Raw genomic sequence first — 56,443 nt, forward strand, 5'->3', positions numbered from 1 at the left:
CCGAATGAACGCCCCTCGCCCGCGCACGGGAGAGGGGTTGGGGGTGAGGGGATCTGCCCTACGCAAAGCCAAAAAGTGCCTTTCCTGCACGCGGGCGAGGGGGAGCACGCTGGTTTTCATCACTAATGCTGGGAGAACCACCGAATGAACGCCCCTCGCCCGCGCACGGGAGAGGGGTTGGGGGTGAGGGGATCTGCCCTACGCAAAGCCAAAAAGTGCCTTTCCTGCACGCGGGCGAGGGGGAGCACGCTGGTTTTCATCACTAATTCTGGTAGAACCACCGAATGAACGCCCCTCGCCCGCGCACGGGAGAGGGGTTGGGTGAGGGGATCTTAACCCCGATCCATTCTCAAGAGCGACGTTCGTGATGTGAGAATCCACGGCATTAGGCTTTGACATTTACCCATGGCCTCGTATAATGCCTACATGCGACCTTCACGTTCAGCCCAACAGGCAGCCCCACCAGCAGCGATGGTTCATCTCTATCGTGGTTTGATGGATCGCGCAGTCACTTGGCGTTCACGCATCGACACGCCAACCAACTGGGCGGTGGCCATTACGGGCACGGTTGCCAGCTTTGTACTTGGCGATGCTGATCATCATCATGCGGTTGTGCTGCTGACGATTGTTTTTTGTATGGGCTTTTGGTTTATCGAAGCCCGTCGCTATCGCTACTACGATTTATGGGCCACATGGGTTCGCATCCTCGAAACTGATTATTATGTGCCATTGCTTGGCCAAAATACCCTCGCGGTTGATCAATATTGGCATAAATTGCTGATAACCGACATGAACATGCCCCACTTTAAGATTTCTACTGTCGAGGCGTTGGGGCGGCGTTTGCGCCATAACTACATGGCGATTTTTCTGTTTTTGCTGTTTATTTGGCTGCTTAAGCTGATGATCCATCCGCAGATTACCAATCGGCCATCGCTTGAAACCTTCATTTACGATGCCAGTTTGGGGCCGTTCGGTGGCAAATTGGTTATTTTATCGGTCTTAGGCTTCTATGCATGCTTGATTATCATGGCCCTGATTACAATTCCCCGCTGGGGTTCGCGCACCGAGATGGTGGGCCATGAACGGGTGTTACGCAAGCTCGCGCTGCCAGAAGCCATGCCAGTGGGTAAAGCCAAACGACGAGGAGGGCGACGTAAATCATATGGAAAAGCCCACGACTAACCAGCCAACCGATCTCTGCATTATTATGCATGCTCACGCTCCGTTTGTGCGCCAACCTGGGCCTTCGAGCCATGGCGAGGAAGAGTTGCATGGCTTGATGGCCGATTGCTATATTCCGCTACTGCGCGGGCTCGCCGACCTGATTGAGCAAAACAAAGCGGTTAAAATGGGCTTGGCCATTAGCCCCATCCTCTTGCATCAATTGAATGATCCTGTGGTGCAAAAGCATATGTTGCATCATCTTGATGAAGCGATTGCTCAGGCAGAGCGCCGCCTCGAAGCTGCCAAGGGTGGCGATGAGCATAGCGCGTACTTGGCTCAATTTTATTTGCAATTGCACCAACGCACCCTACACGTGTTTGAAAAGCAGTGGAGCCGCAATATTGTGGCCATGACCCGCGAGTTGGTCGAGGCCGAAGCGCTCGAAGTGCTCGGCCATACCGCCACCTACCCTGTGCCCCATTTGTACGACCGGCCAACGCTGCGCACCCAAGTTGAAATTGGCACGATTGCCTTGATGCACATGCTCGGCCAAACCCCAAGCGTGCTCTGGAGCGCCGAAGACCCAGTTACGCCCGAATGGGAGCAGATTCTCAAGCCGCTCGATATGCGGGCCTTGGTGGGTACTGCCAACCCCGAATTGCGTGGGCAGGCGCTTTCGTGGCTTTCCGAAGCCCGCCAAACAACCGTTATTACACCCGATCAACGCTTGTTGACGCATATTCGCTCGGTTGGTTTGGGCTATCCCGGCGATCCGTTATATCGCACGCCGATGGCAATTCCTTTGGATGATGGTATGTTCAGCCGTGATGGCAACGCGTATGATCCGTTTTATGCTTATGCCCGCGCTCGCCAGCATGCCCGCCATTTCACTGCGGTGCTAACTGAAACTGCCAGCAATGGCCAGCCGTTGGTGATTGTGGCCGATATGGAATTGTTTGGCAGCGGTTGGTTTGAGGGTGGGTTGTGGCTGCGGACCTTGCTCGAAGAATTGCCAAGCCATTTTCGTTTGGTCACACCAAGCACCTTGCTCAAACGGCATAAACCAAGTGTGGTTGTGCCACCGCAGCACTTTTCGGGGATTATTGATGGTCGTTTGAGCGCTGCTCATCGCCAATTACAAGCTGCCGTGGCTGAATACCCACAGGCCTATGGCGACCGCGAACAGGTGCTCAACCAAGCGGCTCGTGAGTTTTTGCTGGCCCAATCGGGTGATTGGGATCGTTGGGTTGGTACGCCAGGCGCTGATTATGCGAATGCCCGCCGTAGCGACCACCTGCAAAAGTTCGATTGGCTGATGAATTTATTGCCGCATGAAACCTTGCTGCCAGTTGCAGCACGTGAATTTGCTGCCTTGCAAGAACGCGACAATCCTTTTCCCACCCTGAATTATCGTTTGTTTGGGGATTTTGAACGATGACAACCTACACTTGGCTTGGCCACAACCAGCCACATCTTGATACCATGTTCGTTCATGACCTTGGCTCGATGGTTTTTGCCAGTTTTGGCGGCGTAACTGCTCAAGGCGCACACAAAAACGAAGATGCCGCCGCGATCTTTATCGATCCTGCTGGCGCATGGGAATTGGCGCTGGTGATCGATGCTCATCATTCGGCCCAAAGTGCACAACTGATTTTGCAAACGGTGGTTGAAGCCGAAAGCCAATTGCGCGATTGCTTGAACCAGCCCTTGAATCAAGCCTTTTTTAGCCTTGATCGGGCTTTGCTCGATTTATTTCGCAGCAATAGCTTTCGGGCGCAGGCTGCCACAATTCAAGGCGAAGCGTCGTGCCTGTTTGTGGCGCGCAAAGATGAATATGTGTGGTATTGGGCGGTTGGCGATTGCATTGGCTATATTTTTCACCCCAGCATTGCGCGGCTTGGCGAGATGCAGCTCAATCAACGGCGCTTCTACGAATGGATTGGCAATGTCAATACCTGGGATGGCGTGTTGCCCTCGTATTCCACTGGCATTCGTTTGCTGCAACCTGGCCTTACCACGCTGATGCTGACCACCGATGGCTTGTTAGAGTGCGGCAAGCGCCCATTTGAACAACCAACTACCTTGTATAACACCGTTTGTTGGCAACACCAAACGTTGCCTCGCGCCGCTCGGGCCTTGCTCGAACGCGTGCAAACCGAAGGCGGTCGCGATAGTGCAACCGTCATTTTGTGGCAGTTCGATAGCACATGGGCTGGAATGAATCGCGACTTCCGCTAAACAAATGTGCCAAGCCACCCCAGATTGCCTGATGCTCGATGAGCAAGCCAGCTTGCTTGAAGGCTTGTAGGACATGCTTTCCTGTGCCAAAATGCTGAGCCAATGGCGCAAGCTGACGGTAAGGAAAGCTCGGTGCTCCCAAACCACGCGCCAACAATGGTAGAACCGTTTGTAAATACATGTGGCCCAAACTGCCCACCCATGAATTGCCTGTGCCAATCTCAATCAAGCTAAACCGCCCATCTGGCCGTAGCAAACGCCGAATTTCGCCAGCAAAACGCACCAATTCGCTATAACAAAACGTTTTTAATCCAAAACAACAGACTACCCGATCAAGGCTTTGGCTAGGGAGTCTGTTGGCAAAAATATCACAATTGTGTACTTCAATTCGCTCAAGCCAAATTGGGTGCTTCAAGGGTTGCGCTACCAGATCAAGTGCAATTAACGAGCCGCGTCCTTGTAATGCTTGCTCCAGCCATGGCCAAGCCTCGCCGCCGCCACACAGCAAATCGCCAACAACCATGCCTGGCTGAATCTGTGCCGTGGCGATACACCGTTTACGCCAAGCATTGATAATGCCCAAACTACCGAGCGAACTAACCTGATCGTATGAGGGAGCCATTTGTTCAAACAGGGCTTGTAAATCGCTGTTATCAAATTGATCGGCTAAGCCATAGTTGGGTGCTGAAATCATCATGGAAACCTCACAAATATCTGCTTGGTATCCACGATAACGCTATGATGTTACACGAATGTTACAAGGCCTCGTTGGCCAAACGTTCGATCAAGTTGCGCATGCTGGCATCAACCTGGGTATGTTGGGCCAAAAATTCGACAATTGCCAAAGCCGAAGCTGGGCTGTGTTGATAGCCTTGTACCCATGCGGCCAGCAACGGCTTCAAATTCGGCAACCGTTGCTCGATGCGGCGTTCATTGGCAAACACATCGCCAGCAGTAAGCCCAAATTGCGGCCAAGTGCCAATTAATTCCAGCACCCGATCGACCGCAAAATGTTGGATAAAGCGCTGAGCAGAAAGCCACTCACCGCGCTGATAGCGACACAAACCAACATACAAACAGGTCAATGCTTCGCCCAACAACCACGCGGGCTGCTGCCGATTGGGCGTTGGTAGCGCGAGTTGCGGCAAGGCAATCGCCGCATCAACATGGGCTGCTTTCCAAATAATCTGGCCTGGCGCAAAGGGAATATTGGGCAATTCTGCTGGCTCGAACACCGCAAACTCACAAAAAATCTCGTCGCTATAGAGCAGTTTATAGCCATCGACGGTATTCTGAAAAGCATAACTAATCGGTTGAATCGCCGCCAGCCAACCAAGATCATTGAGAAAAGAGGCTTTGCTGCCAGCCTCAACGATGGCAAAAAAATCGAGATCCGACCATTGATCAAGTCGTTCGCGTTCCAAGCCAACCGAGCCAAGCCCGATTAAGGCTAAACCATGGCCACTGGCGGCAAGCGCTTGACCAATCGCAGCTACGCGATCTAAAAGTTGTTGGGGAGTAGGCATGGCGCGCCTCCATCAATGCTTAACGTTTCTGATAAATAATCATGCGATCAGGAATGCTGTGCAGTTGCTGCCATTGGCTTTGATCGCGAAAGCCATCTGCTGGCCAACCCATGCGCGCTGAATAATGCTGATCCCACACGACCAACGTGCCAGAGGCCATTGTTTCGAGCTTGGGCACGCTCCACCAAAGTTTATTGGGTGCTTGCAGCGGTAATTTTTGAAAATAGTAAAACCAGACATGGGTTGCATAGACAGGTTGCGCTTGCGGTTGGTTTTGGGCAATCCAACGCTGGGCTTCAAGGCTCGCTTGGGCCTCAAGATCAACCGGAATCGGACGCAATTTGGCGGGCAAACTCAACGCAACCAGCACAAACACTGCTACCAACGGCCAGAAAATTTGAGCTGGGCCAACCCAACGGCTGAGCGCAGTTTGCACAATTTCAAGGCCTTGGGTTGCCCATACTGCAACCACAAAGGCGAATGGAAGCAGGAAATAACTATAGCCCCCAGAGGCAAACAAGCCAAAGCGATAGATCACCACGTGGCTCAGCACATAGACCACGCTGGGCCAAACAACGACCCAAACGTGGCGCTTACGCCAGCTCCAAGCTGCTGTGGCAACCACCAAAACGACTAATGGCCAACCAATGCCTGCCAATAAATCGGGGCCAAAGTGCCACCACGTGCCTGAGCCATAGAAATCGGTTGGTTTTGGCTCGAAAAAAATCATCCACGGTCGATTGCCAAGCACCAGCCAACACAGCCCATAATAAACCAGCATGGGCAAGCCACTAAGCAAGCCTGAGCGCCAATCTCGCTGGGCTAGCCGATATAGCCCCCAAAGCCCAAGCAGCAATAAGCCTTCGTGGCGCATTAATGGCAAACACCCAATTGCCAGCGCTGCCCAAAGCCAACGTCGATTAAGGCTAGCATAGGCAGCCAAACCCAAACAAACAGCATAGGGCAAGACGGTTGTCGCATAGGCAAATTGGCTGACCCACGGCTGAAGATAGACAAACAATGGCACAAGATACCAATAGCGCATGCCTACTTGGCGCGCAATCAACAGATAAAGCCCAACGGTTAGCGCGGTCATGAGCACTGCAAAGGCGCGAGCGACATACAGGCCACCAAGGGCTGCTGGCATATAAAAAAGCGTGTTGCCAAAGCGGCCCCAGGTATCCAAGACAAAGGCTGGCTGCTGCCAAGCCCGTTGCGAGATTACAATATGGCCAACTTCATCTTGCACAATCGTGCTCAGTGGCGAAAAATAGGCCAGCATGCCAATCCATACTGAACCAAGCACAATCAGGATGCCACTTATCAGCCAATAGCGCCGCTGCATACAACACTCCTCCAATTTTGGGCGATTCAGCCTCGTATGGTAGCATACAAGTCAGCCCTAAGCCGCATAATAATTGTGTCGCTGTATGTCACAATGCTGCTGTTTACTAACAACCGCATTGCATGTCGTCAAGCAAGGAGGGTTTATGCCCAGCTATCAGCTTGCCCAACTCAATATTGGCACAATCAAAGCACCCTTAGATAGCCCATTGATGGCCGATTTTACCAATAATTTGGATCGGATTAATGCCTTAGCTGAGGTGAGCGATGGCTTTGTTTGGCGCTTGAAAGACGATACGGGCAATGCGACTGATTATCGCCCCCTCGACCCGCTGACGATTGTCAATATGTCTGTTTGGCGCGACCTTGATGCCTTGATGCAGTATGTATATAAATCGGAGCATGTGGCGATTATGCGGCGGCGCAGAGAGTGGTTCGAACGCATGGATACCGCTTTTATGGTACTCTGGTGGGTTCCGGTAGGCCACGAACCAACGGTTGCTGAAGCCCTTGAGCGCTTGGAGTATTTACGCGCCAATGGCGAAAGCAGTGCTGCGTTTAGTTTTCGTAAGCCATTTGCCGCGCCCGACCAACAGCTTGTAGCCGAGGCTTAATCAATGCCTGAACTGTCGTTACGCCCAGTTGAAGAGTCCGATCTGGCTAGCTTTTTCGCGCAGCAACAAGATCCAGTGGCGATTCACATGGCTGCCTTTACTGCCAAAGATCCCAGCGATTATGCTGCGTTTCAGGCGCATTGGCAAAAAATTATGGCTGATAGTAGCATCATCAAGCGGGCAATTATCTGGGATAATCAACTGATTGGCCAGATTGCCCAATTTGAACAATTTGGCGAGCCAGAAGTGACCTATTGGCTCGATCGGCGCTATTGGGGCCAAGGTCTGGCTAGCCAAGCCCTGCAAGTATTGCTCAACGAAATAAGGCTGCGGCCATTGTTTGCTCGCGTCGCCCAAGATAATCATGGCTCGCTCAAGGTCTTGACCAAAGCTGGCTTTCAGATTATTGGCGAAGATTCGGGCTTTGCCAATGGTCGTGGTTGCGACGTAGCCGAATATGTGCTGCGGCTCGATTGATCCACCCTACGTCCGAGTTGGTAAGAGTTTGTTTTTTTAGGAGGATAACGCAATGACTCAATCACCAATGCCACCCCAAGGCAGCTACCAATTGCCACCCCAAGGCAATTATCAAATGCCAACCAATCAGCAAGCTACCGGCAGCAAAGCCAAGGCACTCTTGATTGGATTAGGAGCACTCGTTTTAGGCGCAATTGCTTGGGGCTTATTGGCCTACTTTACCGATAAAATCTTCTTCTATGTTGCTATTTTGATTGGGATGGGGATTTCCTATGCCATGATTTCACCCTTTCGCAAGCCTGTTTCAAAATCTATCCTTTTTTCCTTGGTTGTGCCAGCAATTCTTTTTACCTTGTTGTCGTTGGAATTAGGCAACCTCATTTCATTTATCCTCACGTTTCAACGTGATTTTGATATTCCATTGAGTAAGTCTATTTCGCCGGCATTCGATTTTTTCTTCAGTAAACTATGGTTACAAAGCAAAGAAAATATTTTGACAATCGTCTTTGGGGTCTTAGGGGCTGGTTTAGGCTTCTACAATACCTTGAAACGCTCGTAAGCTTAACGTATAAGGCGGGGCTGGTTTGATCCAGCCCCGCCTTGGTATTTAACTTATTTATTGGCCAGCAATTGCTCCAAGCGATCAACATAGCTTGCCAGCACGCGGAAGGCTGCCTCAACTGGCTCTGCTGAAGTCATATCAACCCCAGCCAATTTCAGCGCATCCAACGGTGCCAACGAACTACCAGCACTCAAGAAGGCCAAATAGTTGCTTTGGGCATCGGGCTTGCCTGCCAACACACCCTCGGCCAAGGCATGGGCTGCTGCAATTCCGGTTGCATATTGATAGACATAGAAATTGGCGTACATATGGCCTGAGAAGGTGGCCCAGGTAATCCCCATGCGATCAGCATCGGGCACAACTTCCTCGCCATAACCTTCACGGAACAAATCGAACATGATGCCGTTCAGGGTGGCAGCGGTTAATGGCTCACCACGTTGGCCGCGTTCGTGAATTTCAAGCTCGAATTGGGCCAAAATTGGCATGATGAAGAAATAGCGATGGAAATTGCTCATGGCTTCTTCAATCAAGGCAATTTGGAAATCGGGGTCTTGGTTGGTGTTGAACAGGTGGTTGCGCACCAAGGCTTGGTTGAAGTTTGAGGCAACTTCGGCCACAAACAAGCCATAGTTGCTGTAAATCGTTGGTTGGTTTTGCCACGTAAGATACGAGTGCATCGAGTGGCCAAGCTCGTGGGCCAAGGTGCTCATGCCAAAAATATCGTTGTTGTAGTTCATCAAGATATAGGGCGGCGTGCCTTTCCAGCCACTCGAAAATGCCCCAGCGCTCTTGCCTTTGTTGGGATAAATATCGACCCAGCGATCGTCGAGCAAGCCACGTTTGGCTGCGCTGGTGTAGCCTTCGCCCAAGGGCTGCATGCCTGCAATAATCCAATCGACTGCTTCGGTGTAGGGAATATCAAGCTTTTTGGTGCTCAATGGCGCTTTGATGTCGTAGACATGCAGTTGATCGTAGCCCAAGGCTTCGCGACGTAAGCGCCAGTAGCGATGCCAAGTTGGATAGTTTTTGCGCACCGTCGCCACCAATTGATGAAACACATCGGTTGGGATGTTGTTTTCGCCAAGCGCTGCGGCCAAGGCTGAGCTATAGTTACGCACTCGTGCATTGAAGACATGCTGCTTGACACAGGTCGCCATACAATTGGCCATGGTGTTTTTGTTGGCCAAGTGGGCATCGCTGTAGTTTTCAAAGGCGGTGCGGCGCACTTCGCGATCTGGGTCGGTCAGCAAGAGGCCAATCGTGCCTTGGGTCAATTCTAATTCGCTTGCATCAGGGCCATGGGCTGCTGGATAGGCCAAATCAGCATCGGTCAAAATGCGGTGCGTCGAGTTGGCTGAATCAAAGGCATCACTGACCAAGCCCAACACTTGCTCAACTTCTGCTGAACGCACATGGGCTTGGCGGCGCTCAACTTCATTGAAATATTGCCCATAGCCTGCTAAATCGGCGTTTTCTGCTTGCCATTGCTTTAGCGTTTCAAAGCCAATGCCAATAATTTCTGGCTCGATAAACGCCGAGCTTGCCATCGTGCGGGCATAGACACCCAGCACCCGATCCATTTTGGCTTTGGCAACTTGATCGGTGGTATCGACGCTATAGAACAAGCTGGCATAAATGTAGAGCTTGCCAATCCGCTCGTTGAGCTGATCAGCATAGTTCAGTGCTGCCAAGAGCGTTGGCGCACCTTCAGCCAAACGGCCTTGATATTGTTCGATCTCAGCAATCGATTGGGCATAGGCATCGAGCGCTTGTTCCCATTCAGCATCAGAAGCGAAAACTTTGGTTGCATCCCACGTATCGGCGAGGGCTACTTCCTGACGAGTTGGGACTGTTGCAGCGGTTGTCATTCCAAAACTCCTTCAACACACAGGTTTATGGCAATTGGCAACGATTATTCATCGTCATCATCATCAAAATCATCGTGATCATCGTCAAAATCAGCTTCGATGTCACCATTCGCAGGGCGGAGATTCAAACGATGCAACAGGCGCACCGCCAAAGCCCAGCCAGCTTCCGAAAAGTGCATGCTTTGTTTATCGTGGCTGGTGGCCAACAATTCAAGCATCGCCCGATATTGCGGTGGCAAGCTAAATTCGATTGGCAAGCTGTAGCTGCCATCGTCATTAACGCTGCTATCGATTTCAATGTCGGCATCGTAGGTAGCGTGGGCATAGCCAAGCAACACGCCTGCATCTTCGCTGAGGGTCGCTAATTGAGCGCTATCATTTGGCAAGCGCTCAATCCGAAAGTAATCGCCGCCAGTCCGCGAACGGCGACGGCGGGCAACGCGATGTTCTTCAAAGGCCACAAACAAGCGCGAGCCGTTGGCTTGGGCTTCGACAGCTTGCCAGGTTAAAGTTTCACCATCAAAGCGAAACCATTGATCGCGCGCTCCGGTCTCGATTTGCAGCAGATTGCCTGGTGCTTGCACAGTTGGCATTTCTGGCAGCCGATCGATTTTATCCTTGAGCGTAACAACGCGATAATTGCGGGTGCGCAAGCGGGCAATCAAGCCCAAGCCGCGCGCCGAGGTTAGGGTAAACGAGTGGCCATTGACTATGCCCTCGCCGCGCAAAATCGGAATCATCGCCGTATCGGCAACTAAAAAGGTATTGACGCTCACTTCTTCAAGATCTGGCCGACGAACCATCTAGGAATCCTCCTGAATTCGGTTAAGATATGGTGCTGCATAGGCGTGGCACATCGCAACGGCAAGGGCATCGGCGGCATCATCGGGCTTGGGAATATGATCCAAATTGAGGGTCATTTGCACCAGATGTTGCATCTGCTTTTTGTCGGCGTTGCCATATCCGACCACGGCCTGTTTCACAGACAACGGTTTATATTCAAAAATTGGCAGTTTGGCTTGGCGCAAAGCAAGCAAGGCCACGCCCCGCGCATGGCTTACGGCCATGGCAGTGGTTACATTTTTGGCAAAAAAGAGTTCTTCAACTGCCGCAACCGCAGGTCGATACTCGGCCAAAACGTGCGCTAAATCATTGTAAATGGTCACCAAGCGATCAGGCAATGGCTGTTTGGCTGGTGTCGTGAAGGCTCCATAGGCAACCATCGTCAAATCGCTGCCATCAGCCTCAATAATGCCCCAGCCCATAATTGCCGTGCCTGGGTCAATCCCGATAATTCGCATTGTGCTTCCTCAATGATCTTGCTGCTTGCATTATAACGGGTTTCGCTATTCAGCCCGTCCGCGTCCCGTATCGCCGTAGCCAGTTAATTCAACGTAGCCATAGCCGGTCGCAGTGCCGCTAATTGCTACCGAGCCTTCCCAATAGCGAATCGTTAGCGGCATTTCTTGGTTGGCAACTTGCGGCGTAATGCTCAATTCTAGTTGTTCGCTGGGCAAGCTCAAACGCCATTGGCCCGGATATTGAATGCCTTGTTCGCTTTGCCATTGCTTAGTTACTTCGAGCGTTAGCTCGCTTTGGGCAATTTTGCGCGTCGAGCCATCGGCCAAGGTCAGCATTCCGCCCGATAAATGGTTGATCGAGCCATCTTGATTGCGAATATTGAAGTAGGTGATTTCGCGTTGATCATCAAGCTGGATGGCAAACCAATCCCAGCCAACTGCTTGGTCTTCGAGCGCCCCCGAACCCCATTCGTGATCCATCCATGCTTTGCCAGTCACGGCAATTTCGCGGCCATCAATGGTCAGCGTGCCGCTCGTGGTCATGTTGGTCAGCGAATAGTAATACGAAGCATTACCCAGCTCAGCGCCTTTTTGGCTCAAGCCACGGTCGCCTTGCAAGGTTGGCGTTTTGCTGGATTCAAGTTTGAGGTTCAGCGCAATCGGTGCTTGCTGTGCTGTGAGCTGCATGGTCATACCTTCAGGGCCGCTGCCAACTGCCTGCCAATCTTCAACAAAGACCTTGAAGGGATCGCCAGTTGCGTTGGCCAGTTGGGGATTGCCACGCATAAAGCGCTCGAAGGCATAAAAGCGTTGATTCGCCACATCGGTTAATCCCAAGTGGGCCATATAAATGTCGCTGGTTGCCAAACTCGCCGTGCGACTAATCACTTGATCGGTGGCTGCTGAGCGAAAAAAGGTCAGCTGAAAGCCAAAGCGCTGGCCATCAGCACTGACCAAATTGCCAGTGTAATACCACCATTCGGTGCGATAGCCAGCATGCACACCATGGTCGGCGGGAAACTGAAATGGCCGTGGCTCGGTTGCGCGCACATAATCGCCCTGATTGGCTTGGCTGAGCATGCCGACTGCACTGATTGAAGTTTGAATTTCGGTTTGGCTTGGTTGCAACAGCCACCAAGCGCCACCAGCAAGCAACGTCACAATCAGCAATGAACCTATCATCAAACGTATTCGCATACGATAAGTACTCCTTGAAAAAAGCAACGCATCCAGTGCAATGCTGGATGCGTTACATCGTCAATCGTATCACGAAATTAGTTTATGCGAATAGCCAAATCAAGAATGCAACCAGCAAACTAAGCAAGCCAAAAAGCACAAAAATGCGCCGTTGAACTCGTGAAACGCCACTAAAATCAAATGGCACTTGATAATCGTTGGTTGCTGGCAGTTGTTGCAACAACATTGGCCAAAGCTTGGCGATGTTTGCCCAGCGCAACGGATTGATAATCACAATCGTATCGCGCAGATCTTCGCTGGCTAAACGCCGCAGTTGTGGCTCTGGCAAATTGGCATAGGGCTGGCGCAAAATTAGGTATGGCAGTGCTAGCCCGGCGATGCTCTGCAACGTGCCAACTCCTGCAACCTGCTCCCAATCAATCGTCACCGTGTGGCCTGGTTGCTTGATGATCAAGTTGGTTTCGCTGATGCTGAGCCGCTGATTAAGCCCCCGCCCAAGCCAAATTAGGATGCCGACTAAAAATAAGAGGCCAATCCCGAGTTTTACGCCTGGCTCAGTTAATGCTTGCACAATCAGCATCATCAATAGTGCGCTAGCTAGCACAATAAAGCCGATGGTTGGCCACCAAAAACGCGGGCGGATGGTTATTATCTGTTTGGTCATGGATTATTGTAAGCTCCATGCTAGCAATGCTGCACCTAAACCAAGGATAAAAATTGCATACGGTAATATTGTATCCCAGCTTTTGCCAGCTATAGGCACAAACAACTGGTTTTTGGGTTTAAATGAAACTTTTGTTCGAATAAGTTCAATAATTCTTGTATGATTTTCCCAAGCATCTAAAATAATTGCTTGATTACGATAATCCTTAGGTAGATTTTGGCTATAGGTTAAATCTGGTAATTTTACAGATTGATTCAATGTAATATAGTGAAAATTTCGATGATAGTTTTTGAATTCTTGAATATCTTCAATATTACTCCACGCTATAAAAATATTTTTTCGAATCAATTGATGAATAATTAGTCCATTATTAGTAACAGATAGTCTAGCGTATAATCTATTGATCATATTAATCAGAGCAAACAATGGATAAATACATAAAAATAATATTGTTCTTGATTCAAATGTGCTATCAAAAAATAGAAATAATGGTAAGAAAATACATATGACAATAGCGATTAAGATTAATCTATGATCTTTTGATCGGAATATTTCGGTTTGCATATATGAAATCCTTTATGGATTTATAATCCTAGCCCCAAAGAATAAGCAGCGGAATCATAATTGGAATCATAATCAGCGAAAATAAAAACACTCGTTTCATATAGTCCGAAAAACTAACCGTAAAAGGGACAATCAAATTATTGTCTGCTGCTGATTGCATGTTTTGTTCTGCCAAACGCTTAATGTGCTGATGGTTATCCCATTCTTGCAACATTAATGTACGCCGATGATATGGTTTGGGGATAATCGAAGGAAAAAGCGAATCCAAAAAATCGACATCACGCTCAAAAAAGATATATTCGATTGGCCGATTGGATAGGATAAAATAGTGTAGATTTGAAATTTCATGCCATTTTGCAGTTTTAGTAGCATTAAACAAGCGTTTAACTGTAATTCCTTGTTCATCAACGATTAATTTTCGATAGTATTCGCTGAATGAAAAATACGCATATAACACAGACATGACAATAAACAGTACTGGGAATTTTCGCAGATTAAACATTGTTTTATAGACGATAAGCATAATAATCAATAGAACAAACCAGCCCACTGTGATTAACATTGTCTTTTTAAGCTTAGCCGCCCTAAATGTCATCGGTTGCATAAATCCCTTACTTAAATCTGAATATCGAATTGAACGCGAATTTGGTCTGCTGGTTGCTGCTTGAGCTGCTGCTTGATTAGGTCTAGCAATTCTGCGCTCTGTTCCCAGCGATCAAGGTAAATCACGCGATAGGCATGATTATCGTTTGTCAGTTGGTTGATCAGTTGCTCGGCCAACAACTGGTTGGCTTGCTGAACAACCACATATGGCCGTGGTTCGCGGTCATGCTCAGTATAATTGATGTAGGCAACCTCATTCCAGCCAATCAGCGTGCGCTGTGGCATTTGATACATATCGAGACCCTGTTCGCTCACAATCATTCGTTCACGCGATTTCCAGAAGAGATTGATTAATAGCAAAATCAAGCCCAAATTAACCACATATAATTCAATTTTTGCTGGCTCGCGAATGAGCCATAACCCAAACGCTACTAATAAAAATCCAGCAATCAAGCCAAAATTTGGCAGCAACAAATGGTCATTACGCTTAAAAATACGTGTTTGTATAGTTAGCCTAATCCATATTTGAAGAGATAAAGAATACACATAATTAACGCGCTAAATCCAAGAATATATCTATTTAAATCATCATAATAGATAAATGTTTTATAATCTTTTTTGATTGTTGGCATGACAGTATATGAATCGTTGATTTGAGGTAAATGTTGATAGATTGCTTCAATCAGCGCTTGTTGTTTATGCCAGCCTTCGAGCGTAACGCTGCGCTGTTGGTGTTCAGGCGCTATTTCTTTTAAGTCTACTTTTGGAAAGCCCTTGATTGGCTGGCACAATACAATATAAGGAATTAGCTTAAACACTTGATATTTTGCTACACCTAATGATTCAATTTGATGCCAAGCGATAAAAGCTCGTTGCCAACCACGCCGAATAAATAATCCTTCATTTGTAATGCGTAAAACTGAGATTGTATTCACAAGACTTGGTACAAAATGTGCTGCGATAAAAAGCAATAAAAACAACATTGAATAGTCAAAATTATTTATTGAATAGATCATACTTAGCATAAAAATCGCTACATTTGTAATTCCATACAGTCGATAGGCTGAGCGAAATTTTAGATCAAGTGTTTTATTTGAATTATCAGTTACGAGCATCGTAATCTCTTTCCTCATAGATAGTATTTACTGCAATTTAACCTTATTTCCCGAATATGATCACTTAAAGCAACAATAAAATTGTCACTGTTGTTACAATAAACCCAACAAACATAACGATCAGCGCAAGCTTGGTGGTTGCAGCTTCTCGGGTGCTGGTAAATGGCACAAACAGTTGATTTTCCAAGTTTTTGGCTGGCAGATGCGGCTCGATCAATTCCTGAACTCGCTGTGGTTGCTCCCATAAATCAAGGATAAAGGTTGTTGTTCGATGCTCTTTTGGCACATCTGCATATTGCAATGGTTCAACAAGCGGAATTGGTTTGCGCAACACAAGGTAGTTAATCATGCGATCTTTGAGCTTAACCTGCTGTTGGCCAATCAAATCCGCCCAATCAATTTGAATCGGTTGGCGAAAGATGCGCCGAATAACTAGGCCATCTTGATCAATCAGTAATCGCGTCGTTAAGCTATTAATTTGACTTATGATAAGAAGAATAAATCCACCAATCACAAAATTGATAGCATAAAAATCAGCAAACAGCCAAATTCCAAGTAAGATAATCGCAATCAGCAAAACGAAAAATTTGGTTTTGTAATTGGCTAATTTAAATAGATGCTCTTCCATGGAATTTTACCCCTAAAATTTAGATTGATGATCGATAAATTTTTTATTTCATCAATGCACTTGCTAGCCATTACGTAGGTATATCTTTCAAGGTTGCAAATATCAGCGAAACGTATTTACGATGAAAAGCACAATTGCAATGATTAGCGGAAAAAGCAATGGTAAGGCTTTGCGCAGACTGCGATCAGCAGTAAATGGTACAAAAAGTTGAGCATCTGGGTTTTTTGCTGGCAAATGTGGCTCAATTAATGTCAACAAGCGCGTCGGTTGCTCCCAAGACTCAATAATGAAAATATTGGCCTGAAATTCTTTGGGAATAAAGACAGATCTAATTGTCGGAATCGGATTGCGCAACACGAGATAGCGAATCTCACGCTTACCAAGATTGAAATAGTGTTGTTCAAGGATGTCGTCCCACGTAATGCGTACATCGTCACGCAATAAGCGCTGAATAATCAAACCATCCTGATCAACAATCAATTTGATGCTTAACTCATAGATGGTGCTTGGAAAACTGACGAGAATCAGGAGCGTAAAAATCCAATTCAGATCGAAATTGCTATAGATTAACATCATAACCATTAATATTTTAATCAAACCGATAGCGATGAGTATTCTATAATTGCTCACTTTAAACGTAACTGGATTCAAGGTAGTGCTCCTATTTCAAGATAAAATATATAAAAATTGAAACGCCAATAATAGACAAGCAAATATAAAGATTTTGATACGAGTAAAATACTTGATGGCTTTTTGAGAAATCTGGAATGACTTGCAATTGTTGATTGGTCGCATTAAGCCTTGCATGCAAAGCCTTGGCGATTATCTCTGAATTAGCCCAGCCTTCCAAGGTTAATGTTCGTTGCTGTTGCTCCGGTGTTAGTTCTTTAATGGTTACATTTGGTAAGCCTTTAATTGGTTGATATAACACAATATATGGCAGATGGATACGTTTTCCAATTACACCAATGCCGAATGATTCGATTTGTTCCCAATTAATCTCAAAGTATTGCCAACCACGACGCATTACCAAGCCTCGGGCACTAATATCGAGATACGAAATCGCATTAATGGCAAATTGGATAAACCCAATCGGCAGAATGATGAAATTCCAGCGGCTAACCCAATCATGTTTTATCCAGGTAGCAGTTGCACCCATCAAAATGAGCATGATTAGAAAGATAACGCCTAAAACAACTTGAGTTCCATAGTGGGGTACACGTAAGCGTTGTTTGAATGGTGCTGATTGCATACGTTCTCTCTGTACTCAGCAGAATCGCCATTATTTACGTTGGCAACAGATCAAGGTTGCAGCAGCAACCACGCTGGCTGCTGCTGCGTTGTTGTGGTTAAATGCCTTGGCCTAGAATGGTATCGATCATTGGGCCAAGCTCTTCAGTGGTAATCCCACCTTCATATTTGTTGACAATCGTGCCATCTTTGCCCAGCAAAAACAGCCATGGCTCGCTTTGCAAGCGCCATTCGCTCATTGCTGGCACCAACAACGGCGGATTGGCTTGGACTGATTCGCTAAATGGAAATTTATAGACTTCAACATGGATGAAGTTCATTTTATCGCCATAGGTTTTTTGCAAACTACCCAAAACCGTGACGCTTGGGCCACAAGTAGCGGTTTTGCAAAAGCCAGGTGTGCCAAACAAGATTGCGGTTGGTTTGCCGCTCTTAATCGCATCGGCAACGCTCAATTGATATAAGGCTGGGTTTGGCTTGGGATCAGAGCTAATTTGGCTGAGATCAGGGTTGGTTTTGACGGTTGGGGTATCAACCGCAATCGCCTTGCTGCCCAGTGCTGGAGTAGGATCTTGGGCCAGCACCGAGAGCCGCAAGGTGCTGACAGTTGGGGTTTGGCCGGGCAAGGTGGCCTCGACTTCAACGCCCCAATCGCCTGCCTGTTTAAAATCGGGGTAGGTTACGTAGATGCCTGCTGGCAAGCCTTGGCCAAAATAATCGGCGCTGCCTTCGCCTGCAACTTGAGTTTTCTCAGCATCGGTGCCATCAAGATAGTACAAGCGCAATTTCACTTGTACGTTGGGATCGTTGATTGGCGAGCCATCGACGATCAAGCCAATTGGCAAGCGATTGGGGCCGACCACCAAATTGGAGGCTGCCAACACTGCTTGTACGCGGCTCTTCGCTACTGGAGTTGCGGTTGGTGTCGCTGCACCACAGCCCACCAAGCCAAAAATAATGACACCATATAAAACACGCCACCAACGCTGCATACTTGTGCTCCTCATACGGATTAATCGGTTCTGTTTGCCAGCCAAAAATACTGACAATATTCACTCTAGCACAGATTCAAGCGAAGGCTATCAGTTACGCAACCGAGCAAGCGATCAGCCAGCCAAGGGCTATGCTACAATCGGGCTACAATTGCGATGCCCTAGCAAGGAGGCTGTGATGTCGCTGTATTTTAATGCCGATCATCAAATGTTTCGCCAAACCATCCGCCGTTTTGTCGAACGTGAAATCAATCCATTTGTCGAGCAATGGGAACATGAACGCTGTTTCCCTGGCCATGCACTCTTCAAAAAATTAGGCGAATTGGGCGCGTTGGGCGTTTCGTACCCCGAAGCCTATGGCGGCGCAGGCCTCGATTATTGGTATAACGTGGTCTTGGCCGAGGAAGTTGGCCGCGCTGATTGTGGTGGTGTGCCAATGGCCATTTTGGTGCATACCGATATGGCCACGCCAGCCTTGGCCGAATTTGGCAGCGACGATCTGCGCCAGCGCTTTTTGGCTCCCGCTATTCGGGGCGAATTGATCGCCGCCGTCGCCATCTCCGAGCCTGATGCTGGCTCCGATGTTGCCTCAATTCGCACCCGCGCTGTGCGTGATGGCGACGAGTATGTAATCAACGGCAGCAAAATGTGGATTACCAATGGCACGCAAGCAGATTTTATTACCTTGTTGGCGCGTACCAGCGATGAAGCAGGTTTCAAAGGCATGTCGTTGATTATTGTGCCAACCAACACGCCTGGCTTTCATGTCTCCAAAAAATTAGAGAAATTGGGCAATCATTCCAGCGACACAGCCCTTTTAGCCTTCGATGATCTGCGTGTGCCGGTTGCCAATCGAATTGGCGAAGAAGGTCAAGGTTTTGGTCTGCAAATGCAGCAATTTCAAAAAGAACGCTTAATTGGCGCGGTTTCGGCAGTTGCAGGCATGGAGAAAATCGTTGCGCTGACGATTAATTATTGTCGCGAGCGCCAAACATTTGGCAAAGCCTTGATTGACAACCAATATATTCATTTTCGTTTGGCCGAGTTGTTGACCGAGATTGAAGCCCTGCGCCAACTTAATTATCACTGCACCCGTTTGCTGATCGCCGGCCATGACATTACCAAAGAGGTTTCGATGGCCAAACTCAAAGCTGGGCGCTTGGTACGCGAAGTGGCCGATAGCTGCTTGCAATTCCACGGCGGTATGGGCTATGTTGAAGAATATCCGCTGGCCCGTTATTTTCGTGATTCGCGCTTGCTCTCAATCGGTGGCGGTGCTGATGAAATTATGTTGGGGATTATTGCCAAATATGCTGGCATGGTCGGCAAGCGTCGCTAGTTGAGCGAAGTACGATGCCCTCACCCCAACCCCTTGCCCGTGGCGCGGGGCTTTAATTTCCTAGTTCTACAACGATTCATCCTGAAAACGAAAACTCCCCCTCGCCCGCGTTTTCGTGGGAGAGGGGGCTGGGGGGTGAGGGAACGCTCCATGCCACCATCAATCGCTCAAAACCTACCCTTGAAGGGCTGGGGTGAGGGAACGCCTATCAATTCTGTTCTTCGACCAGCATTGGCACGCGAATGATGATTTGGGTTCCTTCGCCTGCAGATGAGCGAATTTCGAACGAGCCGCCAGCGAGGGTTGCGCGCTCGCCCATATTCAATAAGCCAAACGATCCGCGCTCTTCATACGAGGTTGTGACGCTCTGAAGATCAAAGCCAACCCCGCTATCGCGCACAACCGCTGTTAGCATATGGCGTTCGCTATCTTGAAATAGCTCTATCCAGACCATCGAGGCTTTGGCATGCTTGCGGGCATTATTTACCGCTTCTTGAATAATCATAAAGGTTGCGGCGGCGGTTTGCGGGGCCAAGCGACCAACGAAATTGCCCGGCGTAAAACGCACTTGCATGCCCGATGGGTCACGGAATTTGCTGGCATATTCGTGCAAGGTTGCAATCAAGCCCTGAGTTTCGAGGCCCAGCGGGCGTAGCTCAAACAACAGGGTGCGCAACTCTTGATAGGTTTTTTTGACTAACAATGCTAATGAATTAAGCTCATCTTCGACCCGCTCAGGCATTGCATGCATCAGTTTCTTGATAAACTCAATGTTCATAGAAATCGCGGCAATTGATTGAGTTGGGCCGTCGTGTAGATCGCGGTTGATTTGGTGGCGCACTTCTTCTTCTTTGCGAATCAAGCGATCGCGTTCTTCTTTGAGTTTGGTGTAGAGATTGGCGTTTTCAATCGAGATTGCCGCTTGGTTGGCCAGCATCGAAAGCGTGCGTAAATCGTGCTCGGTAAATGGGCCATTGCGCTTGTTGACAGCCTGAATCACGCCAACGGTGCGCTCGCGCGAACGCACTGGCACAGTCAGAATATTGCGGGTTTGGTGCGAAATATCGCTATCGACTTGGCGATAAAAACGGGCATCGTTCTGCGGATCATCGACGATCAAGCCTTGGCCGTGGGTCACAACCCAGCCAGCAAAGCCTTGGTCGATGGGCATGCGATAGGAACGTAATTCTTGGTTGTTGCTCGATGGCGTTTCAAAATACAATTCTTTGTGAACGTCATCAACCAACAGCAACGAGGCGCTTTCGCTATCGATAATTTGGGTCACTTTTTCAATAATTGTGCGCAAGAGGCTGCGCAAATCGATGTCGCTGGCAATTGATTGGCTGACTTGATAGAGCAAATTCATCTCATCAAGCTCGCTGCGCGTGGTGTTGAGCAAGGCCACCCGATCGGCGGCTCCGCCTGCAACGCCAACCAAGAGCAAGGCCAATTCGCCCTCGTTTTCTGGTGATACGCGGTCGGCTGAGACAATTAAGTGCAATAGGCCAACCTCGGCATCGCCAGACCGCAAGGTTAATTCGACCAAGGCTAGCTCATCGTTAATCCCATAGACCCCTAAATCCTGCTCGCCGCCAGTGGTGCGCTCAAACACCGATCGGGCCTGCTCAATCATCTCATGGCCATCAGCGGGCAATTCGCCATGCTCCAACGAAAACGGCGCATTCATCGGATCGATATAGAGCAACGCTCCCGATTGGGCTGGCCAAAATTCAATTAAACGTTGCAAAAACGATTCAAGCAATGCTTGCGGATTTTGGTAGGCCGTTGCGGTGAGCAACTGACTAAATGTTTGCCAGCGTTGAGCATCGAGAGTTATTGATGGCATTAGCGAGCCTCCTTGCAGTATCAACTCAATCTACCCTAGCCGTGCAACAGCGTCAAGCCTTGAGCATCGATGATTTGGATGAGCAATCTTGCGCAACCCAAACTCAATCAACTAATCGTCGTGGCGATTAATCGTGGATGCTTGCCAATTATTTCAGTTATTTCCAAAACAGATAGCGTGCGCCGATGATAAACAGGAACGCCCCATAGAACTTTTTCATGGTTGCCGATGAAATTGGCGCAGCAATTTTGGCACCAAAATAGGTTCCGAGCAGCAAGCCAATGGCGATGATGATCGATGCGCGCCAATCCAAATTGCCTTCTTTATAGTAAACAAACGCGCCTAGCAAGCCAACAGGCAAGATCTGTGCGCCAATCGAGGTGCCAGTGGCAAACTTTTGGTCGAGCGCCAGCAACAAGACCATGGCCGGAACCATAATCGCGCCGCCGCCAATTCCGAACATACCGCCAGCCACGCCAGCGACTAAGCCAATCAGTAGCAGATTGATAATCATGCCAACGCTTAGGGTAATCACGCGCTTTTGCTCCTTTGGTTGCTGATCCATTGATTCCTCCATTGACAGCTTGACGCTATAATAGCGCAAACCGACGACTAACTTAGCACCGAATAGGAATCTACTTTGGAATTATTATATGGACGAAATGCAGTTTTAGAGGCGTTGCGGGCCAATCGCCGCAAATTGGGCCGTTTGCTGGTTGCCGATGGCATCAAAGAAGGCGAATCGATGCAGGCGATTAACGCCGTAGCTCGCGAACTTCGGATTCAAGTTGCCAAAGTGCAGCGCGGCGAGCTTGATAAACGCACTGCGGGTGCGAATCACCAAGGCATTGCGCTTGAATGTGGGCCGTATCCCTATGTTGAAGTTGATGATATTATCGAGCTAGCCCGTGAGCGTGGCGAGCAACCGCTGATTTTAATTTTCGACCACTTGCAAGACCCGCAAAATATTGGCACGCTGATGCGCACCGCCGAAATTGTCGGCGCTCATGGCATTATTTTTCCCGATCGACGCTCAGCCAGCATTACGCCAGCGGTGATTAATGCCTCTGCTGGCGCGGTTGAGCATCTGTATGTGGCCCAAATTACTAATATTTCTCAAACCATTAAGCACCTGCAAGACTACAATATTTGGGTTGCTGGAGTCGAAGATGACGAGCGGGCGGTTGATTTTGATCGGGCGAATTTGCGTGGAGCCTTGGCCTTGGTGATTGGCGCGGAAGGCCCAGGCTTGGCCCGCCTAACCCGTGAGCGCTGCGATTTGTTGCTGCGTTTGCCCATGCGCGGCAAAGTTGCCTCGCTGAACGCCGCCACCGCCGGCTCGATTATTCTCTATCACGCTTGGCGAGTGCGTGCGCAGTAGAACATAGAGCATAGAACATAGAGCATAGAGAATTTGGCTATAGGCTCTGGGCTATTTGTATTGGTACCTTGGGTTGAGAACCAAAAGCATGCCCTCACCCCCAGCCCCTCTCCCACTGAACGCGCGCGAGGGGAGCGCTGATGGTGTGGTTCCCCCTCGCCTCGCGTGCGGGAGAGGGGGTTAGGGGGTGAGGGGATCAGGCATAGGTTCCTATAGCCAAAAGCCGATAGCCATTTCCCCTTCGTGCTCTTCGTGTCCTTCGTGGATCAAAAATCAAAAGCCAAAAGCCTATAGCCCATAGCCAATCTATACTCGTGGAGAACCCCATGCTACGCAACAACGAACTCTGGATCGCGATTGCCATCGCGGTAACATCAACGATCATCGCGCGGTTGCCAGTGCTGCATTGGCTGGTGTATCCGTTTGAGCTGTTCAATACGTTTGTGCATGAGCTTGGCCATGGCTTTGCCACCCTGCTGACTGGCGGCAAATTCGATCGTTTCGAGGTCTATTCGAATGGCGAGGGCGTGGCTTGGACGGCTGGTGGCATTCGTTGGATTGTGGCCAGTGCTGGCTATTTGAGCAGTGCTTTGGTTGGCGGAGCCTTGCTAATTCTGTCGGCGCGTGGCATTAGCGCCAATCGGGTGACATTAATTATTGGGATTGCGCTGTTTGTGCTGTGTGGCTTGTTTGTGCGCAATATTTTCGGGATTATTGTTGGTATTTTGCTGGCAGGGGCGTTTATTGCGGCTAGTTACAAATTGGCCTTGCATTTGAATGAATGGCTGTTGCTGATTTTGGGCGTGCAGACAATCTTAAATGCGCTCGATAGCTTGTGGGATTTGCTGCGGCTCTCATCCTACCGCCGCCACGTGACCAGCGATGCCTTAATTATGCAGCAAGCGACGGGCGTGCCAGCAATTTTATGGGCCTTGGTTTGGAGCGGCATCGCGCTGTTAATTTTGTGGCAAGCAATCCGATTTGCCTACTTCCGTGACATTTAGCCCATTCAAGCTCCGTCAGATGTGATATGCTCTAGGGGTGATCGAAGTAACCCGGAGGCAATCGCTATGCTGGAGGAGATTTTCGCTCCGCAATCGGTGGCTGTGGTGGGAGCATCTCCCGATCCATCACGTCTTGGTCACCGTGTCCTCAAAAATGTTATTGACAATGGCTTTCAAGGGCGAATCTACCCGATTCATCCTACCGCCAAAGCAGTTTTAGGCCAAACGGCCTACCCGTCGGTCGCTGCTGTTCCCGATGATGTTGAATTGGCAGTTTTAGTTATTCCACCGCAGCATGTGCTCAACGTCGCCGAAGAGTGCGGCCAAAAAGGTGTGCGCGGTTTAGTGGTGATCACCGCAGGTTTCAAGGAAGTAGGCGGTGAAGGGGTTAAGCTTGAACACCAATTGGTAGAGATTGTGCAACGCTACGGCATGCGCATGGTCGGCCCCAATTGTCTTGGTGTGATTGATACCGTCAGCCATTTGAATGCTTCGTTTGCAGCATTAATGCCCGCTGATGGCGAAATTGCCTTTATGTCGCAATCGGGCGCGGTCTGTACCGCCATCCTCGATTGGAGCAAAGAGGCCAATATTGGGTTTTCGCGCTTCGTCAGCCTTGGCAATAAATCCGATGTCGATGAAGTGGCGCTGTTGCAGGCCTGGGGCAACGACCCCCAGAATAAAGTAATTTTGGCCTATCTGGAAGGTATTTCCGATGGCCCAGGCTTTATTCAGGCCGCCCGCGAAGTGACCAAACGCACGCCCGTGATCGCGATCAAAAGTGGCACGACGGCTGCTGGCACGCGGGCAATTTCCTCGCACACTGGCTCGTTGGCAGGCAGCGAAAGCGCCTACGAATCGGCCTTTGGCCAAAGCGGGATTGTGCGGGCGCGCACGATGGAGCAATTGTTTGATTTTGCTTTAGTGTTTGCCTATCAACCCTTGCTGGCAGGCCCACGGGTGGCGATTGTTACCAACGCTGGCGGCCCGGGCATTATCGCCACCGATGCGATTGAGCGCGATGGTTTGCAAATGGCCGAATTTAGCCCCGCCACCATCAGCCACCTGCAAGCCAACTTACCGCCAACCGCCAATGTCTACAATCCCATCGATGTCATTGGCGATGCCAAAGCCGATCGCTATCGCACGGGGATTGAGATGGCCTTGGCCGACCCCAATGTTGATGCAGTCTTGGTGCTGTTTACGCCGCAAGCTGGCAGCGAAGCCGAAGCCACGGTGGAAGCCATGGCCGAGCTTTCAGCCAACCAAAGCAAGCCGATTGTGGCGAGCTTTATGGGCGCATATAGCATCAAGCCAGCGCTCAAATTGCTTAATCAACATAAAATTCCCAACTATGAATTTCCCGAACGGGCCGTGGCTTCATTAGCTGCAATGTGGCAACACCGCCGCTGGCGCGAACAACCATCCCTAACCTACGCCCGTTTTGATGTCGATAAAGACCACGTACGCGACTTGTTTGCCCAGGTGCGCGAGGCTGGGCGGGTGGAGCTTGGCGAAATCGAGGCCCGCGAAGTGATGGCGGCCTATGGCATGCGTTTGCCCGATAGTCGGCTAGCCCGTTCGCCAGAAGAAGCCGCCGACATTGCCAAGGAAATTGGGTTTCCGGTGGTGATGAAAATTAGCTCGCCCGATATTCTGCACAAAAGCGATATTGGCGGCGTGCGCGTGGGCATTGCCGACCCCCAAGCAGCCAGCGATAGCTACGAGTTAATCGCCTATCGTGCGCGTAAATTCAGCCCCAACGCCCGAATTTGGGGGGTGTTGGTGCAGGAAATGGCGCGTAAAGGCCGCGAAGTGCTGGTTGGGGTCAGCCGTGATCCGCAGTTTGGGGCATTAATTGGCGTGGGCATGGGCGGCATTTATGTCGAAGTGCTCAAAGATGTGGTGTTTCGACTTGCGCCATTGAGCCGCGAAGAAGTGCGCGAACAACTGCGAGCGATTCGTTCGTTCCCATTATTGCAGGGCGTGCGTGGCGAGCAAACCGCCGATTTGGAAGCCGTCGAAGATATTGTGCTGCGCGTCAGCCAATTGGTCAGCGACTTCCCCGAAATCGTCGAAATGGATATTAATCCGTTGGTTGTCTACAACCGTGGCGAAGGCGTAATCGTGCTCGATGCCCGCATTATTCTGCAAGGATAGATTGAAAGGATGAATTATGAAGGATGAATTATGAATCGCAAGAATCGATCAGCGATCAATTTTTAATCGGTGCAGGTTCTTTGCAATTCAGTCAAGGTTCATCCCTCATCCCTCATCCTTCATCCTTTGATAAAGGAGTTTCGCTATGGCAACGCTGTATGTTGCATCAACAGAATCATATGTTGGCAAGAGTGCAGTTTGTGCTGCCTTGCTGCGCCAACTCAAGGATCGCCAGATTGATGCTGGCTATATGAAGCCAGTCAGTGTTTCGGTGACCCATACCCCAGAAGGCGCGTTTGATGAAGACGCAGCCTTTATTCGCGAAAGCTTTGGCCTGAGCGAGCCATTGGAGCAAATTGCGCCTGTGCTCTTACGCCGCACCACTATCGAAAGCATTTTGCGCGGCGAGCAGCACGATTGGGCTGGCGCGGTTCAACAAGCGTTTCAAAGCATCAGCAATAATCATCAAGTGACGATTGTTGAAGGCACCAACAGCTGGGCCGAAGGCTCGTTGGTTGATCTCAGCGCCGATCGGGTGGCCGATTTGATCGATGCACCGATGGTGTTGGTTTCGCGCTATCGCACCACCTTAACCGTCGATGCAATTTTGTCGGTGCAACGCTTCGTCGGCAAACGGCTCAAGGGCGTAATTCTCAACCAAATCGAGGAAACACGGCTGGATTTTGTCCAATCGCACGTTGTGCCATTTCTTGAGCAACGCGGAATTGCGGTGCTGGGCTTGCTGCCGCAAGATATTGCGCTCTCTGGCATTCCAGTCGAGGATTTGGTCAGTGAGCTTGGCGGCAGCGTAATTGGGTCTGAGTATGGCCAAGGCAAAATCGTCGAGTCGTTGATGATTGGGGCCATGGGCGCAGAGGCTGGCCTCTCGCACTTCCGCCGTCGTGCCAACAAAGCCGTAATCACTGGCGGCGACCGCACCGATTTGCAACTGGCAGCCTTGGAAACCTCAACCAACGCCTTGGTGCTGACAGGCAATTTCCGCCCGCAGCAATCGGTGATTGATCGTGCCGAACAACGCAACGTGCCGATTATCACGATTGCCGATGATACCTTGACCGCCGTTGAACGGATTGAAAACATGTTTGGCCATGTGCGCTTGCACGAACGCACCAAACTCGAACGCTTCACCAAACTGATGGCCGAGGGCTGCGATTGGGCACGCTTGGACGCGATTTTGGGCTTGTAATGTGCTCAACAAAAACCCCGTGTTCTATGCTGAACACGGGGTTTTGCTTTTTAGCCTTGAAGCTGAAGAATTGAGCCTAGCGGTAGCGCCATTGTTCGTAGTGTTGGCCGACGTTGCCCATTTCGACTTGCCAATCGGCGGGGTTGCTGGGGGTGTAGGTCAGCACGCGGCGCTCGAAGGCTTGCACCAGCACCGTTTGCTCAACGCCGCCAACATAGACTTTGGCCCAGTAGGCTTCGCTGATTGGATAGCCCAAGGCAAAGACCCAATCCATCACTTGGCCTTCTTGGACTTTGCCATTTTGGTTGATGAGCCCTTGGCGATTGACAAAATTCCAGAAGGCGCTGGGAATGTTGTGGCCAGTTTCGGGCACGTAATGCACCAATTTGGCAGCATCGTTGGCGTTGCCAGCATAGGCGCTAACCTTGCCGCTGCGCGCTAATTGTTGATCGGCAAATTGGCCAGTTCGATCGTTAGTTGCGCCAAGCAAATTGCTGAAACTGGCATAGGTTGGAGCCGAAGCATCGCCTAAATCGCCAGCAATATTAATTTGGGCTGGGGTGCGCTGTACATAATTGCTATTGCCAATTTGAATTTGGCCTTGGATCAATTCCTTGGCCAACAAACCGTTGGTCACAAACCATTGGCTTTGGCGGTCGCTCTCGAAATCGCTAATTTCCATGCGCGATTTATCGAAATATTGCACTTGGCGCAAACCACCAGGCGATTGATCGTAGACTTCGGCGCGAGCTTGGCCGCTGTTTGGACCCCACAACCACGAACGCACAGCTTGGCCACTGGCCACCGGCGAATCGGCATGGGTCCAAACTTTGTTGAAGGCTGGATCGGCAAATTTGCCATTGCTGCGGGTATCGAAGTTTGGCAATTTATTGCCCGAAAAGTTGGTTGGCGTTGGATAGGCCGAGGTTGGCGTGCGAGTTGGCGTGCCCGTTACCGTGCCGGTGGTCGTTGGCGTGCGCTCATCATCCAAGGTCGGGGTCAGATCATCCTCATCGAAGGTTGGCGTAATCTCGCCATCATCGAAGGTTGCGGTTGGCTGCATTGTTGGCTGGCCTTGGTTGGCGTTACTCTTGATCTGGAAGGTCAAGGTGTAATCGATAAATTGGTTGCCAACATCGCCCACGTTCTTGACTTGCACAAAGTAGAAGCCATCGACCACCGGCGCGAAATCGATTCGCGAATCTAAACCTGATTCATAATCGTCGTTGAAATCGATAATCGTCGTGCCGTCGCGATCAGCCAGCACCATTACCGTATCGGCCCCAACGCTGAGGTCTGAGGTAAACAACGAATAGATTTTGCCCGCTTTGCCAAAGAATTTAACCCAATCTGCATCGCCGCGTGGGCACAAACGATGGTCGGGATGCACTTCGCCAACCACAATCAACGGCGCAATTTCGGGCAAGCCGTCTGGCTCATACAAATCTTCGCAGATTTCGGGGATGAGCGTTGGCGTAGGGCCGTAGCTCTCGCTGTTGAGCACCACCGTGTAGAGTGCGTCAACAAAGCCGCGTCCTGCGGAATCGCGCACCTTGATATAGTATTGGCCGTTGGCTGGTGCACGCCACGATTGAATTCGTGGTTTGATGTCGCTGGGATCGTTGTTGCGTGGAAAGTCGTCGTTGAAGGCCAATTGATTGCCATTGCTATCGTAGAGCGTCAACGAAAGGTCAAGGCCATCGGTCATTTGCGAGACATCGATGGTGTAAACTTTGCCCTCTAAACCGCCAAACAAGAGCCAGTCTTCGTCGCCAACCGGACAAATTGCGTGAATTTGTGGCACATCGACTTCAATTCGGCGCGCTTGGCTGCGGGTGTTATCAGGCTCGAATTTATCGTTGAGCGTGCCACCACTGCCATTACACACCCGGCCCGGTGTGCCAGTCGTTGTGGCAGTTGGAGTTGAAGGAGTGGGTGTATTGGTTCGGGTTGGAGTAGCGGTTGGGGCTACAACATTAATAAGAAAATCAACAATCCTTGAAGTTACAACACCTAAAGAACTAGTAGAAGTAACACGAATTCTAAAGGTATACGTTTGCAAGGGAGCATTAGCTGCAATATTAATTGTAGCCAAAACCGTAACCTGATCACCTGGATTTACTCCTGTCACAGGAAGAATTGGATTAACGGTAATTTGGGGTGGTAATCCCTCTGGGGCGAATGTAAAATTTGTACTTTCAGTAGAGCTATTTAGGCTCTGAATTTGAAATGCAAATTGGCGCGCTTGCCCAGGAACCATAGTATCCGTAAAGGAATTAGGATCAATAAAAAAATTAACCACATTTGGTGCTTGGGGCTGAACTTGGGGCGGCGTGACAGGCCGTGCCAACACGCCAAGCGGCGTTAATAAGCCAGCGAGCACCACAAACATCAATAAACGCATCCGTTTCATAGGCAACTTCTCCGCTTCAAGGCAGGTGATTAATTGAAATCAAAAGGGTTAAAAAGAGCAGCATCGCTATTCTAGCCCATTATAACGTCAAATATTGATTTTGGGGCAAGTATTTAATCGTGGCGCGTTCCCTCACCGCCCAAAGGCCCTGCTCCCACGAAAAACATGGGCGAGGAGGAGCTTCAATGAATTCCCTCACCCCCCAGCCCCCTCGCCCACTGCACGTGGGCGAGGGGGATTCGACCGTTTTTTACGAAGGAATTGGGGAGAACCACGGCGTTAAAGCCCCTCGCCCGCGCACGGGAGAGGGGTTGGGGTGAGGGGATCTTCACACCGACCCTTGGAAGCCAAGCCCCTCGCCCACTGCACGCGGGCGAGGGGGAGCACCCGTTTTCACTACAAATTATGCAAAAACCCCGACATTAAAGCCCCTCGCCCGCGCCACGGGAGAGGGGTTGGGGTGAGGGGATCTTAACACCGATCCTTGGAAGCCAACCCCCTCGCTCACTGCACGCGGGCGAGGGAGAGCACCCGTTTTCACTACAAATTATGCAAAAACACCGTCATTAAAGCCCCTCGCCCGCGCACGGGAGAGGGGTTGGGGTGAGGGGATCTCAATACCGATCCTTGGAAGCTAATCCCCTCGCACATCGGATGGCAGAGGGGTTGGGGTGAGGGCATCTCACTTACAATTGGTTGAGCATGCTGTTTTCGAGAATTTGCTGGGGCGCACCGTTTTGGGCGATGTGTAGCATGGCTTGAGCTAATTGATCAGTTGTCGTTACATATTGGGGCATGAAGCGTTTCAATACAGGATACAACGGGCCAATTAATCGATAGAGCAGCCGATAGAGCCGCGTTTTGGAAACCACGCCATGTTGCGGTTGAATAAAGCCCGGGCGCAACATCAAAGCCTTAAATGGCAGTTTCAACAACGCTTGCTCGGTTTGGCCCTTGATTCGCGCCCACATTGTGCGTGAATTGGGGTTGGTTCCAGCGCCAGAAACATACAGAAAGCGCGATTGAGGATTGATCCGCGCCAAGGTTTGGGCCACGTGCATGGTCAAATCGTAGGTAATTGAACGATAGGCTGCCTCAGTCATGCCCGCCGCCGAAACTCCTAGACAAAACAAACAGGCATCATAGCCAACTAATTCATGTTCAATCGGCGCTAAATCATATAAATTGCAATGCACAATTTCGCCAAGCTTGGGGTGGCTTTGGCCTGTCGGTGTGCGGCCAACACACAACACTTGCGCAACCGCCGGATTCAACAAACACTCCCGCAACACACCTTGGCCAACCATACCAGTCGCCCCCAAAATGATTATTTTCATTGTAAAGTCCTTCGGTTTTCAAGCTAAACCAACGCCTAAGCCCCTCGTCCGCTGCGTGGGAAAGGGGTTGGGGTGAGGGAACGCAGCTATTTCATTTAAGCCTAGCACGATTTAGCGTCAATCGACAGCCAAAATTAGTGCGAAGAAATACGGTAGCCGCAAAACCCAACCATCGCTATACTGAATTCAGTCAATCGGTCGCAACCACAGGAGTGTCGCTATGCAACAACTAACGGTCGAACAAGTCGCAACGCCGATTGGCGATGTGGTGATTATGAGTAGCCCTCAGGGCGTGGTTTATCTTGATTTTGGCGATAATCAAGCCCGCTGCCAACGCTTGCTCAGCCATCGCTATGGCACGTTTGAATTGATTCCAACGCCGCAAAGCGCTTTGAGCGCAGCAGTTGCCCGCTATTTTGCTGGCGATCTGGCGGCGCTTGATGCAATTAAGGTCGATCTGGCTGGTAGCGAGTTTCAGCGCAAAGTTTGGTTGACCCTACGCGAAATTGGCGTTGGTCAAACGCTGAGCTATGGTCAATTGGCGGCCAAAGTTGGCACACCCAGCGCTGCCCGTGCCATTGGCATGACCAACGGCCTGAATCCGATTAGCCTTGTTTTGCCCTGCCACCGCGTGATTGGAGCCAACAAAAGCTTGACTGGCTATGCTGGCGGCTTGGAACGCAAACGCTGGTTGCTGCGCCACGAAGGCGCTCAATTTAAAGATCTGCCTAAGCAAACGAGTTTTGAATTAGTCTGAAAGCGGCAAGAATGTTAACTGAAATCGAGCCAACGCTCCCAAGCCACAACGAAATGGTTGCGCATATGTTGCAATCGGATGCCAGCTATAACGGCAAATTTATTACCGCCGTCAAAACGACGGGCATTTATTGTTTGCCAAGCTGCCGGGCGCGCAAGCCCAAGCCCGAGAATGTTGAGTTTTTTCATAATCCGAACGCGGCCCAAGGGGCGGGCTATCGCGCCTGTAAACTTTGTCGGCCTGATGATTTTTATCGTGGCTTCGACCCTGAAGAACATTTAACCGAGCAATTGATCGCATCGGTGCTGGTCCAACCTGCTGCGTTTGGCGATGTTAAGGCTATGGCCCAAGCAGCGGGGGTTGGCCAAACCAAATTATTCGAATTGATGCGGGTTTATTATCACACTACGCCAGCAGATTTGCTGCTGCATGCGCGAATTGAGGCTGCGTGCGCTTTATTGTTGAACAGCGACCAAACGATTATTGCGATTGCCAATGAAGTTGGTTTTGATAGTTTATCGAGCTTCAACGAGAATTTTCGCAAGCAGACGTTGCTCACGCCAAGCGATTATCGCCGCATCCCCGAAACTGGCCATTTTAGTCTTAGCTTGCCCAACGATTATCCAAGCCGCCAAATTTTGGGCCAGCTTGGCCGTGATCCAGTTAGCTTAACTGATCGAGTTGTGGAGCAAACGTGGCTCAGCACGTGCCGCTTGAATGCGCAAACTGGGGTTTTGCTCAGCATCAGCATCAACCAGCAGCATGCAGAATTTTCAATTGTGGAGCAGCCAACGCTAGCGCCCAGCGACTATGCCACAATTCATCAGCACATCGTTGCTGGTTTGGGCTTGCGTAATGATCCAAGTCGCTTCGAGGCTCACGTTGCTAAATCGCCAGCACTTTTGCCCTTGATTGAGCAACAACGTGGCCTGCGCATGCCTTTGGTGCATAATCCGTTTGATGCCTTGGTTTGGGCGATTTTGGGCCAACAAATCTCGCTAGCGGTAGCCTATCGCTTGCGCCAACGCCTGACTGCGCTGGTGGGTCAACCATTAAATGTTGATTTTTATCTTGCGCCAACACCAAACGCCGTTGCCGAACTAAGCGTTGAGCAACTGCTGCCATTGGGCTTTTCCAATTCCAAGGCGCGCTATTTAATTGATACAGCGCAGGCGATTGTGGCTGGAACTTTGCCCTTGGCCAGCTATGGCAGCAAATCGGCCACGCGGATCGAGCGCGAACTTTTGACCTTGCGCGGCATTGGCCCATGGACAGCCCAATATGTGCTGATGCGCTCGTATGGTTTTAGCGATTGTGTGCCGGTGGGCGATAGTGGCTTGACCAGTAGTTTGCAGGCATTTTTTCAGCTTGAGCAACGGCCTGATCGCTCAACCACCCTTGCCTTGATGGCTGCCTTCAGCCCCTATCGTAGCTTAGCAACTTTTCACCTCTGGCAACGCTTGAAGCCAATGTAACGAAGTTTTTAACCACGAAGGACACGAAGAGCACGAATGTTGGGTTTCGTGGTTCGCTGAGTTTTAGTGAACTCTGAGCGAACCAGTGATCCAAACTTAGCGACCCTTCGCGTTCTTCGCGGTTACAGGTACAATTGCGTGGCTGGGTAGGCAATAGCCAAGACGCTGCCTTGTGTGGCTTGAGCTAGTTGTTCAGGGCTGACAAGTTTGGGGGCAATTTCAGCCAGTGGTCGCAGCACAAAATCGCGCTCGAACATCCGCGCATGCGGAATGATCAAATCAGCGCTATTCAATTGCTGATCGCCATACAACAAAATATCGAGATCAAGCGGACGCGGGCCGTAGCGCAAGCCTGGCCGTCGCCCACAATCGTGTTCGATTTGTTTGAGCAAGGTGAGCAGCGCATGCGGCGCTAAATTGGTCGTGCCAGCAACCACCGCATTCAAAAACGGCGGCTGATTTTCAACATAGGCGGCAGCTGTTGCATATACGCTCGAATAGGTCGTTAATTGAACAGCTGGCGCTAAGGCAGCCAAGCCTGTTTGCAAATTGGCGAGCCGATCGCCTTGGTTGCTGCCGATGGCCAAATATACTGTGGTCACGCTTGCCCCTGTCGTTGATCTAAGGCTCGCAGGGCATCGCGGTAGCCCATATCGAACAAAGCTTGATGATTTTTGCCCTCATAATCGACGATCCATTCTAAGGGCATGAGTTTTTGAGGCGCAATCACCAATGGCTCGGCCACGCGATAAGGCATTGTGCCCGGCCAGCGCAATGATTGATCGCCAGTTTTTTCGGCGGCTGCGCTTAGGCGATGGGCGGCTTCGGCAATTTGGTTATAAACCTTGAGCAATTTAAATGATGCCCGATATGAAGCCAACAAGGCCCAATCAAGCGTTAGCCACAACGATTGCGCCAAATCGCTGGGCATGGCTTCGAGATGTTGGTCGCCATCGTTGGGGTCGGCATCCCACGGAGTCATCATCACAACGATAATTTCCACATCGCCGCCAGCGTGCTCAATCACTGGGCCAAGCGGCGTATTGGCCAACACCGCGCCATCCCAATACATATCGTCGCCAACTTGAGTCCATGGGTAAACCGCCGGAATGCTCGACGAAGCCATAATATGCTCGATGTTGAGCTGATCTTGGGCTTGGCCATCGAGTTTATGGTTGCAAAACACCCGCAACGTGCCGCGCCGTACATCGGTGGCGGTGAGCAGCAAGGTTGGCGCAGCAGGGCTATTGATGCGCTCGAAGTTCATCCATGTGCTGAGTGTGCGTCGCCATGGCGCAGTATCGAGCAAACTTTTGAATGGTGTAGCACTAAAAATGCTACGAAATTTATGCCAAATGCTGGGGCTATGCAAATTGCGATCAGCCTCAGGCGTTTCGGCCTCAATCTGATCGTCGCCGCCATGCTCGTCAGAGGTCAAAATCGAGCGCAGCAAAAAACGCATCAGCGGGCGGCTAATCGTCGGCAGATCATTTGAAAGCTGTTGCACATCCTCGGAGTGCATATGCAGCCAGCGTTGGCGCAGGTTGGCCACGGTCATTCCCGAGGCGAGGGCCGCCCCATTAACTGCGCCAATCGAGGTACCAGCAATAATATCTGGCCCTTGGCCATCGCGCATCCAGCCGCGTTCGACGAGCGCTTGCATCACGCCAACATGATAGGCTCCTCGGCCACCGCCCCCAGAAAGCACCAAGGCTTTTTTCGTCATAGCACCCTCGCAGCTTGGCAAAACTCAAATACACCATTGCTCAATGTTCGGCAAGGCGTTTGCATCTGTCAGTTATTGCAACGCGATTTAGAAGATGTCGTCTTCGTCGTCGTCGTCGCTGATGCCAAGATCGAGCAGCACCAAATTGTTCAGGGTTGGCGAATGGCCAAAGGCTTCTTGGCTGCTGCGGGTCAGTTGGTTGCCCCACAAATCAAGCTCTTGCAACTGGCCAAGGTTGCTGCTGTTGGCCAAACTGGTTGCGCCAGCATCGCCAATTGCATTTTCGGCCAGATAGAGCACGGCCAAATTGCCAAGGCTTGTGCTGGTGGTCAAGGCTTGCACGCCAGCATCGCCAATGGCATTATCGTTGAGCAACAAGGCCTTGAGGTTGGTGACGTGCGCCGATTGGGCCAAGGCACTCAAACCAGCATCGCCAATCGCATTCGAGCGCAAATCGAGCCGTTCGGTATTGGCCAGCACTGGCGAGTTGGCCAGAGCGCTAACCCCATCGGCATCAATATTGGTCGATGAAAGATTGAGCGTCACAATGCTGCGCAGATAGGGCGATTCGGCCAGTGCTTTGGCTCCAACAACGCCTACATCATTATCGCTCAGGTCAAGGTGGGTCAAATTGCTCAATTGCTCATCATCGGCGAGGGCTTTAATGCCGTCGGGGCCAATGTTGTTGTTGCTCAAGTTCAGGGCAGTTAATTGGCTCAGATGTTGGGCCTTGGTTAGGGCAATAATCCCAGCATCGCCCAACTCGTTGTGATCAATATCGAGCAATTGCAGGTTGACCAAGGCCTTGCCTGCGACCAATGCCGCGCCACCCTCAGGTCCAAGCTGATTGCGATAGAGCCGCAACTTGGTTACTTGGGTCAGGTTGGTCGAGGTGCTCAAGGCTTGCACGCCAGCAGCGCCAATTCGATTGCGATACAGCTCTAGTTCGGTGAGTTTACTCAGGTGTGGTGATTGGGCCAAGGCAATCAGGCCTGCATCGCCAATGTGGTTGCGTTGCAAGCGCAGGGTGCGCAATTGGCTTAAGTGAGGAGATTGCGCCAGCGCGATCACTGCATCATCAGTTAATTGATTTTCGCTGAGATCAAGCACGCGGACTGTGGCCATGTGTGGTGAGCGTGCCAACGTGTGAGCGACAGCATCACCCCAATTGCGACCATTGAGGGTTAGTTGGGTCACGCCAACTAAACGCCGTTCACGTAAGGCGGCCTTAAGTTCTTCGACGGTGGACACATCATCCAAGGAGACTATGTAATTTTTAAGCTTTGCCATCGTAACGACCTCTGTGTCGGGTTATTTCATTGTTGGTTCATTGTAGCATACTGCCCTTGGCGATTGATTCCCCCGCAATGGCTAGGCTACGAAGCGTGTTCGTAAGGGGTGTTGCTGGTTTTCGCCAGCATTCGCCTGCTTGACGTTGCCTACACTCTACCGTACACTGCAAGCAGTCTACTCAGGAGTTGTATCCTATGCCTCGCGTAATTGCCGTCACCAACTTCAAGGGCGGTATTGGTAAGACGACTACCACAGTCAATGTAGCCGCCGGTTTTGCCATCAAAGGTGCCTCAGTGCTTGTGATCGATGTTGATCCACAGAGCAATGTGCGTATGTGTTTTGGGCATGCCGAACCCCGCCGCTCGCTGTACGATGTTTTGATCGATAACAAGAAAATTCCTGATTGTGTCGTGCAAGTACGCCCAAATATCGACTTACTTGCTTCGAGCGATGCCTTGTTGCAGGCGCAATCGGATATTGGCAAACGCCCAGATTGGGGTCGGGTGCTGGAAAATGCGCTGCGCCCAGTCGTGCGTAATTATGATTTTGTGCTGATTGATTGTAGTGCTTCGTTGACCGTGCTGAACTTAAATGCGCTGATGGCAGCCTCGGACATTATTGTGCCAACCGCTTTGGAGCACTTGGCATTGCAAGGTTTGCGCCAACTTGGCCGCAATATCACCCGCATCAAAGGCACAATGGGCGCGCTGCGCATGATTATCCCAACCATGTTCGATGGTCGTAATCGCCAATCGCATCGCTTGCTTGCTAGCTTGCGTGAAGAATATGGCAGCTTGGTTACCGACCCAGTGCGGGTTAATGTGCGGCTTTCTGAGGCTACCGCCGAAGGCAAAACGATTTATGAGTATGATCCACGCTCGAATGGGGCGATCGATTATGCTGCCTTGGTCGAAAAGCTCAGCGATGTGTTTCATTTTCAAGCCAAGCCAATGCCTGAGCAGGTTACGCAACCTGTACATAATCCATTGCCGAATCCTGCCCGAGCTGTTGCACCAGTTGAAATTCCCCCGCCACCAGAACCAGCGCTCGTGAGCAATTTGCAAGCTGAAGAAAAGCCAAACTTTCGCGGCCCAGTGCGCGAGGAATGTCCGCATTGTGGCAGGCCGTTAGAGCAAGTGATGTTGGCAGGCTATCGGGTCTATTTTTGCGATCATTGCAAATACAAGCGTCAAGAGTTGGCCTCGGGAGTGCGGCGCTAGGAATATTTACGGACTCTTTGCAAGCCAAAAATGAGCGCAAATATCCAAATTGCAGCAAAGCCAAGCCTTAAACGGGCTAGGTTGATTGGGCTGACTGTCAGCCATGAACCTAATAATTGATCAAGTCCACGGGCAATTAATTCAACTCCAGCCAAGTTTAGGCCAAATAAACTGGCATAAATCGCGAAGGTGATAATTCGTCGTCGCCGCCCATTGCTGATGCGCCACGCTAAAATAGCGCAGCCAAGCACCACAACACCGCTGGCCAGCCAACTCCAAAATTCAATTGTCATTGAGTTACCTTAAATCAAACACACGTGGGGAAGTATAGCATGGGGAAAATCACGGGGTAACGCAGGCACAACATTGTGCAGTAGCAATCAATGAGCTTATTTATTGGCCGCAAAACGTGCAAACAGCTTGGGCTTGTGGCTCAAACGCTGCTGCCAACGGAGCAGGATTGATCAGGTTGGTTGCCAAAATCAACAAGGCCAATGCGGTAATGATTGCCAAAGCTAAGGTGCGATTGAATGGTTGGGTTTGGATGTTCAACATAGCCTGCCTCCGAATTAACATTGCGTTAGAACTAAGGCTAGTATCGCACCCAGCTGTGACAAACAGCGTCACACTGATTTAGGCCTTTGCAAAGCAAAAAAAAAGCCCTACTTACAAACAATGTAAGTAGGTGCTGTTGGCGCGACCGGAGGGACTCGAACCCCCGACACTTGGTTCCGAAGACCAATGCTCTATCCACTGAGCTACGGTCGCAACGCCTATAGAATACCCTAAACTAGGCTTTGTTGCAAATGCTAAAAACCAAACACCCATGGAATTCCATGGGCGTTTGGCTGTTCTCAATGCTGTGTGGAGGAAACCGCGGGCGAACTGACTTATTTGGTCAAGGCTTCGCGAGCGCGTTCAAGCTCGGTGTTCAAGCGTTCTTCGCCTTTGGTGCGCAAGTTGGCAATGATGTCGTCAACGGTTTTGCCGTTGGCTTGCGCAACTTGCTCCAAGGTTTTGCCTGCTTGAACTTCGGCTTTGACTTGTTCAACGGTCAAGCCCGTTACATCAGCGGTTGCTTGCACCAGCAAATGCTGGCCCCGCCCGCCGCGACCTGGGCCTTTATCGCCAACAACGCCTTTTTGGTTCATCAGGGTTGGTGCTTCGGTCTTGGCGTTGCTCACGCGTTCGGTTTTTTGGGCTTCAGTAATTTTGCCGCTAGTGACTGATTCGTTCAGCTTGGTTTCTAATTGGGCCACAGCTGCGTCAATCACTGCTTGCTCGCTGCTGCCGTTCGCAGTGGCGATTTCGGTCAATGAAGCGCCTTCAACCAACTTGGCTCGTACATCAGCAGCCGACAGTTTGGTCAGGGTTGCGGTTTGCTCAAGCAATTGATGATAAATGCCTTTGCCGCCGTGTGGGCCGCCGCGTCCGCCACGCTTGCCAAAACCAAAGCCTTGGCCTGGGTTGATGGTCGTGCTATCAGGCGTGGTTGGTTGGGTTGTGGTGCTATCAGGTGTGGTTGGGGTTTGCGCGCTGGTATTGGTCAAGCGCCCACCAACAAACACTAAGCTAAAAGCGATTGCCACAATTGCCAGCCATTTTCCGATTGTTTTCATACAGCCTCCGTTGTGTCGTGTTTTTCGATATGGCTTGAGCATAAACCACTGCTGTGAAGAACATATGAAGTAAAGGATGCAGGCCTACAGAACATAGAACATAGAGCAAAGAACATATGGCGATGGGCTTTTGGCTATCGGCTATTGGTGAGCAGGAATCTCATCCTCAACATCTGTGTCAATCTGTGGCTAAAGACTCATGGCTATCGGCTATTGGCTGTAGGCTATTGGGTGATCAATTGGTGCAATTTAGAGCTAAAAACAGCCTTCGCGTTCTTTGTATGCCTCGCGGTTTCAGCTCTTCGTGTCCTTCGTGGATCAGTATTTAACGCAGAGGCGCAGAGAAACGATGGTTTTGGGCTAGCGGAGATTGGTTTGAAATACACTAATTATTCCGATAGCCAATAGCAAATTGCCAGCTTTCGCGTCCTTCGTGTTCTTCGCGGTTACAACACCTTCGTGCTCTTCGCGGATCAGTATTTAACGCAGCGGCGCAGAGAAACGATGGCTTTGGGCTGTGGGCTATCGGAGATTGTTTTGAAATACAATAGCCAATAGTCAATAGCCATCTCACCTTCTTCGTGTTCTTCTCGGTTTCAAGCCTCGTGCGCTTCGCGATCTTCGCGGCCTTCGTGGTTTCAAGCTTCGTGCTCTTTGTGCTCTTCGTGGATCAACTATGTTGCAGACTTTGGTTAGATTTGCTGTAACAAATCTGTAATAAATATGCTAGCCAAAGCGCTCTTGCTTATCAATACTTAACGTTGGAGTACGTTATGCAAGTAGTAGGAGCAAGTTTATGCGACGAATATACCAACGCTTATTGGGCTGTATGCTCATAATGTTTTTGCTGATGCAGCTGCCAGCAATGAGCCACGCCGAGCCGCCAACCGACCAGCCCAGCGATTGGTGGGGCATTGTCGTGCGCGACCCAGCCTACGAGTGGAATACAAATCCAGCCTATCCCAATGCCGTCAACCAAGCATTTATCAATCGTATGTTCGATGAAATAGTGGGTATGGGCGGGCGCTGGGTGCGCTTCGAGTTTCATGGCACGTGGGATGGCTCAAGTTATGGCGGTTTTAATCTGGCGCAAGCCGATTATTTCGTCAGTGCTGCCCACACTCGCGGCTTGAAGGTGCTGGCCTTGCTGGGTACCGATATTTTGCGCGGCCCACAGGCTGGGGTGCAGCATTTTGATGGCGGCACGGTTTCGGGCAATATTCCAACCAGCAATCCCGACCGCGAGCTGAATCCCTGTCCAGCAGCGCCGATTGGTTGCGGCGTGAATGCATATCAAAAAGCATGGCTCGAACGCGCGATCAGTATCGCCGATTATTACCGTGGCCGCATCGATGCCTATGAGATTTTCAACGAGCCAAATTTCTATTTTGCCCTGCGCGATGCCACAAATGGCCAGCAAGATGAGATGAATCCCTATTATCTGGCCCAAACAATCACCAAGCTGTATCGGATTTTGCGCGATGCCAGCCGCAACGATCAAACGCCGCTGATCGTTGGTGGCTTACACCCATTGACTTCTAGCGAATCGAATCGCACTGATCGCAACTATCTGCAAGCGCTCTACCAAGCTGCGCCGTTCAGCAATTGGGCCAATAGCCATAACGGCAAGTACCCAATCGATGGAGTTGCCTATCATCCCTACCCAGCAGAAATGCGGCGCTTGGTCGATGATAACGACTTTTTGCACTTAGTTGGGCCACGCTTGGATAGTTTGGTTGCGACGATGCGCACGTTTGATCAAACCAGCAAGCTCTGGCTGACCGAAATTGGTACTCGTGGCGACCAAACCAATGCCAGCGAGCTGCAACGTCAAGCAGATTTTATGCGTCAATTTGTAGCAACGATTTATGGTCGCCCAGAAATTGCTAACTGGTTTTGGTTTAAATACGAAGATTTTCCGCCTGACAGCGAGGCTTGGGGCGTGGTGCATATCAATTACGATAGCAGCGGAGCCTACGATCTGAATGGTGCGGTGAGTTTGTATAAACCAAGTTTCTATGCCTACCGCGATTTAGTGCACAATTTTCGGCAGCGGGTTTGGATTCCGCAAGTGCTCAATAACATTAATTAACGCATTCTGACGGCCTAAAACCCGTTTGCAGGCCAGCAGCAACAGTCTGCTCAATTCGACCGTGTGTGCTATAATCGAAGCAAACAACTGCCAACGAATTGAGTACATCACTTGGGGATAGAGTAGCAATGTCAACGCGAAAATCTGCGCCAAAGCGCCAAAGTGGCAAAAAGCCAGCAGCAACTGCCCGCAAACGTGGCGCAGCCAAACCAACCATTACTCCGCAAATCCAGCTTTCCCAAAATCTTCAGCGTGAGATTTTTGCGGTTATTTTGGTGTTTCTGGGTTTATTGACCTTGCTATTCAGTACATTTAGCGGCGATCAAGGGGTCATTGGCACGCAGTGGAACACCGCCGTGGCCCGCGCTTTTGGCACTGGCAAGGTGCTGGTTCCGGTTGCGCTTGGCATTTTGGGCGGCTTGATGATCTTTCAAGAGCGATTTAGCGACAATCGCCTGAGTGGCGCGAATATTCTCGGCACGCTGATGGTGCTGCTCTCGCTCTTGATGCTGCTGGAATACCCTGGCTACGAGATTCACCGCGAACACCCTGAGTTTCATGTTGGGGCTGGCGGCGGCGTGGTCGGCCAAACCTTGCTTACTATTTTGATTAGCGGCATCGGCAAGGGCGGCGCATTGCTCTTTTCGGTTACCGTCGGCCTGATCGGCATTATGCTGACATTTAATTTAACTTTGCGCCAAATTATGGCCGCGCTGTTGTATTACACTGGCGGCTTGCGTATTTTAGGCCGCCGCTTAGTTGGTGCTCCGGTGCAGCGTGCGCCAATGTTTGATGATTATCCTGAGGAGCAATACCGACCGCTGGAATTGCCCGCACCCCAAGCCATGCCCAAGGTTAGCAACAAACGTCGCCAAGCGATCCTCGAAGATACGAGCAACCAAGAGGTGATGCTCACGCCGATTGCTGAGCGGCCTGCTCAAGCCAGTTTGTTCAATCGCGATCTGCCTGACCCAAGTCGGCCAGCTCGCCGCAAAGAAGTTGCACCACCGCCAGTTGTGCCAACCACACTGGCTCCAACCAAACGCCTCAAGCCCGCCGATGAAGCCAATCAGCAAAAAACTAATGCCGAGGAAGCTGCTTTTATCGAGCCAGATGAAGTTTTGACCCATCGCGCATGGCCGTTGCCAACCCTGCCAACCCTCGATGATTTTGTCGAAGGCCAAATTGGCGATGAAGAAAAACGCGAGAAAGCCCGCATCATCGAGGAAACTTTAGCCTCGTTTCGGGTTGAAGCGCGCGTGGTCGAGGCCAACACCGGCCCAGCAGTGACCCAATTTGCGCTCCAGCCAGCCATCGGGGTCAAGATTAACAAAATCACTAGCTTGCAAAACGATTTGGCCTTGGCCCTCGCTGCGCCATCGTTGCGGATTGAAGCGCCAGTGCCAGGCCGCTCGGTTGTGGGCATCGAAATTCCCAACTCGGCGATTGCCACGGTGGCGATGCGTGATGTGATTGGCAGCGAAGATTTTGATGCCAAACGTGGCAAGCTCAAAATTCCGCTTGGCAAAGACGTTTCGGGTAGCGTAGTCATTGCCGACCTCGCCAAAATGCCGCACTTACTAGTGGCTGGCAGCACTGGCTCAGGTAAAAGTATTTGTATCAATTCGATCATTATTTCGCTCTTGATGAAACACACACCCAACGAGCTGAAATTCATCATGGTCGACCCTAAGATGGTCGAATTGATTGTCTACAACAACATTCCGCATTTGCTCACGCCAGTGGTGACTGAGCTTGAACGCGTGGTTAGCTCGCTCAAGTGGGCGGTGCGCGAGATGGAGCGCCGCTACAAGGTCTTTGCCAAGGGCGGTTTTCGTAATCTCGAAAGCTATATGCAAGCGGCGCGCAAACGCCCCGATCTTGAGCCAATGCCCTATATCGTTGTTATCATCGATGAGTTGGCCGATTTGATGATGCTCGCGCCGGATGAAGTTGAAACCTTGATTTGTCGCTTGGCTCAAATGGCGCGGGCTACTGGGATTCACCTGATTTTGGCGACTCAACGCCCATCTGTCGATGTGGTAACGGGCTTGATTAAGGCCAACTTCCCCACGCGGATTGCCTTCGCTGTGACTTCGCAAATCGATTCGCGGGTTATTTTGGATACGCCTGGAGCCGAGCAATTGCTTGGCCGTGGCGATATGCTGTATCTGGCGGTCGATGCAGCCAAAGCGATTCGCGTGCAAGGCACCTTTGTTTCTGATGGCGAAGTTGAGCGGGTGGTGCAATTCTGGCGCTTGCAAGTTCCCCCAGAATTAGCCCAAGCGAATGGAGCCACGCCTGCGAATAATGCCCAATCCGCGCCAGCAGCCAATAGCCAAACCAGCATGGGCGATGTGTTTTTGCAAGCAGACGAGCAAGATGAGCTGCTGCCCAAGGCGATTGAATTGGTGCGCCAACATCAACGAGCCTCGGCTTCGATGCTGCAACGGCGCTTGCGGATTGGCTATAGCAAAGCTGCCCAGTTGATCGAACTGCTGGAACAACGCGGAATTGTCGGGCCAGCAGAGGGCAGTCGCTCGCGCGAGGTGCTGAATCCAAATCAAGGTGCGCACGCTGGCGACGAATAACGGTGATATTTCTGCACCTGTGGCGTAGAGCCTGCTACCCAGCAAATCGACGAAATCGTTTATCATTGGGGCATAGGCTATGCGGTTCTTGGTTCGTAGTACTGATAGCGCCCAGTTAGCCTATCACCTATAGCCTTGTACAAGGAGATCACTGTGAACAAGCAGACCATTCGTGATGTAGCGTTGAGCGGAAAACGAGCTTTAGTTCGGGTAGATTTCAATGTGCCGCTTGATGAAGCACGCAAAGTCACTGATGACACACGGATTCGGGCAGCGTTGCCAACGATCAACTATTTGCTCGAACAAGGTGCAAGCGTGGTTTTGATGTCGCACTTGGGTCGACCGAAGAAAAAAGTAGCCGAAGAATTTCGGCTCAAGCCAGTTGCCGATCATCTCCAATCACTGCTGGATGCCCCAGTGAACTATATTCAGACCACAACTGGCGCTGAGGCCGAAGCAGCCGCTAAAGATTTACAAGCTGGCCATGTGTTATTGTTGGAAAATACCCGCTTCGACCCGCGCGAAGAATCAAACGACTCAGCGATGGCCGAAGAATTGGCCAAACTTGGCGATATTTATGTGAATGATGCCTTTGGTGCTGCCCACCGCGCCCATGCCTCAACCGAAGGCATAGCCAAATTCCTGCCTGCTGTGGCTGGCTTCTTGATGGAAGCTGAGTTGGCAGCGCTGGGCAAGGCCTTGGATGATCCCCAACGGCCTTTCGTGACAATCATCGGCGGCGCGAAAATCAGCGACAAAATCGGTGTCATCGAAAACTTGCTGGGCAAAGTCGATTCGCTGCTGATTGGCGGCGGCATGGCCAATACTTTCTTGCTGGCCCAAAACAAAGCAGTTGGCGATTCGTTGGTCGAATCAGAGAGTGTAGCCGAAGCAGCTCGTTTGATCGATGAAGCTCAAGGCCGTGGCGTGAAATTGTTGTTGCCAAGCGATGTGGTCGTGGCCGATGCCTTTAGCGCCGAAGCCAATACCCAAGTGCTGAGCGTCGATGATGTACCCGATGGCTGGCGGATTCTTGATATTGGGCCTGAAACCCGCCAAACCTATTCACAAGTCGTCAGCGAAGCCAAAACCGTGATTTGGAACGGCCCAATGGGCGTGTTTGAGCTAGAACCGTTTGCCGCTGGCACGCGCGCTGTTGCTCAAGCCTTGGCCGATAGCGGCGCAATCACCATCATCGGTGGTGGCGATTCAGTTGCCGCAATTGAGCAAATGGGCTTAGGCGCTAAGATGAGCCACATCTCAACTGGCGGTGGTGCAAGCCTCGAATTACTCGAAGGCAAAGTGCTCCCAGGCATTGCCGCGCTCAACGATAAATAATCGGTTGGCTTAGAAAATTACTCAGCCCCACAGAAACATATGTTCTGTGGGGCTTTTTGTTGCCCACACTACCAGTTAAATACCATAATTCTGAAGTTCGTTGAAATATGAAAATCGAAAAATTTGAATATTTGTTGGGGAAAATATACCTAAAATATGGTCATTAATCATCTTGACTAACTGCAAAATGCCATGATAGCATGATTCCACTGTTGTTCAAAGAGTACCAAATAGGAGCCGCTATGTTAAGTATCTTCAAGCGCTGTGTTCAACTCATTGTAGGTCTTTGCTTGGTGTTTACGTTAGGCGGTTGTGGTAGTAGTGTAGAAAGTCTTGTTGAAGGACGTTGGAGTGATGGCTCTACCATGATGGAATTCAACGAAAATGGTACGATCATTATGACTCACATGTTTGGAAAATCCGAAGGCTATTGGAAAGCGAGCCCTGACATTGATGATCATATTGATGTCCAATTTTCAGGTATGCTTATGACATTTGCAAGTGGCACATGGGGTGTAAACGCAGGCGATAATGATACACTCATTGTTACATTACCGGATAATAGTCGCTTTGCGTTACGAAAATTTGAAAATTAGGTGAATAATATGAATAATATAAATAATAATGAATTTAATAAATCTAAGGTAGCTATAGGAAATAAGATAGGTGGAAATCTCGATCAAAGTACAACAACTAATACTACGAAAAATATAGGTGTTTTAGGAGTTCTTGGAACTTTAATTCTGATAGCGATATTGGCAATCATAACATTCTATTTTTTAGGTATAGATAGAAAAGATATTGGGAGTATATTTGAATCTGATCCAGGATTGAGTGATAAGCAAAAAATATTAATGAATATTCGAGGAACCTACCTAGACGATCAAAATAACGAGTGGGTTTTTTCTCCAAAATCAGTTAGCGGAATGGATGGATCAATTTCAATCCAAGGCCAAGTTGTTTCATATTATAGGTTAATGGATGAGAATTCGATCTATATTGGTGCGCAATTTAGCAGGGATGGATATATTGGCATGCCTTTTACCTTGAATGGTTCACAATTAAAACTATTTACTGGCGAAGGCGATGAAACTAGAATATTTACAAAAATAAGTGATAGCTATTGATTGTGTTGTTATAAAATCCTGATAATCTCCAGTTCAAAGATCTCTGTTAATCATCCCCACAGAATTATGCGTTCTGTGGGGCTTTTTGTTAGCAATAACCTTTGAAGAGCAAGCATGTTGCGAGTTGATAGGAGAATTTGTATGTATAAAGTGCCGCATAATGTAAAACCAATTAGCCAATGGCCAGTCTTTTTTATAAGCATGTATTATGGGGTTGTAGGGACGGTTGGTGCTATTCCTGGCTGTTATTTTTTGATGTATGTCATCTGGGATCATCAAAGGATATTGCACAGCAATAATCTTGCAAATACACTCTGGTTTAGTCTAATCTTTCTTGCTAATATGAGCCGTTTAGGCCTATTTATTGGATTAATAAGATTGCGGCGCTGGGCGTATTGGTGTACTATTTCAATTGAAACAATTACGATTATTAGTGCTGTATATATTTCATTATCGTTCACCAGAAATCACATATTGAACTGGATCATCATTAGTATCGGAATCATCGCGCTCGTTATTTTGGGCTATTTATTTCGGCCCAAAGTGTGGCGTACATTTCTTGCTGTCGAAGAATAATTATTTGTACATAATGATAGGTGATTTTAGAGGGAAGCCTAATGTATGAAGTGCCGCATAATGTAAAACCAATTAGCCAGTGGCCAGTTTCAATAATCAGTTTATATTATATGGTGTTAGGCTGTTTATCGGCAATTTATAGCATCTCATTTTTTATCACGATGATTGATAGCGATATGTTGGATAGCCATCGCATTATGCATACGCTTTGGCTTGCTCTCATAGTGCTTGCAAATACTAGTCGTTTGGTTTTCTTTGTAGGATTAATGAATTATCGACGCTGGGCATATTGGGGATGCTTGGTGATTGAAACGCTGATGCTTATGCATGCTGGCTATACTTTAGCGTTCAGTAAAATTCGAATCTACGATTGGATAACAATCGGCATTGGAATCATCGCGCTCGTTATTTTGGGTTATTTAGTTCGGCCCAAAGTACGGCGTACCTTTCTTGCTGTCGAAGAATAATTATTTTTACATAATGATAGGTGATTTTAGAGGGAAGCAGAATGTATGAGGTTCCGCATAACCCACAAAACAAACTTCGCTGGCCAATTGCGCTGATTTTCTTTTACTATGCGATTGTTGGGATTGGTGGAGTGCTTGGAGCCTGTTTGTTGGTTGCCAGCAGTATTTATGGAAATCAACGAGTAAACTTGCTTTGGCCATTCTTCTTCTTTTTCGTCAATATCAGTCGTTTAGGCTTCGCTGTGGGGTTTGTGCGATTTCGAGCGTGGGGCTATCGCGGGATTGTACTCGTCGAGGCGTTATCGATTATGAGCCTGCTCGGTCGTTTTGTGCTCCAGCGAGAACGCATTTCGTGGGTTGAAATTGCCTTGAGCATGATGGCCATGCTGATTCTTGGCTATCTCGTGCAGCCGCGGATTAAACATCAATTTCTTCAATCAAATAAAGCATAAGTGTTACAAGCATTTAATCCACGAACACTCACAGCGTTGCTATGCTGTGGGTGTTTTTTGTTGGCAATCAGGCTGTGAATCAATACGTCTTGATTGAAAAAGGAGCGAATGATGTATCGTGTACCTAAAAACCCTCAATTGCAACGCCAAGGGCCTATTTTATCGATTTGTGGCTATTATGCGATTGTGGGCAGTTTTTTTGCGCTCGGCAGTTGCTCATATATCGGCACAATGCTGATTGGCATCGCTGTTTCGCCTCCAGCAACCTTGAGCAGCGGCATGAATGCTGAAATTTTTTGGACAGCGCTGTTGTTATTGCTGAATGCCAGCAGATTGGGCTTGTTTGTTGGTTTATTGCGGGCGCGGCGCTGGGCCTATCGGGGTATTGTGCTGATTGAAGGCATCACAATCATCAATATGCTTTATGAACTATTTGTTGGCCAATCGCCAATGACGATCTGGCCTTTATTCACAATCGTAACGGGAGCGGTTGCAGTGCTGATTCTAAGTTATCTTTCGCAACCGCATATTCAAAAAGCAATTAACTAAAAAACCTGCCATGTTGAATACATGGCAGGTCAAAGAAGCAGATTTAGATTACGAATTCGCTGCGGCTGCGGCCACGAGCTTGCTCAATTTCGTGACGGCGATCATCATAGCCTTCGCGGCCCATCAAGGCGTAGGTGGCGATTTTGCCAGCCTCAACCCCTGGTTGGTCAAAGGCGTTGATGTCGTACAGCTCGCCAGCAAAGGCGGTTTGCATTTCGAGCATGTAGTAGAACTGGCCAAGCGTAAAGGCATTGACCGCTGGGAAGTGGTGGGCAATGCTTGGGCGACCAGCTTCGGCAATTGCCAACTGGGTTGCTTCGCCTTCGGCCTTGAGCAATTGGCTAAAGCTCTTGCCATCGAGATACGAAAGCTCGTTGATGTCGGGATAGGCATTGCTCAATGGCGCTTCAACTTGGAACTGATCGACAAACAAGAAGTGCATTAATTTATCGAATGGGCCTTCTGCATACAATTGCACTTGCGAGTGTTGGTCGGTTGCACCCAACGATTTGATTGGCGTAGGGCCAACATTGACCACATTGCCAGCCCGATCAACCCGCTTGCCCAAACTTTCGGCCCACAACTGGCGGAACCAATCGGCTACATCGCGCAAACGCTGGGCATAAGGCATCATAACGACCATATTTTTGCCCTTTTTATCGAGCAAAAATTGAATCAAGGCGCACATTGCCGCTGGGTTTTTGCGGGGGTCGCGTTCTTGGCTGCGTTTGTCGGCATAGGCAGCGCCAGCCAACAATTCATCAATATCAATGCCCGTAACTGCCGCAGGGAACAAGCCAACCGAGCAAAGCTCCGAGAAACGCCCGCCAACGCTTGCTGGAATTGGCAGCGTTGGATAGCCTTCACGATCAGCAATTTGGCGCAAAGCTCCCTTTTTGGGATCAGTGGTCAGCACCAAGTGATCGACCAATTTATCGTGGCCGAGGCGTTTGGCCAAAGCTTCGCGGAAGTAGATGAAGGATGCCATGGTTTCGGCGGTCGTGCCCGATTTGGTGATCACATTGAAGACGGTGCGCTCAAGATCAAGCACATCGAGCAAACCAGCGTTCAATTCGGGGTCGACGTTATCGGGTACAAACAGGGTTGGGCCACGGCGCAATTCACGCGGCAAATTATTGTAAAACGGGTGTTGGAGAGCCGTTTGGGTTGCGATTGGGCCAAGTGCTGAGCCACCAATGCCTAAAACAACCAAGGTATCGGCGCGGGCGCGCACAGCTTGGGCTTGAGCAATAATTTCACTCGTATCTTGGTATGGCAGATCCATCCAGCCTAATTCGGCGCGTTGAGCGTAAACCGCCTCAATCGCGGCGGCGGCATGGGGCAATGCTGCCTCAATTTCAGCCTCGGTTAATCCATGTTCACCAATCACATCGGCCATCACATTGTTGTAATCAAAGCGAATAGCTTGAGTACTCATGACACTCCTTATCGTTGCGAAAGTGGGTCTTTGTAGCAGGCTGCTGCGGTGCAGTTTCTGGCTTCGTTGCCAAGCGACCAACTATGCCCATCGTACCATACTCAGTAGCTGCTGGTGGTAGTATTCTCTTCACCAGCCACAAGCGTGCCACCATTGATCTCGCAATTAATGAGTTGGCGCTTGGCATTGAACACGGCTTCAAGCTCGATGCGGCTGTAGCAGCGGTCGTCAACCAGGGTTTTGCGCACAAAGAAGTTGTCGTCATCATCGCGCTGCGACAGATCGTTGCGGCTATCGATGCGCAGCCGAATGACGCTGCCACAGCGTTTGCAACGCACCTGCAAATAAATTCCAGCATCGCTGGTTGATTGGCTGCTGCCACCACCAAAAAGCTTGCGAAAAAAACTCATAAATACCCCCTATGCAAGGATGAAGGATGAGGGATGAAGTCAAAATCAAAAGGCAAAAGGCAAAAGTCAGAAAGCCCAATCCTCAACGTCGGGGCCAATCTGTGGCTAAAAACTTAACCTTCGCGCGCTTCGTTTTCTTTGCGGTTTCAAACCTTCGTGCAATTCGCAGATCAACCAACTATGCCTGCTCTCCGATCCCCAACCCCCGACTCCTGACCCCTAGTTTTGATTAAATCTTGGCAACAAGGCCCAGAGCAGCAAGCCACCTGCCAGCCACCACATCCAAGGGTTGTGCTGCTGCATGGTTTGCAAAATACTGGCGCTGATGAGCAGTGCACTAGCAGCGATGCCAGCAGTAAGCCGCGTAAATGCTCGTTCGATGCGTTTGGTCGTGCGCTCAAGTTTAACAATCTCGGTGCGCACTTGCAGATCGCCTTGGGCGGCCTTGGCATAAAATTGCTTGGCATGGCGCGGAATTTGGCTCAGATCAGTAATTAATTCGCGGCCTTCATTGACCACTCGTTCGCGCAGATCGCGGCCATTGGTTTGCTCACGAATAAAGCGCAAGGCAAAAGGCTTGGTCACGCTGAAAATATCGAAATCTGGCGCTAAACCAGCAGCCACGCCACCGATAATCCCAACCGTGCGCCCTAAAAAGAGCAACGATTGTGGCAATTGAAACGGCAAATCATACAGCAATTCGCTTAATCCGCCGACGAAGCCCTCAACATCAATTTGTTGCAACTCGCGAATCGTGCGGCCATAGGTATAGGAAAACCAAATTTCCAAGGCTTGGCGCAATTGCTGGTCGTTGGCGCTGGCCATCACCACGCCAATCGAACGAGCGCCGTCGATCATGCGTTGTGGTTCGCGCATCACCACGCCGGCAGCAATCGTGGCGAGGCCATCCATCACATGTTGGGGAATCGCATCGACCATGCCAAAATCGAGGAAGGTAATGACAAAGGCGCGTTTGCCATTGGCCAACGGCTCACCAACAGGCCGCACAAACAAATTGCCTGGGTGCGGGTCGGCGTGAAAAAAGCCATCAGTAAAACATTGTTGCAAATAGGCCAAATAGAGCTTTTCGGCCAAATCGAGGCGATCGATACCTGCTGCATCAAGCGCCGCATATTCCGAAATTTTAATGCCCTCGATGCGTTCCATCACCAAAATGCGCTCGGTTGAGTGCTCGCGATAGATTTGGGGCACGTAAATATGTTCGCTGCCTGCAAAATTACGCCGAAAGCGCTCGGCATGCTCGGCTTCGCTCAGGTAATCAAGCTCGCGCAAGGTGATGCGTGAGAATTCTTCGATCAGCGCAGGCAAATCGGTGCGGCGGCGAATCGGGCCATAATATTGCATCCAACCAGCAACCCAGCGCAGCGCGGCAATATCGATCGCCACAAATTGCTCGATCTGTGGGCGTTGAATTTTAATCGCAATTGGCTGCTCGTCGTGGAGTGTAGCAAAATGCACTTGGCCAAACGATGCCGCAGCAACTGGCTGACGCTCAAAATGAGCAAAAATCTGGCTGAGCGGTTGGCCTAATTCAGCTTCGATCGTGGCTTGAATCAGGCCAAAGGGCACAGGCGAAACTTCATCTTGCAGGCCAATTAAATCTTCAACAACTTCTGGCGGCAGCACATCGACCCGCGTTGAGGCAAATTGACCAAGTTTGATCATTACGCCGCCAAGGTCGATCGCCAAATCGCGAAAACGCCGCGAAAAACGCCGATAGCGCTCGATCCGCGTGCGATCCGCGTACCAGCGAAACCAAAATTGCCGTCCGAGCAACAGATCCCAGACGATGATATGGGCGACTAAGCGCACAAAAAACCACGCGACGCGGAAGAAACGGCGGCGACGTGGAACTTTCGGTAACGACACCAACTCTGTTTTACTCATACTCGGTATTATAGCAGGCTAGGGATTCAGACGTAAGGAATCAAGTGCGTAGTGTAAGAACATAGAGCAGAGAGCATAGAACATAGGGGTCAGGGATGAAGGATGAGGGATAAAGGATGAAATGTGGTGGCATAGCAGGATAATCATACTAATCTGTGGCAATCTGTGGCTAAAATAATTATTCGTGGAATTCTTGCAATTCGTGACGAAAACAGCCTTCGCGATCTTCGTGTTCTTCGTGGTTTCGGCTCCTCATGCCCTTCGTGCTGTTCGTGGATCGATATGCTACACTGGATTAGCGTCAAAATTTGTAGATCTATGGAAAGGGTTCTCTCAATGCCCGATGGAAATGCGTATGATCAGGCCTATTATGCAATGTCGCGGCCTGAAGCTGGGCGCAAAAGCCTCGTTGATACCTTGCGCGACCGTTACATTCGCCGCCATGTGTTGCGCTTTCGCCAAACTGGCCGTTTGTTGGATATTGGCTGTGGCTTAGGTTTGTTTTTGCAATCGATGACCCCGCCATTTGAGCCGTTTGGCACCGATATTTCGGCCTATGCTGTGGCTCAAGCCCAACAACGTATGCCCAATGCCAAGTTGTTTGTTGGCAGTATTTTGGATGGCATTCCATTTAGCGTTAATTTCGATGTGATTACGGCGATTAATGTGGTCGAGCATTTGGAGCAACCAGCCTTGGCCGTTGCCGCCATTCGCGAACGCTTGCAATTGGGCGGTTTGTTTGTGGCCCACTTGCCAACGATTGGCAACCGCCTGCAAGCGCGCATCTATCGCGGCTCGTATGATGCCGACCCAACCCATATCTATCGGCCAAGTGGCCGTGAGTTTCGCGGTGTTGCCGAGGCAGCGGGCTTCAAAACGGTGTTTGAAACTTACTCGCCGTTTGCACCAGCGCTGCTCTGGCGCAACCTGCCTTGGCATCCAGCCTATTTGGCAATTTTTCAAGCGCGCTAATTTGCCCAATTCCTTCATCCCTCGCTTGCGTTGAGCTGGTTGAGGGTGAAGGAATCACGTTATTTCGGCAGCTTAATCAGCATGGTTGTGCCAGTGCCAAGTTTACTTTGAGCCTCAAGCGTGCCATTATGCGCTTGGATAAGCGCTTGCGCAATCGATAAACCAAGCCCATTGCCTCGTCCGCCAGCCACTCGTGCACTATCCACCCGATAAAAACGCTCGAAAATATGCGCCAAATGCTTGGGATCGATGCCTTTGCCCGTGTCGATTACGCTAATTTGATAGCTACTTGCTTGGCGTTCTGCATGAATCACAACACTGCCACCGCGCGGCGTATGCGCAATTGCGTTATCCAATAAAATTAATAACACTTGGCGCAAACGAGTGCGATCAGCCTTGATCTGGCCCTCTGCATGGGCGACCCGCACCTCAACCCCAGCATCGTGGGCCAAGCGCTGAGCTGCATCGGCAACATCGTGGCATAACTCAGCCAGATCAACTTCTGCGCGCTGCAAGCTCGTTTTCGCTGCATCCAAGCGCGAGAGCAAGAGCAAATCTTCAACCAAGCGCCCCATATGGTAGGTTTCGGCCAAAATATCTTCTAGCAATTCGTGTTGCTCGGCGGAGTCGGTCGATTCGCGGAGGGCAATTTCGCTGCTGGCACGCATCAAGGTTAGCGGCGCACGCAATTCGTGGCTGGCATTGGCGATAAAGGCTTGTTGACGCTCCCACGCTTGTTGCGCCGGTCGCAACGAACGCCCAGCTAGCCACCAACCAAACCAGCCCAAAACCACCACACTGCCAGCCCAAAGCGCTACCAAGCCCGTTAATAAGGTGTTGAGCGCTGCTTCTTGTTCGTTGAGCACCCGCCCAACTTGCAAAAACGCTGGGCCATCGGCGCGGGTTAATTGTTCGGTCAGCAGCTCAACCCGCGTACCATCAGCCAAACTGATCGTGCGCAGATCGAGCTTGCCAGCACGGGCTGCTTCAATCGCCGCTTGGTCTGGCTGAATTGGCGGATTCCACGGATTAGGATTAAAGACTTGGCCGTTTTGATCGATGGTAAAGACAAAAGTGCTCGCCAATGTGCCATTATCAACAGGCCGTTCGTCGGGCAATTGCTGCGGGCGATAGGCTTGCAAGGCTGGCGGCAAGGGCGCTGCCAATTGCTCAAACTCCAGCGTCATGCGTTCGAGCAAGGCACGTTCGGTCGCAAAGCGAAAATAGCGCACTGTCATCCAATAGACGCTGCCACCAACCGCCGCCAACAGGAGCAACGCGGTGCAGGCATAAATCAGGGTCAAGCGCCAGCGCAAACGATTAAGCATACTCGCTCACCCAGCGATAGCCAACGCCGCGCACGGTTTGAATCGGATCGCGCTTGCCTGCTTGCTCAAGTTTGCGCCGCAAATAGGAAACATAGACATCGACCATCGACGGTTGCACATCACGCTCATACGACCAAACATAATCAAGCAATTGTTGGCGGCTCAGGGCTTGGTTGCTATTGCGAATCAAACATTCGAGCAAATTCCATTCGGTTGCTGTGAGATCCAATTGTTGCTCTGCTCGCCGCGCAGTGTGCGCCCGTAAATCAAGCACAAGCTCACCTGAGCGCAATTCTTCGCTATTTAGATTGGTATTGAAGCGGCGACCCAAAGCCCGTACCCGTGCTAACAATTCCTCGAAGGCAAACGGCTTGCTCAAATAATCATCGGCCCCGCTATCCAAGCCAGCAACTCGATCTTCGATTTGGCTACGGGCAGTGAGTAATAGCAAACTCGTATTAAGTTTGGCGGCGCGAATTGCCCGACAAATGCTCGGGCCATCGCGTTCAGGCAGCATCCAATCGATCACCGCCACATCATACATGCCATGCAGCGCCATATCCAAGCCACTATCGCCCTCGTAGGCCACATCGACAAGATGGTGCTCATCACGCAGTGCTCGCTCGATCAAGCGAGCCAATTTGCGATCATCTTCTATCAACAACACGCGCATGCTGCTTCCTTTGTGATTCGGGTAGGTCACGCTAGTTTAATCATTAATTCTTGGAAGATTCTTGGAAAATTCTTGGAAAATTCATAGCCAGCGTCAAGAATATTCCAAGCAATGCTTGCTATGCTTGGGTCAGATGTTCGACAACAGGAGGTTTTGATGAAACCCAAGTTTGCACTTTTAATTGCCGCCGTGCTGACAGCCTTTGTTTTGGTGATTGTAGCTGGCGTTGTTCGTTCGTTGGCTCAGCCAAGCCCAATTGAATTGGCCGCAGGCTTGGATAATAGCCTGCCAAACGATAATGCTGCTCAAGCAACCGCAACCGTTCAGGCCTATCAACAGCAATTGTTGGAAGCCAACCAACGCATCGAAGAAGCTAACCGCACTATCGACGAGGCGAATGCTCGGTTGCAAGAGCCAATCGTGGTGCGCGAGCCTGCTCCGGCCCAACAGCCAATTGCCCAAGTGCCAAGCCAACCGCAGCCAGCAGCCCAAGATCCATTGCCAGCAACTCAAGCACCTGCCGTGCCGCAATATCCAATTTCTGCTGAGCAAGCAGGCCTATTGGCTTTAGCGGCTGCACCTGGCGCAAGCTTGTTGGCAACGCCAGAGCTGGTTAATTATGCTGGCACAGCTGCCTACGAAGTGCGGCTTGATCGTGGCTTGGTGTATATCGATGCCACGACTGGAGCCGTGTTGGCCAATAATGCCGTGGCCTCGCCAACCCAAGCGCCAGTACCAACCAACGCTCCCGCACCATCAACCATCTCGGCGGATGCAGCTGCCAGCGCTGCTGTGGCCTACCTTGGCGGCGGAACGGTCGAGCGGGTTGAGTTGGAAGAAGAGCATGGCGCGTTGGTGTATGAAGTTCGCTTTGCCAACGATAGCCGCGTCTATGTCGATGCCTATAGCGGCAGCGTCGTTTACGCCAAAGTTGAATCATCAAAAGATAGTAGTGGCAGTGGTGGCGATGATAAAAAAGACGACGATAAAAAAGACGATGATAAATAAGGAATAACCGTATGAGTAATGCTTCTAAACGCCGTGGCAGTTTGCTGCTCAATACCAGCATGAGTGTGGCCGCCGTGGCTGCAACTTTGAGCGGTTGGGCAGTCTTATCCAACCAACAAACAACGCCGAGCAATGAAATTGCGACTCCTGAGCCAATTGTGATTGTTGCCGAAGCGCCAGCAGTTGAGCTACCAGTTTTGCCAACCGTCGTGCCGCTTACCAGCAATAGCCCGCGCATTATCCGCATTCCCAATGCGAGCGCTGGTGGTAGCAGCCAGCCTAGCACACCCAACCAACGTGCGCCAGCAACGGGTGGCAATGGCGGTAGTGCCCCAAGCCAAGCGGCTCCACCACCATCAGTGCCACGCCAAGTTGCGCCAGCGCCAGCCCCAGCCGCTCCTGCTGTGCCATCACGCGATACTCGTTCATCACGCTAAAAGGTGCTTTATGGGCGAATTAATCTTTCGAGCAATGGGTTGCGAAGTTGCAGTGCTCAGCGATCAGCCAATCGATCTTTCTGCTGTGCCGCAATGGTTTGAGGCTTGTGAGCAAACGCTCAGCCGCTTTCGCCCAAATAGCGAACTGATGAGCCTCAACCGCAGGGCTGGGCGACCACTTGCGGTTAGCCA

Annotated in this window: 58 protein-coding genes and 1 tRNA gene (1 of these 59 cut by a window edge); 27 read left to right on the forward strand and 32 right to left on the reverse strand. The window is 50.3% G+C overall.

All coding sequences use genetic code 11. From position 1 onward, the window contains the following. Positions 1–426 precede the first annotated feature (426 nt). Genes C5S61_RS21755 through C5S61_RS21765 form a run of 3 tightly spaced genes read left to right on the forward strand, consistent with a single transcriptional unit; the run spans position 427 to position 3,402 of the window. A complete protein-coding gene (locus C5S61_RS21755; RefSeq protein WP_164689714.1) occupies positions 427–1,182 on the forward strand; it encodes a DUF2270 domain-containing protein in 756 nt (251 codons plus the stop codon). Beyond that, on the forward strand, positions 1,163–2,602 hold the full coding sequence (locus C5S61_RS21760; protein ID WP_164689715.1) for a 1,4-alpha-glucan branching protein domain-containing protein: 1,440 nt from the start codon (positions 1,163–1,165) through the stop codon (positions 2,600–2,602). The genes C5S61_RS21755 and C5S61_RS21760 overlap by 20 nt, the downstream gene beginning before the upstream one ends. Beyond that, entirely contained in the window at positions 2,599–3,402 is an 804-nt protein-coding gene (locus C5S61_RS21765; RefSeq protein ID WP_110518834.1) for a PP2C family serine/threonine-protein phosphatase, read from the forward strand. The genes C5S61_RS21760 and C5S61_RS21765 overlap by 4 nt, the downstream gene beginning before the upstream one ends. On the opposite strand, the gene C5S61_RS21770 is transcribed toward C5S61_RS21765, so the two are convergent. The 3 genes from C5S61_RS21770 to C5S61_RS21780 are packed head-to-tail and all read right to left on the reverse strand — an operon-like array spanning position 3,347 to position 6,273. After that, positions 3,347–4,099: a class I SAM-dependent methyltransferase gene (locus tag C5S61_RS21770; protein WP_110518836.1), complete on the reverse strand. Its 753-nt coding sequence runs from the start codon at positions 4,097–4,099 to the stop codon at positions 3,347–3,349. The genes C5S61_RS21765 and C5S61_RS21770 overlap by 56 nt on opposite strands. A gap of 58 nt (positions 4,100–4,157) precedes the next feature. Continuing rightward, positions 4,158–4,928: a hypothetical protein gene (locus tag C5S61_RS21775; protein ID WP_110518838.1), complete on the reverse strand. Its 771-nt coding sequence runs from the start codon at positions 4,926–4,928 to the stop codon at positions 4,158–4,160. Positions 4,929–4,947: 19 nt separating this feature from the next. Continuing rightward, positions 4,948–6,273: a hypothetical protein gene (locus tag C5S61_RS21780; RefSeq protein WP_110518840.1), complete on the reverse strand. Its 1,326-nt coding sequence runs from the start codon at positions 6,271–6,273 to the stop codon at positions 4,948–4,950. Between the two features lie 145 nt (positions 6,274–6,418). Between C5S61_RS21780 and C5S61_RS21785 the strand changes: the two genes are divergently transcribed. From C5S61_RS21785 to C5S61_RS21795, 3 genes are read left to right on the forward strand one after another with little or no spacing between them, the layout of a single operon-like run. Continuing rightward, on the forward strand, positions 6,419–6,886 hold the full coding sequence (locus tag C5S61_RS21785; protein WP_110518842.1) for a DUF3291 domain-containing protein: 468 nt from the start codon (positions 6,419–6,421) through the stop codon (positions 6,884–6,886). Between the two features lie 3 nt (positions 6,887–6,889). Then, on the forward strand, positions 6,890–7,363 hold the full coding sequence (locus tag C5S61_RS21790) for a GNAT family N-acetyltransferase (protein ID WP_110518844.1): 474 nt from the start codon (positions 6,890–6,892) through the stop codon (positions 7,361–7,363). Between the two features lie 52 nt (positions 7,364–7,415). Further along, on the forward strand, positions 7,416–7,922 hold the full coding sequence (locus tag C5S61_RS21795; protein ID WP_110518846.1) for a hypothetical protein: 507 nt from the start codon (positions 7,416–7,418) through the stop codon (positions 7,920–7,922). Positions 7,923–7,975: 53 nt separating this feature from the next. Here the strand turns inward: C5S61_RS21795 and pepF are convergent, their stop codons facing one another. The 13 genes from pepF to C5S61_RS21860 all read right to left on the reverse strand — a co-directional run bounded on the left by pepF (position 7,976) and on the right by C5S61_RS21860 (position 18,108). Next, entirely contained in the window at positions 7,976–9,793 is a 1,818-nt protein-coding gene (gene pepF, locus C5S61_RS21800) for an oligoendopeptidase F (RefSeq protein WP_110518848.1), read from the reverse strand. Between the two features lie 44 nt (positions 9,794–9,837). Next, positions 9,838–10,596, reverse strand: coding sequence for a hypothetical protein (locus tag C5S61_RS21805; protein ID WP_110518850.1), 759 nt, complete (start codon positions 10,594–10,596; stop codon positions 9,838–9,840). After that, on the reverse strand, positions 10,597–11,094 hold the full coding sequence (gene ruvC, locus C5S61_RS21810) for a crossover junction endodeoxyribonuclease RuvC (protein ID WP_110518852.1): 498 nt from the start codon (positions 11,092–11,094) through the stop codon (positions 10,597–10,599). It lies immediately after the preceding gene. A 45-nt stretch (positions 11,095–11,139) separates the two neighbouring features. Further along, positions 11,140–12,291: a lipocalin-like domain-containing protein gene (locus tag C5S61_RS21815; RefSeq protein WP_110518853.1), complete on the reverse strand. Its 1,152-nt coding sequence runs from the start codon at positions 12,289–12,291 to the stop codon at positions 11,140–11,142. 82 nt (positions 12,292–12,373) lie between these two features. Then, the gene (locus C5S61_RS21820; protein ID WP_110518855.1) at positions 12,374–12,955 is read right to left on the reverse strand and encodes a hypothetical protein; all 582 of its coding nucleotides are present in this window, start codon (positions 12,953–12,955) and stop codon (positions 12,374–12,376) included. A gap of 3 nt (positions 12,956–12,958) precedes the next feature. Next, on the reverse strand, positions 12,959–13,519 hold the full coding sequence (locus tag C5S61_RS21825) for a hypothetical protein (RefSeq protein ID WP_110518857.1): 561 nt from the start codon (positions 13,517–13,519) through the stop codon (positions 12,959–12,961). 28 nt (positions 13,520–13,547) lie between these two features. Further along, the gene (locus C5S61_RS21830) at positions 13,548–14,123 is read right to left on the reverse strand and encodes a hypothetical protein (protein WP_124033484.1); all 576 of its coding nucleotides are present in this window, start codon (positions 14,121–14,123) and stop codon (positions 13,548–13,550) included. An 11-nt stretch (positions 14,124–14,134) separates the two neighbouring features. Next, a complete protein-coding gene (locus tag C5S61_RS21835; protein WP_124033485.1) occupies positions 14,135–14,593 on the reverse strand; it encodes a PH domain-containing protein in 459 nt (152 codons plus the stop codon). Positions 14,594–14,631: 38 nt separating this feature from the next. Continuing rightward, on the reverse strand, positions 14,632–15,237 hold the full coding sequence (locus C5S61_RS21840; RefSeq protein ID WP_110518863.1) for a hypothetical protein: 606 nt from the start codon (positions 15,235–15,237) through the stop codon (positions 14,632–14,634). A gap of 64 nt (positions 15,238–15,301) precedes the next feature. Continuing rightward, positions 15,302–15,865, reverse strand: a complete 564-nt coding sequence (locus tag C5S61_RS21845) for a hypothetical protein (protein WP_110518865.1) — start codon at positions 15,863–15,865, stop codon at positions 15,302–15,304. Between the two features lie 102 nt (positions 15,866–15,967). Then, positions 15,968–16,441: a hypothetical protein gene (locus C5S61_RS21850; protein WP_124033486.1), complete on the reverse strand. Its 474-nt coding sequence runs from the start codon at positions 16,439–16,441 to the stop codon at positions 15,968–15,970. A gap of 85 nt (positions 16,442–16,526) precedes the next feature. Next, positions 16,527–17,117, reverse strand: coding sequence for a hypothetical protein (locus C5S61_RS21855; RefSeq protein WP_110518869.1), 591 nt, complete (start codon positions 17,115–17,117; stop codon positions 16,527–16,529). 97 nt (positions 17,118–17,214) lie between these two features. Then, a complete protein-coding gene (locus C5S61_RS21860; protein ID WP_110518871.1) occupies positions 17,215–18,108 on the reverse strand; it encodes a thioredoxin family protein in 894 nt (297 codons plus the stop codon). A gap of 184 nt (positions 18,109–18,292) precedes the next feature. Between C5S61_RS21860 and C5S61_RS21865 the strand changes: the two genes are divergently transcribed. Beyond that, positions 18,293–19,447, forward strand: a complete 1,155-nt coding sequence (locus C5S61_RS21865) for an acyl-CoA dehydrogenase family protein (protein ID WP_110519110.1) — start codon at positions 18,293–18,295, stop codon at positions 19,445–19,447. A gap of 208 nt (positions 19,448–19,655) precedes the next feature. Here C5S61_RS21865 and C5S61_RS21870 read toward each other — a convergent pair whose 3' ends face one another. Beyond that, complete coding sequence (locus C5S61_RS21870) at positions 19,656–21,293, reverse strand: GAF domain-containing sensor histidine kinase (protein ID WP_110518873.1); 1,638 nt, start codon at positions 21,291–21,293, stop codon at positions 19,656–19,658. Between the two features lie 157 nt (positions 21,294–21,450). After that, a complete protein-coding gene (locus C5S61_RS21875) occupies positions 21,451–21,858 on the reverse strand; it encodes a sulfite exporter TauE/SafE family protein (protein WP_204755670.1) in 408 nt (135 codons plus the stop codon). A 75-nt stretch (positions 21,859–21,933) separates the two neighbouring features. Between C5S61_RS21875 and rlmB the strand changes: the two genes are divergently transcribed. The 4 genes from rlmB (at position 21,934) to C5S61_RS21895 (ending at position 27,045) form a co-directional block, all read left to right on the forward strand. Continuing rightward, positions 21,934–22,674, forward strand: coding sequence for a 23S rRNA (guanosine(2251)-2'-O)-methyltransferase RlmB (rlmB, locus tag C5S61_RS21880; protein ID WP_110518875.1), 741 nt, complete (start codon positions 21,934–21,936; stop codon positions 22,672–22,674). 326 nt (positions 22,675–23,000) lie between these two features. Further along, the gene (locus C5S61_RS21885; protein ID WP_110518877.1) at positions 23,001–23,678 is read left to right on the forward strand and encodes a M50 family metallopeptidase; all 678 of its coding nucleotides are present in this window, start codon (positions 23,001–23,003) and stop codon (positions 23,676–23,678) included. Positions 23,679–23,744: 66 nt separating this feature from the next. Continuing rightward, positions 23,745–25,838: an acetate--CoA ligase alpha subunit gene (gene acs / locus C5S61_RS21890; protein WP_110518879.1), complete on the forward strand. Its 2,094-nt coding sequence runs from the start codon at positions 23,745–23,747 to the stop codon at positions 25,836–25,838. A 145-nt stretch (positions 25,839–25,983) separates the two neighbouring features. Further along, positions 25,984–27,045, forward strand: a complete 1,062-nt coding sequence (locus C5S61_RS21895; RefSeq protein ID WP_110518881.1) for a phosphotransacetylase family protein — start codon at positions 25,984–25,986, stop codon at positions 27,043–27,045. Between the two features lie 76 nt (positions 27,046–27,121). Here the strand turns inward: C5S61_RS21895 and C5S61_RS21900 are convergent, their stop codons facing one another. Beyond that, positions 27,122–29,458 carry a PPC domain-containing protein gene (locus C5S61_RS21900; protein WP_110518883.1) on the reverse strand — a complete coding sequence of 779 codons (2,337 nt, stop codon included), beginning with the start codon at positions 29,456–29,458 and terminating at the stop codon, positions 27,122–27,124. A gap of 686 nt (positions 29,459–30,144) precedes the next feature. After that, the gene (locus tag C5S61_RS21905; RefSeq protein WP_110518885.1) at positions 30,145–30,795 is read right to left on the reverse strand and encodes an NAD-dependent epimerase/dehydratase family protein; all 651 of its coding nucleotides are present in this window, start codon (positions 30,793–30,795) and stop codon (positions 30,145–30,147) included. 220 nt (positions 30,796–31,015) lie between these two features. On the opposite strand from C5S61_RS21905, the gene C5S61_RS21910 reads away from it, so the two are divergent. Further along, positions 31,016–31,552, forward strand: coding sequence for a methylated-DNA--[protein]-cysteine S-methyltransferase (locus tag C5S61_RS21910; RefSeq protein WP_110518887.1), 537 nt, complete (start codon positions 31,016–31,018; stop codon positions 31,550–31,552). Between the two features lie 11 nt (positions 31,553–31,563). After that, positions 31,564–33,027, forward strand: coding sequence for a DNA-3-methyladenine glycosylase 2 family protein (locus C5S61_RS21915; RefSeq protein WP_110518889.1), 1,464 nt, complete (start codon positions 31,564–31,566; stop codon positions 33,025–33,027). Between the two features lie 122 nt (positions 33,028–33,149). Here C5S61_RS21915 and folK read toward each other — a convergent pair whose 3' ends face one another. The 3 genes from folK to C5S61_RS21930 form a co-directional block, all read right to left on the reverse strand. After that, positions 33,150–33,629, reverse strand: a complete 480-nt coding sequence (gene folK / locus C5S61_RS21920; RefSeq protein ID WP_110518891.1) for a 2-amino-4-hydroxy-6-hydroxymethyldihydropteridine diphosphokinase — start codon at positions 33,627–33,629, stop codon at positions 33,150–33,152. Further along, positions 33,626–34,753 (reverse strand): patatin-like phospholipase family protein, encoded by a 1,128-nt coding sequence (locus C5S61_RS21925; protein ID WP_110518893.1) that lies wholly within the window; start codon positions 34,751–34,753, stop codon positions 33,626–33,628. The genes folK and C5S61_RS21925 overlap by 4 nt, the downstream gene beginning before the upstream one ends. Positions 34,754–34,840: 87 nt before the next feature. Further along, the gene (locus tag C5S61_RS21930) at positions 34,841–36,043 is read right to left on the reverse strand and encodes a leucine-rich repeat domain-containing protein (protein ID WP_110518895.1); all 1,203 of its coding nucleotides are present in this window, start codon (positions 36,041–36,043) and stop codon (positions 34,841–34,843) included. Positions 36,044–36,240: 197 nt separating this feature from the next. On the opposite strand from C5S61_RS21930, the gene C5S61_RS21935 reads away from it, so the two are divergent. Next, positions 36,241–37,266, forward strand: coding sequence for an AAA family ATPase (locus tag C5S61_RS21935; protein WP_110518897.1), 1,026 nt, complete (start codon positions 36,241–36,243; stop codon positions 37,264–37,266). On the opposite strand, the gene C5S61_RS21940 is transcribed toward C5S61_RS21935, so the two are convergent. The 4 genes from C5S61_RS21940 to C5S61_RS21950 form a co-directional block, all read right to left on the reverse strand. Next, the gene (locus C5S61_RS21940) at positions 37,263–37,559 is read right to left on the reverse strand and encodes a hypothetical protein (RefSeq protein WP_110518899.1); all 297 of its coding nucleotides are present in this window, start codon (positions 37,557–37,559) and stop codon (positions 37,263–37,265) included. The genes C5S61_RS21935 and C5S61_RS21940 overlap by 4 nt on opposite strands. A 100-nt stretch (positions 37,560–37,659) precedes the next feature. Continuing rightward, positions 37,660–37,821 (reverse strand): hypothetical protein, encoded by a 162-nt coding sequence (locus tag C5S61_RS26950; protein WP_164689716.1) that lies wholly within the window; start codon positions 37,819–37,821, stop codon positions 37,660–37,662. Between the two features lie 137 nt (positions 37,822–37,958). Next, positions 37,959–38,034, reverse strand: a tRNA-Arg gene (locus C5S61_RS21945). Positions 38,035–38,156: 122 nt separating this feature from the next. After that, positions 38,157–38,885 (reverse strand): hypothetical protein, encoded by a 729-nt coding sequence (locus C5S61_RS21950; protein WP_110518901.1) that lies wholly within the window; start codon positions 38,883–38,885, stop codon positions 38,157–38,159. 796 nt (positions 38,886–39,681) lie between these two features. Here C5S61_RS21950 and C5S61_RS21955 point away from each other — a divergent pair. From C5S61_RS21955 to C5S61_RS21995, 9 genes are all read left to right on the forward strand, one after another. Continuing rightward, on the forward strand, positions 39,682–40,977 hold the full coding sequence (locus C5S61_RS21955) for a glycosyl hydrolase (protein WP_110518902.1): 1,296 nt from the start codon (positions 39,682–39,684) through the stop codon (positions 40,975–40,977). A gap of 128 nt (positions 40,978–41,105) precedes the next feature. Beyond that, complete coding sequence (locus C5S61_RS21960) at positions 41,106–43,568, forward strand: DNA translocase FtsK (RefSeq protein WP_110518904.1); 2,463 nt, start codon at positions 41,106–41,108, stop codon at positions 43,566–43,568. A 153-nt stretch (positions 43,569–43,721) separates the two neighbouring features. After that, positions 43,722–44,906, forward strand: a complete 1,185-nt coding sequence (locus C5S61_RS21965; protein ID WP_110518906.1) for a phosphoglycerate kinase — start codon at positions 43,722–43,724, stop codon at positions 44,904–44,906. Positions 44,907–45,148: 242 nt separating this feature from the next. Beyond that, the gene (locus tag C5S61_RS21970) at positions 45,149–45,502 is read left to right on the forward strand and encodes a hypothetical protein (RefSeq protein WP_110518908.1); all 354 of its coding nucleotides are present in this window, start codon (positions 45,149–45,151) and stop codon (positions 45,500–45,502) included. 9 nt (positions 45,503–45,511) lie between these two features. Further along, positions 45,512–46,033: a hypothetical protein gene (locus C5S61_RS21975; protein ID WP_110518909.1), complete on the forward strand. Its 522-nt coding sequence runs from the start codon at positions 45,512–45,514 to the stop codon at positions 46,031–46,033. Between the two features lie 141 nt (positions 46,034–46,174). Continuing rightward, positions 46,175–46,609, forward strand: coding sequence for a hypothetical protein (locus tag C5S61_RS21980; protein ID WP_110518911.1), 435 nt, complete (start codon positions 46,175–46,177; stop codon positions 46,607–46,609). A 41-nt stretch (positions 46,610–46,650) separates the two neighbouring features. Further along, positions 46,651–47,076: a hypothetical protein gene (locus tag C5S61_RS21985; RefSeq protein ID WP_110518913.1), complete on the forward strand. Its 426-nt coding sequence runs from the start codon at positions 46,651–46,653 to the stop codon at positions 47,074–47,076. A gap of 41 nt (positions 47,077–47,117) precedes the next feature. Next, positions 47,118–47,528, forward strand: coding sequence for a hypothetical protein (locus C5S61_RS21990; RefSeq protein ID WP_110518915.1), 411 nt, complete (start codon positions 47,118–47,120; stop codon positions 47,526–47,528). A 111-nt stretch (positions 47,529–47,639) separates the two neighbouring features. Next, positions 47,640–48,077: a hypothetical protein gene (locus tag C5S61_RS21995; protein WP_110518917.1), complete on the forward strand. Its 438-nt coding sequence runs from the start codon at positions 47,640–47,642 to the stop codon at positions 48,075–48,077. Between the two features lie 43 nt (positions 48,078–48,120). Here the strand turns inward: C5S61_RS21995 and C5S61_RS22000 are convergent, their stop codons facing one another. The 3 genes from C5S61_RS22000 to C5S61_RS22010 all read right to left on the reverse strand — a co-directional run bounded on the left by C5S61_RS22000 (position 48,121) and on the right by C5S61_RS22010 (position 51,833). Next, positions 48,121–49,515, reverse strand: coding sequence for a glucose-6-phosphate isomerase (locus C5S61_RS22000; protein WP_110518919.1), 1,395 nt, complete (start codon positions 49,513–49,515; stop codon positions 48,121–48,123). Between the two features lie 101 nt (positions 49,516–49,616). Next, complete coding sequence (locus C5S61_RS22005) at positions 49,617–49,925, reverse strand: hypothetical protein (protein ID WP_110518921.1); 309 nt, start codon at positions 49,923–49,925, stop codon at positions 49,617–49,619. A 219-nt stretch (positions 49,926–50,144) separates the two neighbouring features. Next, positions 50,145–51,833, reverse strand: a complete 1,689-nt coding sequence (locus C5S61_RS22010) for an ABC1 kinase family protein (RefSeq protein WP_110518923.1) — start codon at positions 51,831–51,833, stop codon at positions 50,145–50,147. Between the two features lie 336 nt (positions 51,834–52,169). Here C5S61_RS22010 and C5S61_RS22015 point away from each other — a divergent pair, with 336 nt between their 5' ends. After that, positions 52,170–52,805 (forward strand): class I SAM-dependent methyltransferase, encoded by a 636-nt coding sequence (locus tag C5S61_RS22015; protein ID WP_164689717.1) that lies wholly within the window; start codon positions 52,170–52,172, stop codon positions 52,803–52,805. Positions 52,806–52,864: 59 nt separating this feature from the next. Here the strand turns inward: C5S61_RS22015 and C5S61_RS22020 are convergent, their stop codons facing one another. Then, positions 52,865–54,133, reverse strand: a complete 1,269-nt coding sequence (locus C5S61_RS22020; RefSeq protein WP_110518927.1) for a sensor histidine kinase — start codon at positions 54,131–54,133, stop codon at positions 52,865–52,867. After that, a complete protein-coding gene (locus tag C5S61_RS22025; protein ID WP_110518929.1) occupies positions 54,126–54,806 on the reverse strand; it encodes a response regulator transcription factor in 681 nt (226 codons plus the stop codon). The genes C5S61_RS22020 and C5S61_RS22025 overlap by 8 nt, the downstream gene beginning before the upstream one ends. A 156-nt stretch (positions 54,807–54,962) precedes the next feature. On the opposite strand from C5S61_RS22025, the gene C5S61_RS22030 reads away from it, so the two are divergent. The 3 genes in view from C5S61_RS22030 to C5S61_RS22035 are tightly spaced (at most 11 nt apart) and all read left to right on the forward strand, a layout consistent with a single transcriptional unit that may run on beyond the window. After that, positions 54,963–55,814 carry a PepSY domain-containing protein gene (locus C5S61_RS22030; RefSeq protein WP_110518931.1) on the forward strand — a complete coding sequence of 284 codons (852 nt, stop codon included), beginning with the start codon at positions 54,963–54,965 and terminating at the stop codon, positions 55,812–55,814. Positions 55,815–55,825: 11 nt separating this feature from the next. Beyond that, positions 55,826–56,251 (forward strand): hypothetical protein, encoded by a 426-nt coding sequence (locus C5S61_RS26955; protein ID WP_164689718.1) that lies wholly within the window; start codon positions 55,826–55,828, stop codon positions 56,249–56,251. 10 nt (positions 56,252–56,261) lie between these two features. Next, positions 56,262–56,443: the beginning of an FAD:protein FMN transferase gene (locus C5S61_RS22035; RefSeq protein WP_164689719.1), read on the forward strand. It continues 718 nt past the right edge of the window; the window shows 182 of its 900 coding nt (coding positions 1–182); its start codon is at positions 56,262–56,264; its stop codon lies off the right edge, out of view.

Origin of the sequence: Herpetosiphon llansteffanensis, assembly GCF_003205875.1 — a bacterium.
Taxonomy (GTDB): Bacteria; Chloroflexota; Chloroflexia; order Chloroflexales; family Herpetosiphonaceae; genus Herpetosiphon; species Herpetosiphon llansteffanensis.

Bases quoted from the DNA above. Each gene is read 5' to 3' on its own strand.
- C5S61_RS21755 (WP_164689714.1), top strand. From the start codon at position 427: ATGCGACCTTCACGTTCAGCCCAACAGGCAGCCCCACCAGCAGCGATG.
- C5S61_RS21760 (WP_164689715.1), top strand. From the start codon at position 1,163: ATGGAAAAGCCCACGACTAACCAGCCAACCGATCTCTGCATTATTATG.
- C5S61_RS21765 (WP_110518834.1), top strand. From the start codon at position 2,599: ATGACAACCTACACTTGGCTTGGCCACAACCAGCCACATCTTGATACC.
- C5S61_RS21770 (WP_110518836.1), bottom strand. From the start codon at position 4,099: ATGATGATTTCAGCACCCAACTATGGCTTAGCCGATCAATTTGATAAC.
- C5S61_RS21775 (WP_110518838.1), bottom strand. From the start codon at position 4,928: ATGCCTACTCCCCAACAACTTTTAGATCGCGTAGCTGCGATTGGTCAA.
- C5S61_RS21780 (WP_110518840.1), bottom strand. From the start codon at position 6,273: ATGCAGCGGCGCTATTGGCTGATAAGTGGCATCCTGATTGTGCTTGGT.
- C5S61_RS21785 (WP_110518842.1), top strand. From the start codon at position 6,419: ATGCCCAGCTATCAGCTTGCCCAACTCAATATTGGCACAATCAAAGCA.
- C5S61_RS21790 (WP_110518844.1), top strand. From the start codon at position 6,890: ATGCCTGAACTGTCGTTACGCCCAGTTGAAGAGTCCGATCTGGCTAGC.
- C5S61_RS21795 (WP_110518846.1), top strand. From the start codon at position 7,416: ATGACTCAATCACCAATGCCACCCCAAGGCAGCTACCAATTGCCACCC.
- pepF (WP_110518848.1), bottom strand. From the start codon at position 9,793: ATGACAACCGCTGCAACAGTCCCAACTCGTCAGGAAGTAGCCCTCGCC.
- C5S61_RS21805 (WP_110518850.1), bottom strand. From the start codon at position 10,596: ATGGTTCGTCGGCCAGATCTTGAAGAAGTGAGCGTCAATACCTTTTTA.
- ruvC (WP_110518852.1), bottom strand. From the start codon at position 11,094: ATGCGAATTATCGGGATTGACCCAGGCACGGCAATTATGGGCTGGGGC.
- C5S61_RS21815 (WP_110518853.1), bottom strand. From the start codon at position 12,291: ATGCGAATACGTTTGATGATAGGTTCATTGCTGATTGTGACGTTGCTT.
- C5S61_RS21820 (WP_110518855.1), bottom strand. From the start codon at position 12,955: ATGACCAAACAGATAATAACCATCCGCCCGCGTTTTTGGTGGCCAACC.
- C5S61_RS21825 (WP_110518857.1), bottom strand. From the start codon at position 13,519: ATGCAAACCGAAATATTCCGATCAAAAGATCATAGATTAATCTTAATC.
- C5S61_RS21830 (WP_124033484.1), bottom strand. From the start codon at position 14,123: ATGCAACCGATGACATTTAGGGCGGCTAAGCTTAAAAAGACAATGTTA.
- C5S61_RS21840 (WP_110518863.1), bottom strand. From the start codon at position 15,237: ATGCTCGTAACTGATAATTCAAATAAAACACTTGATCTAAAATTTCGC.
- C5S61_RS21845 (WP_110518865.1), bottom strand. From the start codon at position 15,865: ATGGAAGAGCATCTATTTAAATTAGCCAATTACAAAACCAAATTTTTC.
- C5S61_RS21850 (WP_124033486.1), bottom strand. From the start codon at position 16,441: ATGATGTTAATCTATAGCAATTTCGATCTGAATTGGATTTTTACGCTC.
- C5S61_RS21855 (WP_110518869.1), bottom strand. From the start codon at position 17,117: ATGCAATCAGCACCATTCAAACAACGCTTACGTGTACCCCACTATGGA.
- C5S61_RS21860 (WP_110518871.1), bottom strand. From the start codon at position 18,108: ATGCAGCGTTGGTGGCGTGTTTTATATGGTGTCATTATTTTTGGCTTG.
- C5S61_RS21870 (WP_110518873.1), bottom strand. From the start codon at position 21,293: ATGCCATCAATAACTCTCGATGCTCAACGCTGGCAAACATTTAGTCAG.
- C5S61_RS21875 (WP_204755670.1), bottom strand. From the start codon at position 21,858: ATGGATCAGCAACCAAAGGAGCAAAAGCGCGTGATTACCCTAAGCGTT.
- C5S61_RS21885 (WP_110518877.1), top strand. From the start codon at position 23,001: ATGCTACGCAACAACGAACTCTGGATCGCGATTGCCATCGCGGTAACA.
- acs (WP_110518879.1), top strand. From the start codon at position 23,745: ATGCTGGAGGAGATTTTCGCTCCGCAATCGGTGGCTGTGGTGGGAGCA.
- C5S61_RS21895 (WP_110518881.1), top strand. From the start codon at position 25,984: ATGGCAACGCTGTATGTTGCATCAACAGAATCATATGTTGGCAAGAGT.
- C5S61_RS21900 (WP_110518883.1), bottom strand. From the start codon at position 29,458: ATGAAACGGATGCGTTTATTGATGTTTGTGGTGCTCGCTGGCTTATTA.
- C5S61_RS21905 (WP_110518885.1), bottom strand. From the start codon at position 30,795: ATGAAAATAATCATTTTGGGGGCGACTGGTATGGTTGGCCAAGGTGTG.
- C5S61_RS21910 (WP_110518887.1), top strand. From the start codon at position 31,016: ATGCAACAACTAACGGTCGAACAAGTCGCAACGCCGATTGGCGATGTG.
- C5S61_RS21915 (WP_110518889.1), top strand. From the start codon at position 31,564: ATGTTAACTGAAATCGAGCCAACGCTCCCAAGCCACAACGAAATGGTT.
- C5S61_RS21925 (WP_110518893.1), bottom strand. From the start codon at position 34,753: ATGACGAAAAAAGCCTTGGTGCTTTCTGGGGGCGGTGGCCGAGGAGCC.
- C5S61_RS21930 (WP_110518895.1), bottom strand. From the start codon at position 36,043: ATGGCAAAGCTTAAAAATTACATAGTCTCCTTGGATGATGTGTCCACC.
- C5S61_RS21935 (WP_110518897.1), top strand. From the start codon at position 36,241: ATGCCTCGCGTAATTGCCGTCACCAACTTCAAGGGCGGTATTGGTAAG.
- C5S61_RS21940 (WP_110518899.1), bottom strand. From the start codon at position 37,559: ATGACAATTGAATTTTGGAGTTGGCTGGCCAGCGGTGTTGTGGTGCTT.
- C5S61_RS26950 (WP_164689716.1), bottom strand. From the start codon at position 37,821: ATGTTGAACATCCAAACCCAACCATTCAATCGCACCTTAGCTTTGGCA.
- C5S61_RS21950 (WP_110518901.1), bottom strand. From the start codon at position 38,885: ATGAAAACAATCGGAAAATGGCTGGCAATTGTGGCAATCGCTTTTAGC.
- C5S61_RS21955 (WP_110518902.1), top strand. From the start codon at position 39,682: ATGCGACGAATATACCAACGCTTATTGGGCTGTATGCTCATAATGTTT.
- C5S61_RS21960 (WP_110518904.1), top strand. From the start codon at position 41,106: ATGTCAACGCGAAAATCTGCGCCAAAGCGCCAAAGTGGCAAAAAGCCA.
- C5S61_RS21970 (WP_110518908.1), top strand. From the start codon at position 45,149: ATGTTAAGTATCTTCAAGCGCTGTGTTCAACTCATTGTAGGTCTTTGC.
- C5S61_RS21975 (WP_110518909.1), top strand. From the start codon at position 45,512: ATGAATAATATAAATAATAATGAATTTAATAAATCTAAGGTAGCTATA.
- C5S61_RS21980 (WP_110518911.1), top strand. From the start codon at position 46,175: ATGTATAAAGTGCCGCATAATGTAAAACCAATTAGCCAATGGCCAGTC.
- C5S61_RS21985 (WP_110518913.1), top strand. From the start codon at position 46,651: ATGTATGAAGTGCCGCATAATGTAAAACCAATTAGCCAGTGGCCAGTT.
- C5S61_RS21990 (WP_110518915.1), top strand. From the start codon at position 47,118: ATGTATGAGGTTCCGCATAACCCACAAAACAAACTTCGCTGGCCAATT.
- C5S61_RS21995 (WP_110518917.1), top strand. From the start codon at position 47,640: ATGTATCGTGTACCTAAAAACCCTCAATTGCAACGCCAAGGGCCTATT.
- C5S61_RS22000 (WP_110518919.1), bottom strand. From the start codon at position 49,515: ATGAGTACTCAAGCTATTCGCTTTGATTACAACAATGTGATGGCCGAT.
- C5S61_RS22005 (WP_110518921.1), bottom strand. From the start codon at position 49,925: ATGAGTTTTTTTCGCAAGCTTTTTGGTGGTGGCAGCAGCCAATCAACC.
- C5S61_RS22010 (WP_110518923.1), bottom strand. From the start codon at position 51,833: ATGAGTAAAACAGAGTTGGTGTCGTTACCGAAAGTTCCACGTCGCCGC.
- C5S61_RS22015 (WP_164689717.1), top strand. From the start codon at position 52,170: ATGCCCGATGGAAATGCGTATGATCAGGCCTATTATGCAATGTCGCGG.
- C5S61_RS22020 (WP_110518927.1), bottom strand. From the start codon at position 54,133: ATGCTTAATCGTTTGCGCTGGCGCTTGACCCTGATTTATGCCTGCACC.
- C5S61_RS22025 (WP_110518929.1), bottom strand. From the start codon at position 54,806: ATGCGCGTGTTGTTGATAGAAGATGATCGCAAATTGGCTCGCTTGATC.
- C5S61_RS22030 (WP_110518931.1), top strand. From the start codon at position 54,963: ATGAAACCCAAGTTTGCACTTTTAATTGCCGCCGTGCTGACAGCCTTT.
- C5S61_RS26955 (WP_164689718.1), top strand. From the start codon at position 55,826: ATGAGTAATGCTTCTAAACGCCGTGGCAGTTTGCTGCTCAATACCAGC.